The organism is Oceanicella actignis (genome assembly GCF_008124525.1).
Classification (GTDB): Bacteria; Pseudomonadota; Alphaproteobacteria; order Rhodobacterales; family Rhodobacteraceae; genus Oceanicella; species Oceanicella actignis.
On sequence record NZ_VNHJ01000010.1, the window covers coordinates 56735 to 113092 of the forward strand.

Sequence of the window (56358 nt, forward strand, 5' to 3'; positions counted from 1 at the left end):
AGCCGTTCGGGCCGGGCCAGAAGCCCATCCAGATCAGGTATTGCTTCCACAGCGGCTGGTCGAGGCCGTATTGCCGCATCAGGAACTCGGCCTTGGCGATCGAGCTGGCCTCGCCCGAGGCGCGCAGCTGCGCGATCTGGTTCGACAGGTAGTCGCCCGGCGGCAGGTTCACGACCCAGAAGATCAGCACGCTGACCAGCAGCAGCGTCCAGACCATGTGCCAGAGCCGGCGCAGGACATACTCAAGCATGGCGCCCTCCGCGCTTGCGGGCCGCGGCGCGCCCGAAGATGGCAAGGGGCGCGGCGCTCATGGCTCGTAGAAGAATTCGTCGATGCGGTGCACGCCCAGCTGCGCGCCTGGATCCCAGGCGTAGATGCCCTCGGCCGGCACGTTGCGCAGGCGCGTGTTGGCGATCACCGGCTGCGGCGCCATGTTCACGATGCCGATCGAGAAGACGTTGCGCGCGTGGATGTCCAGCATCTCGCGCCAGACGCGCGCGCGCGCGTCGCGGTCGGCAGCGCGGTTCCATTCCTTGAACAGCTCGAGCAGGCGCTGCCCCTCGGGGGTGTCGGGCGCCTGGCCCGAGCGGCCGCGGGTCTGGAAATGCTGCCCCCACATCGGCCAGCAGAAATTGGCCTGGTCCACCGGCGCGACGTCGGTCGGCGGGGTGTCGGGGTTGGGCAGGCCGTTGTTCCAGCCATACCACAGCGGCATCATGCTGCGCCCCTGATAGGCGGCGTTGCGCAGGATGTCGCGGTCGAGCGGTCGGTAGATCAGCCGCACGCCGACCTCGCGCCAGGTCTCGGCGACCAGCTCCATGGCGTCGGCCTCGACGGGGCGTTCGCCCGCGCTCTCGACCACGATCTCGAGCCGGCGCCCGTCGGGCAGAAGCCGCGTCCCGTCGCCGTCGCGCCTGTCCAGCCCCAGCTCGTCCAGAAGCGCCGAGGCCGCCGCCGGATCGTATTGCGCGAAGGCGCGGGCGTGGGCCTCGTCGTAGAAGGGCGAGGCGGGCAGGGCCGAGGTGGCCGCCTCGCGCGCCAGCCCGAAATAGAGCGAGCGGTTGATCGTGCGCCGGTCGATCGCCAGGCTGAGCGCGCGGCGAAAGCGCACGTCGCGCAGCAGGGCGCGGAAGGCGGGGTCCTCGTAGTTCAGGTTCGGGTGCAGCGCGATCTCGGACGCCGCCCCCGAGCGCCAGATCAGCGTGCGGTAGCCGCCCGTGCGCTCGCCCTTCTTGAGCACCGGCGCGTCCGAGAAGCTGAGCGTGCGCGCCTGCAGGTCGGCCTCGCCCAGCGTGATCTTCGACGGGATCAGCCCCGCCGCCGCGATGCCGGCATCCACCCGGTCGACATAGGGCAGCTGCAGCCCATGCGCGTCCACGCGGTGAAAATACGGGTTGCGCTCGAGCACATAGCGGTCCGAGTTGCGCTCCATGGTGTTGACCCAGGGCTGGAGCGTGGGCAGCGCGGGGTTGTCGAACTTGTACATGTCGTCGAGCCGGTTGTGCAGCTGCGCCCAGTTGCGCGTGCGGTATTCGCGCAGCAGCGGGGCCAGCTGTTCGGGCGCGACGTAGTCGGCGTGATAGCGCTTGAGGTAATGCGCGGGGCGGTAGATGAAGGGCGGGCGCGCCTGGGCCAGCGCCGGCAGGAAGCGCGGATTGGGCGCGCGCCACTCGTAGCGGATGGCCGTCTCGCTCAGCACCGTCACCTGGGGCGGCGCGCCGTCGACCAGCATCAGCTCGAGCGGCCCCGAGGGCGAAAGATGCGGGTTGTTGGCCACGTCCTCCCACCAGTAGCGGAAATCCTCGGTGGTGAAGGGGTGGCCGTCGGACCATTTGTGCCCCTTGCGCAGGTGCAGGGTGAAGACGCGCTCGTCCTCGACCTCGACCTCGCGCAGGATGTCGGGGCGCAGGTTGTATTCATGGTCCCAGCCGACCAGGCGCGCATAGCCGTAGACGACCATGTAGCGGATGTCGCGCGCGCGAGAGAACAGCGTGCGCAGCGTGCCGCCATGGCGGCCGAATGCGCGCCCCTTGGCGGCCAGATCCACCACCAGCGGCTCTTCGGGCAGGCGGGCGGCGACGGGGGGCAGGGCGCCCGAGGCCACGCGCGCCGCCAGGAAGGGCGGCTCGACCGGGGCGGGCGCGGCGCGCAGGATGCGCGGCAGCGCGCCCGCGGCGGCGGCCAGCGCGGCGCCGGCGGCCAGGGTCTGGCGGCGGCTCAGGCCCCGCGCGCGGGGGGCGGAGGGGTTCTCGCGATTGCGGGTCATGCTGCGCACCTGACTTGGCGGCCCGGTTCGACCTCGCGCAGCGGCGGCGCGCGGTCGCCCTCGTAGCGAAAGGGTTCGGGCCAGGTTTCGGGGTCGCCCGCGCCGCGCGCCACCGCCGCCAGGTCCAGCCTGCGGCCGGGATCGGGGGTGGGCGAGGCGGCGATGAGCGCCTTGGTGTAGGGGTGCCGCGGGTCGGCGAAGACGGCCGCGGCCGGCCCCTCTTCGACGACGCGGCCGCGGCGCATCACCGCCACGCGGTCGGCCAGATCGGCGACGACGGTCAGATCGTGGCTGATGAACAGGTAGCTCAGCCCCATCTCGTCGCGCAGCTGGCGCAGCAGGTCCAGCACCTGCGCCTGCACCGACACGTCCAGCGCCGAGGTCGGCTCGTCGCAGACCAGAAGCTCGGGCTGCAGCGCCAGCGCCCGCGCGATCGAGATGCGCTGGCGCTGCCCGCCCGAGAAGGCGTGGGGAAAGCGGCGCAGATGCTCGGGCGAGAGGCCGACCTTGCGCATCAGCTCGGCGGCGTGGGCGCGGCGCTCTTCGCGCGTGCCGATGCCGTGGATCTCGAGCGGCTCGGTGAGGATGTCGAGCACGCTCATCCGCGGCGAAAGCGCCGAATAGGGGTCCTGGAACACGATCTGCACCCGCCGGCGGAAGTCGCGCAGCTCGGCCCCGTCCAGCGCCGCCACGTCCAGCTCGCGCCCGTCGGCGCCGCGAAAGCCGATCTCGGCGCCGGGATCGGGGTCCTCGGCGCGCAGCATCAGCTTGGCGACGGTGGTCTTGCCCGAGCCGCTCTCGCCCACCAGGGCCAGCGTCTCGCCCCGGCCGATGGTCAGCGACACGTCCTGAACGGCGCGGATGACCGGCGGCGGCGCGCCGATGCCGCGCCGGCGCCCGCGATAGGTCTTGGACAGGTTGCGCGCCCAGAAGATCGGGTCGGCCGGCGCCGCCGAGGCCTCGGGGCGCGGCGCCGGAACATGGGGCGCGGCCACGATCAGCGCGCGCGTGTAGCCATGGCGCGGGTCGGTCAGGATGGTCTCGCACGGGCCAGATTCCACCACCTTGCCCTTGCGCATGACGGTCACCGAGTCGGCCATGTTGGCGACCACCCCCAGATCATGGGTGATCAGGATCATCGACATGCCCGTATCGTGCTGGAGCGTGCGGATCAGGTCCAGCACCTGCGCCTGGGTGGTGACGTCGAGCGCGGTGGTGGGCTCGTCGGCGATGACGAGGTCGGGCTCGCAGGCCATGGCCATGGCGATCATGGCGCGCTGGCGCAGGCCGCCCGACAGCTCGAACGGATAGGCCGACCAGGCGCGCTCGGGATCGGGGAAGCCGACCTGCTCGAACACCTCGAGGCAGCGCATGCGCGCCGCGTCGTTGCGCAGCTCGGTGTGCAGGCGCAGCGACTCGGACACCTGGTCGCCGATGGTGTGCAGCGGCGAGAGCGAGCTCATCGGCTCCTGGAAGATCATGGCGATGCGCCCGCCGCGGATGCGCCGCAGCTCGGCCGGGCGCATGGCCAGAAGGTCGCGCGGCGCCTCGGGCAGCCCGCCCGCGCCGCGCGCGGCGAACATGGCGCGCCCGCCCAGAACCGACGCCCCGCGCGGCAGGATGCCGATCAGCGCCTTGCCCGTCAGCGTCTTGCCCGAGCCGCTTTCGCCGACAAGCGCCAGCGTCTCGCCATGGCGCAGCGTGAAGCCGACATCCTCGACGACGCGCAGGCGGGCGTCGCCGAACCCTATCGTCAGTCCTTCGAGCGCCAGAAGCGGCGTCGCCTTGACCATGCCCCGTGACTCGCCCTCCCGCGATCGACCTTGCGGTCTTGTCGTTCCCGGCCCCGCGCGGGGCGCGGGGGCTTTGCGCCGAGCATGTCGCGCATCGGCCCGCGGGGCAACAGCGGCGAAGGATTTTTCCTGCGCGCGGCGCAGCTTTCGCGCCCCCGCCCGGCGCGGCGCCCGCGCGGCGGTGCGCCGGGCGGGCCGGCGCCCGCGGTCAGCGCCCCGCTTCGCGCGCGGCGGCGATGGCCTCTTCCAGCGTCTCGTCCAGAATGCGCAGCTCGCGCGGGCCGGAAAAGCGATGGTCGGCGCCCTTGACCAGCAACAGGCGGATGTCGGGCCCCTCGGCATGATCGAACAGGATGCGCGCGCGCTCGGGCGGCACGTCGACATCGGCCGAGCCCTGCAGCAGCCGCGTGGGGAAGGGCAGGGGCAGCGGAGCGCGCAGAACCAGATGGTCGCGCCCGTCCTCGATCAGGCGGCGCGTGATCACATAGGGCTCGTCGGAATACTCCGAGGGCAGCGCGACGCGGCCCGTGCGGGCCATCTCCTGGCGCTGGGCCTCGTCGAAGGCGGCCTCCATCCCGTCCAGCGTGAAGTCGGGCGCGGCGGCGATGCCGATCAGGGCGGCGACGCGCTCGGGCGCCTCGCGCGCCAGCAACAGCGCGATCCACCCGCCCATGGACGAGCCCACCAGCACCTGCGGCCCCTCGGTCAGGGCGGCGATGGCGTCGCGCGCGTCGCGCAGCCAGTCGCCGATGCAGCCATCCTCGAAGCGGCCCGAGCTTTGCCCGTGCCCGGTGTAGTCGAAGCGCAGGAAGGCGCGCCCGCGCGCGCGGCAGCGCTCTTCGAGAAAGGCGGCCTTGGTCCCGGTCATGTCCGAGCGGAAGCCGCCCAGAAACACCACCCCCGGCGCCCCCGCCCCGGCGTCGGGCGTGCGGCGATAGGCGATGCGCCGCCCGTCGGCGGTTTCGAGGAAGTCGGGCCGGTCTTCGGCGTCGGTCATCTCGCGCTCCTTCTCGGTTGCGTTCCTTCTCTCGCGCGGGCCCGGTCAGCGCCGCCCGCGCTCGGCCAGAACCTGGCGGTAGACCTCGAGCGTCTGGGCCGTCAGGCGCCCGACGGTGTGTTCGCTGCGCACCCACGCGCTGGCGCGCGCGCCCATGGCGGCGCGGCGCTCGGGGGGCATGGTCATCAGCTCGAGCAGCGCGCGGGTCAGGTCCTCGACGTCGTTGCCGCGAAAGTTCAGCCCCGTCGCCTGATCCTCGGGCCAGCGCGGCGGGGCGCGCACCACCTCGACCCCCGGCCCGATGTCGGACACCGCCACGGGCACGCCCATGGCCTGCGATTCGAGCATGGCGCGCTGGTAGCCCTCGGGGGCCGTCGCGGCCGAGACCGAGATGTCGGCCGCCGCATAGGCCAGGGGCATGTCCTCGAGATGGCCGACGAAGCGCACCGCGTCCTCGAGCCCGAGGGCGCGGATGCGCGCGGCCACCTCGTCGCGATAGGCGGTCTTGCCCTGGTCGTCGCCGGCGAAGATCATCGCGAAGGGCGGCGCGCCGGGGTCGCGGCGCAGGCGCGCGGCGGCTTCGACCATCAGGTGCTGGCCCTTGCGGCGCGAGATGCGCCCCGCCAGCAGGATCGCCATGGTTCCCGGGCCGACGCCCCAGCTTTCGCGCAGGCGCGCCCGCGCGGCGGGGTCGATGCGCGCCGGGTCGAACCGCTCGGGGTCCACCGCGCGATGGATGACGACGATGCGCCCCTCGGGCGGGGCGTGATGGCGGCGGATGTCCTCGGCGATCCACTCGGACACGGCGATGACGCGGTCGGCGCGGGCCATGACGCCGTTGTAGAAGTTCTTGAGCCGGTTCTGCGCCCGGTAGCCGCTGTGATAGGTGGCGACGAAGGCGCAGCCGGTCAGCCGCGCGGCCAGAAGGCAGCTCCAGGCCGGGGCGCGGCTGCGCGCGTGGATCACCTGAACGCCGTTGGCGCGGCAAAAGCGCGCGATGCGCAGCGCGTTGGCCAGGATGCGCGCGGGGTTCTTCGTCGCCACCGGCGCCGTCACATGCGTCGCCCCCGCGCGCTCGAGCGCCGCGACCATGCGCCCGCCCTCGGACATGACGAAGGCGCGCCCGCCGGCCCGGGTCAGGGCCTCGGCGACCTGAAGCGCGCCCAGCTCGGCGCCGCCGGACTTCATCGCCGGAATCACCTGAAGCACCGTCGGCGGCGCGTTCTCTGCTCGATCGGTCATGCGCCTCTCCCGCCATCGGGCGCGGCCGGCCCGGCCCCGCCTGCCGCAAGGCCATAGCCCATGCGCGGCGGGCGCGTCCATGGGGCGAAGGCGAATCCGGGCCCCTGCGCCGCATGATCGGCGCGCCGCCCCCCGATCGGTCGCGGACGGGGGCGCCGCCTTGTGGCGCGGGCGAAGGCGGGGCGAGGGACGGGCGCCCGGGCGGCGGCGCCGGGCGGCGGGCCTTCGCCCCCTCGGCGGCTCGACGCGGGCGCGGGGCCCGGGCTGCCCGCTCGACCGGCCCGCCGGCGCTCGCGCACCCGCCTTCGCCGCTTCGCACCGGGGCCCGCGTCCATCGCGGCGCCGGCCCTCGCGCCCGCGTTCAGCCGAGCTTCGAGAAATCGGGCGGGCGGCGCTCCATGAACGCGGCGAAGGCCTCGCGCGCCTCGGCCGACATGAGCCGCTCGCCGAAGATCGCGCTTTCGCGTCCGATGCGCTCGAGCAGCGCGTCCGAGTCGCGCATCAGCGCCTTGGTCGCCGCCACCGCGCCGCGCGGCAGGCGGGCGATGCGCCGGCAGGCCTCGCGCGCCGCCTCGTCGAGGCGCTCGGCGGGCAGGGCGCGGTTGGCCACGCCCAGCCGCGCCGCCTCGGCGCCCGACAGCGCCTCGCCCAGCACGAACATCTCGAAGGCGCGGGCATGCCCGATGCGCGCGGGCAACAGGATCGAGGACGCCGCCTCGGGCGTCAGGCCCAGCCCCACGAAGGGCGTGGACAGGCGCGCATCCTCGGCGACGAACACCAGGTCGCAGTGCAGCAGCATCGTCGTGCCCAGGCCCACCGCCACGCCCGGCACGGCGGCGACCAGCGGCTTGCGCGCCGCGGCCAGCTTCTGGATGAACACGCCGGCCAGGGGCGGGCGCCCGCTGGCGGCGGCGGCGGCGAAATCGGCGATGTCGTTGCCCGCGGTGAAGTCGGGCCCGCTCGAGCGGAACAGCGCCACGCGCGCCGCGTCGTCGGCGTCGAGGCGGTCCATCGCCTCGTTCATCGCCGCATACATCGCCTGCGAAAGGGCGTTCTTCTTGTCGGGGCGGTCCAGCGTGATCTCCATCACGCCGTCCTCGAGGACGACCTTCACATGTTCGCTCATCGCTTGCTCCTGCTCTGCTTCGCGGGCGCCGCGGCGGTCGGGCGCGCGGCCCGGCCATGCGCGCGCGGCGCGGCGCGGCCTTGCGCGCGGGCGTGCGCCCCGCGGCTTTCGGCGCCAGCCGAGCACGGCGCGGGCGCGCGCGCAACCGCGACGTGGCGGCGCCCGGCGGCGCGCGCCGCTTGACTTCGCCGCGCCCCCTCATAAGGTGCGCCCGACCGCCCGGAGACCGGCTCCGGGCCGCATTCCGGAGATCGCAAGATGGACGACGCGCGCGCTTCCCGCATGGTGACCCTCACCCTGCCCGACGGCGCCGCGCGGACCTATCCCGCCGGCGTGACCGCGGCCGACGTGGCGAAGGACATCTCGAAATCGCTGGCCAAGGCGGCGCTGGCCGCGCGCGTGGACGGCGAGCTGGTCGACCTGTCGCGCCCCATCGAGCGCGACGCGCGGCTCGAGATCGTCACCATCGAGGACGACGCCGCGCTGGAGCTGATCCGTCACGACCTGGCGCACATCATGGCCCGCGCGGTGCAGGAGCTGTGGCCCGACGTCAAGGTCACCATCGGCCCGGTGGTCGAGCACGGCTGGTATTACGACTTCGACCGCGCCGAGCCCTTCACCCCCGCCGATCTGGAGCTGATCGAGAAGCGCATGCGCGAGATCATCGCCCGCCGCGACCCGGTCCGCACCGAGGTCTGGGACCGCGAGCGCGCCATCCGCTTCTACGAAGAGAACGACGAGCCCTACAAGGTCGAGCTGGTCGGCATGATCCCCGAGGGCGAGCCGATCCGCATGTATTGGCACGGCGACTGGCAGGATCTGTGCCGCGGCCCGCACCTGGTCCATACGGGGCAGGTTCCCGCCGACGGCTTCAAGCTGACCCATGTCGCGGGCGCCTACTGGCGCGGCGATCACCGCAACAAGATGCTCCAGCGCATCTACGGGGTGGGCTTCCGCTCGCGCAAGGACCTGAAGGCCTATCTCGACATGCTCGAGGAGGCCGCCCGCCGCGACCATCGGCGCCTTGGGCGCGAGATGGAGCTCTTCCACATGCAGGAAGAGGCGCCGGGCATGGTCTTCTGGCACCCCAGGGGATGGACGGTCTACCGCACCTTGCAGGACTACATGCGCCGGCGCCTCGACGCCGCCGGCTACAAGGAGATCCGCACCCCCGAGGTGGTGGACCGCAAGCTGTGGGAGGCCTCGGGGCACTGGGACAAATACCGTGAGAACATGTTCATCACGGAGATCGACGAGGAGCACGCCAACGAAAAGCGCGTGAACGCCCTCAAGCCCATGAACTGCCCGTGCCATGTGCAGGTGTTCAACCAGGGGCTCAAATCCTATCGCGACCTGCCGCTGCGCCTGGCCGAATTCGGCTCGTGCCACCGCTACGAAAGCTCGGGCTCGATGCACGGGCTGATGCGCGTGCGCGGCTTCGTGCAGGACGACGCGCACATCTTCTGCACCGAGGACCAGATCGAGCAGGAAACCGCCGCCTTCATCTCGCTGCTGGGCTCGGTCTATCGCGACCTGGGCTTCGAGAGCTTCGACATCAAGTTCTCGACCCGCCCCGAGGTGCGCGCCGGCTCGGACGAGATCTGGGACAAGGCCGAGGCCGCGCTCGAGGCGGCGGTGCGCAAGGTGACCGACGATTTCGAGATCGACCCCGGCGAGGGCGCCTTCTACGGCCCCAAGCTGGACTTCAAGCTGACCGACGCCATCGGGCGCGAGTGGCAGTGCGGCACCTTCCAGTGCGACTTCGTGCTGCCCGAGCGGCTGGGCGCCGAGTATGTGGGCGCCGACGACAAGCGTCACCGCCCGGTCATGTTGCACCGCGCCATCCTGGGCAGCTTCGAGCGCTTCATCGGCATCCTGATCGAGAACCACGCCGGCCGCTTCCCGATGTGGCTGGCGCCGGTGCAGGCGGTGGTGGCCACCATCACCTCGGACGCCGACGATTATGCGCGCGAGGTCGCGGCCACGCTGCGCGCCGCCGGGCTGCGGGTCGAGACCGATCTGCGCAACGAGAAGATCAACTACAAGGTCCGCGAGCACTCGCTGGCCAAGACGCCCGCCATCATCGCCGTCGGCCGGCAGGAGGTCGAGAACCGCGCCGTCGCCGTGCGTCGCCTGGGCGAGAAGGGGCAGCGCGTCATGCCCCTGGCCGAGGCGGCCGCCGCCCTGGCCGAAGAGGCCACGCCCCCCGACCTGCGCCGCGCCTGACCGCGCGGCGGCGACGCGCGGATCCGGCGGACGGGCGCGCCCGCTTCAGGCCGCGATCCGCGCCGCGGCGTCAGGCCGGGGGCGGGCGTCTTGCCCCGGGCGGCGGCGGGAGGCTCCGCGTTGTCTAGCGCTGCGTCGCAAGGGGCGGCCGTTCTTCCTCAGGGCGCCGGAGCCCTCGGCGGCGCCGCGCCTGCGCCCCAGGCGCCGCCGCGCCGACCGCCGCGCAAGATCCGGCACAAGGCCCGGCCGCCGGCCGCGCCGATCCGTGCGGGCGGGGCGGCGAGGCAATGCGCGGCGGAACGGGGCGCGCCGCGCCCATGCGCGCGTCGGCGCGTTGCCGCCGGGGGCTGCGCTTGACCGCGCCGCCGCTTTCGGGCAGGCACGAAGGCGCGCGCCCGCCTCAAGGCGGCGGCGCGCGCGCGTAACCAATCGGGGAGCGGCGTTCATGTCCAGCGCATCCCATCCCGCGACGCCGCCGGCCGCGTCGGCGCGGCGCGACGGCGCCTTCGCCGCGGCGGGCGCGATCTTTCTGGCGCTGACCGCGGCTGCGGCGGCCTGGCATCTGCGCCGCCTTGGCGCGCCGGCCTGGCCGCTGGACGACGCCTACATCACCCTGCACAACGCCCGCGCGCTGATCGAGGGCGACCCCTCCTTTCCCGGCGTTCCGGCCCTGTTCGGCGCGACAAGCCTTCTGCACACGCTGGCCGTCGCCGCGGGGCATCTGGCCGGAAGCGCCGAGTGGGCCTTGTGGGCGCTGAGCTGGGCGGCGGTGGCGCTGTCGGGGCTGGGCGTTCTGGCGGCGGGCCGGGCGCTGGGCCTTGGCGCGGGCTGGAGCCTGGCGCTGGCGCTGGCGGCGGTGTTCGCGGGGCGCTTCTACTACGTGATGCTCAACGGGCTCGAGACCGGCTGGGTCTTCGCCATCGTCATCTGGATGCTGGCGCTGGCGGCGCGCGATCCCTTCTCGCGCGGGGCGGCGCTCTTGTGCGGCCTGGCGCCTTTCGTGCGGCCCGAGCTCGGCGCGGTCTCGGCGGCGCTGATGCTGGGCATGCTGAGCGACGCGCGGCGCGAGGGACGGCGCGCCGAGGCGCTGCGCGCGCTGGCCTGGTGCGTGGCGCCGGCCTCGGCGCTGCTGGCGGCGCAGTGGAGCCTGTCGGGCGCGCCGCTGCCGCGCACCGGCTTTGCCAAGCGGGCCTTCTTCGCCCAGCCGCAACTGGGCCCGTGGATTCCGAGGGCCTACTTCGCGGCCAAGGCGTTGGAGTTCATTGCGGGAACCAGCGGCCTCATGCTGGCCCTGGCGGCGGCGCGCGGGCCCGTCGCGCGGCGCGCCACGCTGGCGGCGCTGGCGCTCATCGCGGCGATGGCGGCGCTCTACCCGGTCGTCTCGATCCAGAACGGCAAGCGGCTGCTGTGGGTCTTTCTGCCCATCGCGGCCTTCGCGCTGGCCTCGCGCGCCGCATCGGGGCGCGGCGCGGTCCCGGCGCGCGTCTTCATCGCACTGGCGCTGGCGGCGACGGCGGCGGGGTTTTTCTTCAAGGCCCCGATCGATCTGCGGCTGATCGGCGACCAGCGCGCGCGCCTTCAGGCGACGGCGCGCTGGATCGAGCGCAACCTCGATCCCTCGGCGCCGCTACTGCTGCACGATGTGGGCCATGTCGCCTGGGCGACCGACCTGCCGCTGGTGGACCTGGTGGGTCTCAAGACCCCGTTCAGCCAGAAGGTGCACGCCCGCCTGACGGCCCGGCGCGGCCCCGAGGCGGTTCCCGAGGCGACCGAGATCATCGCCCGGCGCTTTGGCGCGCGCACCATGCTCACGCTCGAGGACTGGGAGGCGGGGTTCCGCTTCGCCGAGGGGCTGCGTGCGCGCGGCTGGCGCGTGACGCGGCTGTCGCACGAGAATCTGGGCGGCTATGTTTTTCATGCCATCGTCCCGCCCGAAGAGGCGGCGGGCGGCGCGACGGAGGAGGATGCGCGATGATCCTGCGCCTTGGGGGGCTGCTGCTGATCGGCCTGGCGGCGACGCTGGCCGCGCTGGACCTGACCGAGCAGGGCGGCGGGGCCGGGCGCGGCGCGTTCCGTTCGCTGGGCGAGTTCTGGTTCGCCGTCCACCGCGAAAGCCTGATCGGGTTGCAGTCGGGCATCGAGAACCGCGCCGATCCCGCGATATGGGCCGCGATCGAGCCGGCGCTGCATCTGCCCGCCGCGCCGGTTCTGGGGGCGGCGGGGGTGGTCCTGCTGGCGCTGGGCATGGCGCTGAAGATCCGCCGAGCGCACAAGCGGGCGCGCCGCATCTGACGCGGCGCCATCCTGCACGGGGCCATCCGACGCGGCGCCATCCTGCACGGGGCCATCCGACGCGGGGCCTGGGGCGCGGCGCTGCGGGCCGGGCGCGTCGCGCGGGACCGGGGCCGTGCGTCGTCCGGCGCGGGCCGGCTCAGGCGATGCGGCGCCGGGGCGCCCCGCGCCGCTGGGCGCGGGCGGCGGCGTGGGGGTCGGCCTCGAACAGCGCGGCCAGCTGCTCGGTCATCGCGCCGCCCAGCTGCTCGACATCGGTGATGGTCACCGCGCGCTGGTAATAGCGGGTGACGTCGTGGCCGATGCCGATGGCCAGCAGCTCGATCTGGCGGCGGCGTTCGATCATGGCGATGACGTCGCGCAGGTGCTTCTCGAGATAGTTCGAGGGATTGACCGAAAGCGTCGAGTCGTCGACCGGCGCGCCGTCCGAGATGACCATCAGGATCTTGCGCTGCTCGGGCCGCGCCAGAAGGCGGCGGGCGGCCCATTCGACGGCTTCGCCGTCGATGTTCTCCTTGAGCAGGCCTTCCTTCATCATCAGGCCCAGATTGGCCCGCGCGCGCCGCCAGGGGGCGTCGGCGCTCTTGTAGACGATGTGGCGCAGATCGTTCAGCCGCCCGGGCTGACCCGGCCGGCCGACGCGCAGCCACTCTTCGCGCGACTGACCGCCCTTCCAGGCGCGGGTGGTGAAGCCCAGCACCTCGACCTTGACCTGGCAGCGCTCGAGCGTGCGCGCCAGGATGTCGGCGCAGATCGCCGCGATCGAGATCGGCCGTCCGCGCATCGACCCCGAATTGTCGATGAGCAGCGTGACGATGGTGTCGCGGAACTCGGCGTCCTTCTCGACCTTGAAGCTGAGCGGGGTGGTGGGGTTGGCCACCACGCGCGCCAGGCGCGCGGCGTCGAGCGCGCCCTCTTCCTGGTCGAACAGCCACGAGCGGTTCTGCCGCGCCTGCAGGCGGCGCTGAAGCCGGTTCGCCAGCCGGCCCACCGCGCCGCGCAGCGGCGCCAGCTGCTGGTCCAGATAGCCGCGCAGCCGCGTCAGCTCGGCCGGCTCGGCCAGATCGGCGGCGTCGACCACCTCGTCGAAAGCGGTGGTGAAGGCCTTGTAGAGCGGGTCGGCCTCGGACAAGGGCGGCGGCGCCTGGGGCTCGGCGGGGGGCTCGCCATCCTCGGCGGCGGCCTCGTCGTTCAGATCGGCGTCGTCGTCCTCTTCGCTCGAGACCTCGGCCGAGGGGGCCGCGCGGTCCTCGGCGCCCTGCTCGTCGGGCGCGTCGTCCTGATCCTGATCGGCCTGCTCCTGGCCGCCCTCCTGGTCCTGATCGGGCGAGTCCTCCTGCGACTGCTCGTCATCCTCGTCCTCGCCCTGGTCGGGGTCCTCGCCCAGCTCTTCGCCATAGCCCAGATCGGCGATGACCTGCCGGGCCAGGCGCGCGAAGGCGGCCTGATCGTCAAGCGCGGCGACGGCGGCGCGCAGCGCCTCGGGCGAGCTGGCCTCGAGCCGCGGGCCCAGCAGCTCGAGCACCCGCCGCGCGCCCTCGGGCAGGGGGCGGCCCGTGGCCAGCGCGCGCACCATCAGCCCGGCGGCCTCGGGCAGGGGCGCCTCGTCGGGGCCGCGCAGCTCGGCATAGCCCTTGCGCGCGGCCTCGTCCGCCAGGCGCGCGTCCAGATTGGCCGCAACGCCCGGCATGGCCCGCGCGCCCAGCGATTCGCAGCGCGCCGTCTCCATCGCGTCGAAGATGGCGCGGGCCGTCTCGCCCTGCGGGCGATAGCGCGCCGCGGCGGCGGGGTCGTGGAAGCGGCGGCGCAGGGCGTAGGCGTCCGAGGCGCCGCGCGCCAGCATGACCTCGGCGCGGCTCATGGCGCGCGAGATCTGCGGCAGGCGGACCGAGTCGTTCGCCATGCCCGGCGGATCGACCGAGAAGGTCACGGTCAGGTCGGGCTCGTTGGCCAGCGCGCGGGTCGTTTCGGTGAGCGCCTTCTTGAAGGGCTCGGCGGGGTTGTCGGACCGTGTGGGCATGATCGGATGCTGCGCTCCGCGGCGGGAAAGGGCAAGTCTTCGCATCAGACTTAGGGGCTGCGGCCCCTTGTGTCGAGCGGGCGCCGCGGCCCGTCCGCCGTGGCGGGCGCCGGCGCGGCATGCGCCCCGAGCGCGGGTCGAACGGGGCGCGGCGCGGGCGCCGAGGCAGGTCGTCCCATGTTCGGCGCCGCCGCGCGGCCCCCGCCGGGGCCGGGCGCGGCGAGGGGGCGCGCGTCGGAGCGGGGGCGGCGTTTACGCATCGCCCCGGCGGGTCGGCTCGGCGGCGGCGCGCGCTTGGCCCTAGCCGACGCCGGCGTTCAGCCCAGGCTGACGCTGGCGGCGCTTTCGGGCAGTTCCTCGCCGAAGCAGCGCTGGTAGAACTCGGCCACCGTCTGGCGCTCGAGCTCGTCGCACTTGTTGAGGAAGGTCAGGCGGAAGGCGAAGCCCACATCCTTGAAGATGCGCGCGTTCTCGGCCCAGGCGAGGACCGTGCGCGGGCTCATCACCGTCGACAGGTCGCCGTTCATGAAGGCCGAGCGCGTCAGATCGGCCACGGTGACCATGCGCGAGACGGTCTCGCGCCCCTCGGGGGTGGCGGCGTAGTCGGGGTTCTTGGCCAGGATGATGTCGACCTCGGCATCATGGGGCAGGTAGTTGAGCGTGACCACCATCGACCAGCGGTCCATCTGGCCCTGGTTGATCTGCTGCGTGCCGTGATAGAGCCCGGTCGTGTCGCCCAGCCCGACCGTGTTGGCCGTGGCGAACAGGCGGAACCAGCGATTGGGGCGGATGACCTCGTTCTGGTCGAGCAGCGTCAGCTTGCCGTCGGCTTCGAGCACGCGCTGGATCACGAACATCACGTCCGGGCGCCCGGCGTCGTATTCGTCGAAGACGATGGCCACCGGGTTGCGCAGCGCCCAGGGCAGGATGCCCTCGTGGAACTCGGTCACCTGCTTGCCGTCGCGGATCTTGATCGCGTCCTTGCCGATCAGGTCGATGCGGCTGATGTGGCTGTCCAGGTTCACGCGCACGCAGGGCCAGTTGAGCCGCGCGGCCACCTGCTCGATATGCGTGGACTTGCCGGTGCCGTGATAACCCTGGATCATCACGCGCCGGTTGTGGGCGAAGCCGGCCAGGATGGCCAGGGTCGTGTCCCGGTCGAAGCGATAGGTGGGGTCGAGATCGGGCACGCGGTCGGTGGGTTCGGCGAACCCCTTGACCGTCATGTCGAGGTCGATGCCGAACGCGTCGCGCACGGACACGTCCACCGTCGGCTCCATCGCGTCGATCACCGCGCCGTCAGCCATGTTCGTCGTCCTTCGTTTCATCCGCCCGCCTTCGCGGCGGGCCGTGCAGCGCCCTGCGGGGACCGGCGCGCCGGCGGGCGCGGGCGGGCCGTCCGCGAAACGCGGTTTCCCTGACGCTGCTTGGAACATAAGGCGCCGCGACGCAAGCGCAAGCGCGTCGCGTCGTCAGTCGGCGAAGGCGCGGCTGCCCTTGATCTGCTGCCAGGCCCAGACCACCTCGCGCAGGCGCGCCTCGTCGTCGCGCCGCCCGCCGTTCATGTCCGGGTGCAGGGACTTGACCAGATCCTTGTAGATGGCGCGGATCTGGGCGCGGGTCATGTGGTCCTCGGCGCCCAGAACCTCGAGCGCGCGGCGCAGATTGGCGGGCAGCTTGCGCCGCGGGGGCGGCGGAACGTCGCGCCCGCGCCCGCCGGGGTTGATGGTGGCGTTCGCCCCCAGCACCTCGAGCGGGTCGTCGAAGCCGAAGCGCCGCCAGGCCTGGCCCTCGGCATGGGCCTCGATGCCCAGCGGCTTGCGCGGCTGCTGGCCGAAGCGCCAGGTGGGCCGGCCCCAGACCGAATCGGCGCGCTGGAAGGCGTCGAACTCCTCGGGCGTCATGTTCGCGAAGTAGTTCCACGAGCGGTTGTATTCGCGCACATGCTCGAGGCAGAACCAGTAATACTCGTTCAGCCGGTCGGGCGCCCTGGGCGCGCGGTATTGGCCGCGCCCGTCGCAGCCGGGCCGGTCGCAGGGGCGGCGGCTGTCCTCGATCGCGCCGGTCATGCCGCGCCGGCGCATGCGGCGGCGCTTGTCGGCGGAAACCGAAACGTCGTAGTCGAAGGGCGAACGAGGCGGCACTGTGCGTCTGGCTCCGGTGCTGTTGCGGGCGTCGGCCGCGGCGGCCGAGTCGGGCCGGACATTGTAGCGTTCGCGCCGCGCGGGCCAAGCCCGGCCGGGCGCGGGCGCGCCGGACAGGCGAAAGGAGACGGAGATGAGCGTAGCCCGGACCATCCGCGAGAAGCTGACCGCGGCCTTCGATCCCGTGGCGCTCGAGGTCGAGGACCAGTCCGAGCGCCACCGCGGCCATGCCGGCTGGCGCGAGGGCGGCGAGACCCATTTCCACGTGCGCATCCGCGCCCGGGCCTTCGCCGGGCGCGGCCGCGTCGAGGCCCAGCGCATGGTCCACAAGGCCCTGGCCGAAGAGCTGGCCGGGCCCATCCACGCGCTGTCGCTGGATCTGGGCGGCCCCGATCGACCCTGACGGGCGCGCCGGGCGGCGCTTTGTGCTATGGTGGGGTTCCGGCCCCCCAGCGCGGGGCGCCGCGCCAAGGAGGCCGCCATGCCAGTCCGCCATCCCTCGCCCCCGATCCTGCGCGCCGCGCTGCTCGCCGTCGCGGGGGCGCTGATCGGCCAGACGGCCGCCTTGCCGGCGCGCGCCGATGCGGGCGCGCCGGCGCCTGACGAGGGCGGCGTCCTCAACCCCGACGAGATGACCATGCGCCGCTTCGTCGAGCGCGCGCGCCGGGGCGAGGCCGACATGGTCCTGTGCGCGCAAGGTTATCTCGCCACCAAGTCGGGCCGGCACGAATGGGCGCGCACGCTGTTTCAAAGCTGCGCCGAGGCGGGCTGGACGGGGGCGATGACCTGGATGGGGCAGCTTGAGGACAACGGCCTGGGCGGCCCCGAGGATCCGGCCGCCGCCGCCCGCTGGGACCGGCGCGCGGCCGAGGCGGGCGATCCGGTGGGCAAGTTCAATTACGGGCTCGACCTGCTGCGCGGGCGCGGCGTGCCGCGGGACGAGGCGCAGGGGCGCGCGCTGGTGGACGCGGCCGCGCGCGAGGGCGTCGAGGCGGCGCGCCGTCTTCGCGCCGCCGGCTATGATCTGGACGAGGTCACGCCCGACGCCGACGACTGGAAATACCGCCCGATGTTCTGAGGAGGTCGGCGACGGCCGCCCCCGACCGCGGACGCCGCGGCGGCGGGTTCGGCGCCGCGGCCCTGGCCCGCCCCCGCGGCGTCTGCGTTCCGGCGCGGGGGCGGGCGGGGATCGCTTGCGCGGTCAGTCGCTCGGACCGATCATCAGTTCGGGGCGCACCACGCGGTCGAAGGTCTCTTCGTCCACGAAGCCGAGGCGCACGGCCTCTTCGCGCAGCGTGGTGCCGTTCTGGTGCGCCGCCTTGGCCACCTTGGCGGCGTTGTCGTAGCCGATGACCGGCGCCAGCGCCGTGACCAGCATCAGGCTTTCGCGCATCAGCTTGGCGATGCGCTCTTCGTTCGCGCGGATGCCCGTCACGCAGCGGTCGGTGAAGGACGCCGCCGCGTCGCCCAGCAGCTGCATCGACTGCAGCAGGTTGTAGATCATCATGGGCTTGTAGACGTTCAGCTCGAAATGGCCCTGGCTGCCGGCGAAGCCGATGGCCGCGTCGTTGCCCATGACATGGGCGCAGACCTGGGTCAGCGCCTCGCACTGGGTGGGGTTGACCTTGCCCGGCATGATCGACGAGCCGGGCTCGTTCTCGGGCAGGATCAGCTCGCCCAGCCCGCAGCGCGGCCCCGAGCCGAGGAAGCGAATGTCGTTGGCGATCTTGAACAGGCTGCCCGCCACGGTCTTGAGCGCGCCCGACATCTCGACCACCGCGTCATGGGCGGCCAGGGCCTCGAACTTGTTGGGCGCGGTGACGAAGGGAATGCCGGTGATGCGCGCGGCATGGGCGGCGAACTTCTCGGCGAAGCCCTTCTTCGTGTTGAGCCCGGTGCCGACGGCGGTGCCGCCCTGCGCCAGCTCGTGGATCGAGGGCAGGGCGCGCTTGACGCGCTCGATGCCCATGGCGACCTGGTGCGCGTAGCCCGAGAACTCCTGCCCCAGCGTCAGCGGGGTGGCGTCCTGGGTGTGGGTGCGGCCGATCTTGATGATGTCCTTGAAGGCCTCGGACTTGGCGGCCAGCGCGGCGTGCAGCTTCTCGAGCCCGGGCAGCAGCACGTCGCGCGCCATGGTCGCGGCGGCGATGTGCATGGCCGTGGGGAAGGTGTCGTTCGAGGATTGCGAGCGGTTGACGTGGTCGTTCGGGTGCACCGGGTCCTTCGAGCCGATCTTGCCGCCCAGGATCTCGATGGCGCGGTTGGCGATGACCTCGTTGGCGTTCATGTTCGACTGGGTGCCCGAGCCCGTCTGCCAGACCACCAGCGGGAAATGATCGTCGAACTTGCCCTCGGCGACCTCGGCCGCGGCCTGGACGATGGCCTTGCCGATGCGCGGGTCGAGGTTGCCGAGCTCCATGTTCGCCTCGGCCGCGGCCTGCTTGATGACGCCCAGCGCGCGGATGACGGCGACGGGCTGCTTCTCCCAGCCGATGGGGAAGTTCTGCAGGCTGCGCTGCGTCTGAGCGCCCCAATACTTGTCGGCGGGCACCTCGATGGGGCCGAAGCTGTCGGTCTCGGTCCGGGTGGCGGTCATGGCGCGCGATCCTCCTGATGAGCGTGTGACGCGCGTTCTATACCGCCGCGGCGGGCGGGCGCCAATGCGGCGCGCGCGCCTGCGTTCATGCTAGACTGGGGCCATGAATCGCACGGCCTCGGGAATCTCCTCGGCGCTTTCGCCGCCTTCGGCCCCCGCGCGGGCCGAGCGCGCCGCCGATGCGATCGTCCACGCCCTGGGCGTGGCGGGCGCGCTGGCGGCGGGGCCGGCCCTGGTGGCGCTGGCGGCGCGGCGCGGGGGCGACGGCGCCGTCGTCGCCGCGACGGCGGTCTATGCGGCGTCGATGGCGATGATGTTCGTCTTCTCGGCGGCGTATCATCTTGCGCCCGCGCGCGGCGCGGCGCGGGGGGTGCTGCGCAGGCTGGACCACGCGGCCATCTTCGTGAAGATCGCGGGCGCCTACACGCCCTTCGCCGTTCTTCTGGCGGGCGCGGCCGCGCGGCCGATCCTGACCGGGATCTGGGCGGCGGCGCTGGCGGGGGCGGCGCTGAAGCTGGCGGCGCCGGGCCGTTTCGAGCGCGCGGCGCTGGCGCTGTATCTGGCGCTGGGCTGGGCCATCGTGCCGATCGGCGGGCCGATCCTGCGCGCCGCCCATCCGGCGACGTTCTGGCTGCTGATCGGGGGCGGGGCGCTTTATACCGCGGGCGTCGGGGTGTTCGTGCGCAAGAGCATGCCGTTCCAGACCGCGCTCTGGCACCTGATGGTGCTGACGGCCACCGGCATGCTTTGCGCCGCCGTGGCGATAGAGCTGGCGCGGGCGCCCTGACGCCCCGCCGCGGCCGAGGCGCGCCGGCGTCGGGGCCGTGGCGGGGGCGTGTCGGGGGCGTGTTGGGGGCGCGTCGGGCACGTTCCGCGCACGGCCGGCGGGCAGGGGCGACGAGGGCCCTTGCCGGCGGGCGTTCACGCCCGGCCCATCGCGCGGGCCCGCCGCGGGGGGGCGCTCAGCGCTTGCGGAAGCGGTCGAGGCTGACCACGTCGCCGCCCGGCGCGGGGGGCGATGGGGGCTCGGCCTCTGCGCCCGGGCCGTCGCCCGGGCCGGGCTCGGGGCCTTCGTCGTCCTCGGCGTCATGCGCGTCGAACTTCAGGCCGAATTCGGCGTGGGGATCGACGAAGGTCGTCACCGCGTCGAAGGGCACCACCAGCGTCGCCGCGCGGTTCGAAAAGCTCAGCCCGACGCTGAAGCGGTCGGGCGTGACCGCCAGGTCCCAGAACTCGTGCTGGATGACGATCGTGATCTCTTCGGGGAACTGGGCGCGCAGCCAGTCGGGCATGTCCACGCCCGGATGGCGGGTGTCGAAGGTGATGTAGAAGTGATGCCCGCCCGGCAGCCCCTCGCGCGCGGCGACGCCCAGGCTTTCCGCCATCACGCCGCGCAGCGCGCGCTGCATCATCTTGCCGTAGTCGAGGCCCGCCTGGGACATGCGCAATTCCCTCCGTGTCTGGGCCGAACATATCCGATTCGCGACGCAAGGAAAGCCGCGCCGCAGGGCGGGCGACGCAGGGCGACGCAGGGCGACGGCGCGCTGCGGGCGCCCGGTCGGTTTCGCGTTGGAGAGGGAGAAGTGCAGGCTTCTGTTGCCAGGCGCCTGCGGACCCCGCCTGAAGCGGCTAAGCCTCAGGACTTCGGTTTCGGTTTGGTCACTGCATTACGCAGCGACGGCCACCGGAGCACGGTTGTCGTTGGCAACTATGCGTTTTGAGCCGATAACGGTGGCATCCTGCCGGGCGAAAGCAACACCTTTACACGTCCGTCGATCCTGTTTCGGCCCCCTTCTGCCTCTTGCGTCCGCCCGCCAACGAACGGGTGGAGAGGGATTCTGGTGGAGCCGCCGGGTACCGCCCCCGGGTCCGATCCGCTTATTACGTGCGCGTTTATCGCCATAGTCCCCGAAGGGACAAGGCGAATATAGGCGCGCGCGGGCCGCGGGTGAAGGGGCGAGCGGGAAAAAATTTCACCCTCGGCCGCAGGAGCCGCCGGGCGCGCGCCAGCGGGCCAGCCACTCGTCCATCGCCGCGCGCTGAATGGCCAGACTGCGCGCGATGGCGGGGTCTTCGCCCGCCGCCGCCATCCAGCGGGCGACGCGCGGGGGCGGGGTCAGCGGGCGCTCGACCTCTACGCACAGCATCAACCCCATCTGGATCGCCGGGGCGAGGGCGCATTCGGCCATGCCCGCCCGCCCGCCCGGCGCAAGGCCGGCGGGCGCCGCGGCGCAGATGTCCTCGAGCCGCGCCAGCGCCTCGGCAAGGCGCGCCGCGCCTTGCGCCGCCGCCTCGGGATCGGCGCGCCAGCCGCGCTTGACGAGCGGGAACATGGCGCGCCCGGCCGCCTCGATCCGGTCGTCGGAATAGCCGGCCAGCGCGCGGGTCAGCGCGCGCCCGAGCGGATCGGCCGGCAGCAGGGGCGGCTCGGGGGCGGCCTCTTCGAGGAATTCGAGGATCGCGTTCGATCCGAACAGCGGCGCCCCGTCGACCACGAGGCCGGGGACCGAACCGGCCGGGACGATGGCCCGATAGGCGGCCGAGCCGTAGCCGTCGGGCGGCTCGCGCTCTTCATGGGGCAGGCCCTTGAGGTCGAGCGCGGCGCGCACCTTGGCCACGAAGGCCGACACGGCGACGCCGTAAAGGACGATCTGCATGAGCTTCTCCGCGGGACGGGGGCGCGCGAACGCAAGAGGCCCGCGGAACGCGCCGCGGGCCCCCGAAGCCGGCTCGGGCGTTCAGCCCTCGGCCAGCGCCTTGCGCAGGTTCTCGTCGACCTTCTCGAGGAAGCCCATGGTGGTGAGCCACTTCTGGTCCGGGCCCACCAGCAGCGCCAGGTCCTTGGTCATGTAGCCGGCCTCGACGGTCTCGACCACGACGCGCTCGAGCGTGGTGGCGAAGCGCATCAGCTCGTCGTTGCCGTCCAGCTTGGCGCGGTGCTTGAGGCCGCCGGTCCAGGCGAAGATCGAGGCGATGGAGTTGGTCGAGGTCTCCTTGCCCTGCTGGTGCTGGCGGTAGTGGCGGGTGACGGTGCCGTGGGCGGCCTCGGACTCGACCACCTTGCCGTCGGGGGTCATCAGGATCGAGGTCATCAGCCCCAGCGAGCCGAAGCCCTGCGCGACGGTGTCGGACTGCACGTCGCCGTCATAGTTCTTGCACGCCCAGACATAGCCGCCCGACCACTTCATGGCGCAGGCCACCATGTCGTCGATGAGGCGGTGCTCGTAATGGATGCCGGCGGCCTCGAACTTGTCCTTGAACTCTTCCTCGTAGACCTTCTGGAACAGGTCCTTGAAGCGGCCGTCATAGGCTTTGAGGATGGTGTTCTTGGTCGACAGGTAGACCGGATAGCCGCGCGCCAGCCCGTAGTTCATCGAGGCGCGGGCGAAGTCGATGATCGACTGGTCGAGGTTGTACATCGCCATGGCGACGCCCGAGCCGGGCGCGTCGAACACCTCGTGCTCGATCACCTCGCCGTCCTCGCCGACGAACTTGATCGTCAGCTTGCCCTTGCCGGGGAAGCGGAAGTCGGTGGCCTTGTACTGGTCGCCGAAGGCGTGGCGGCCGACGACGATCGGCTTGGTCCAGTGCGGCACAAGGCGCGGGACGTTCTTGCAGATGATCGGCTCGCGGAAGATCACGCCGCCCAGGATGTTGCGGATGGTGCCGTTGGGCGAGCGATACATGCGCTTGAGGCCGAACTCCTCGACGCGGGCCTCGTCGGGGGTGATGGTCGCGCACTTCACGCCGACGCCGTATTTCTTGATGGCGTTGGCCGCGTCCACGGTCACCTGGTCGTCGGTGGCGTCGCGGTTCTCGATGCCCAGATCGTAATATTTCAGATCGATGTCGAGATAGGGAAGGATCAGCTTTTCCTTGATGAAATGCCAGATGATGCGGGTCATCTCGTCGCCGTCGAGCTCGACGACGGGGTTTTCGACCTTGATCTTCTTCATGCTCAGTCTCCCGATTCTGGGCCCGGCGGGCGGTTTCGCGGGCGCCGGCGCTTGACGGCCGTCCGCGCGGAACCTACGCGGCTTGCTCTGGGCGGGCAAGGCCCGCCGCGCGCAACGCATACATGCGTATGCAGCTGGATACAAGGAGCGGAGATGACGACGCGAAGATGGCGGCGGCTGCGCATGGGGCTCGAGACGGTGCTTGGCGTCCGGCGCGCGGGCTTCTTCATTCCCTATCGCTACGCGGCCACGGTCGCGCCGCCGCGCGCGCCCTATGCGGCGATCGAGGCGGCGATGGCCGACGCCGCGCCCGCCTTCGCCGCGCTGCTCGACGAGATCGACGCGCTGGGCGATGCGCTGCGCGCGATCGAGGGGCCGCCCCCCGCGCCGCGCTGGGCGCAGGACTGGTATCCGCGGCTGGATGCGGCGGCGGCCTATGCGCTGCTGCGCGGCGCGCCGCCGCGGCGGGTGGTCGAGGTCGGGTCGGGCCACTCGACGCGCTTCGTGGCGCGCGCGCTGCGCGACGCGGGCGCGCGGGCCGAGCATGTGTGCATCGACCCCGCCCCGCGCGCCGCGCTGGCGGGGCTGCCGACGCTCTGGCGCGCCGAGGTGCTGTCCGAGGCGCATCTGCCGCTGTTCGCCGCGCTCGAGCCGGGCGACGTGGCCTTTTTCGACAGCTCGCACATCCTCATGCCCGGAACCGACGTGGACCTGATCCTCAACCGCATCCTGCCGGTTCTGCGCCCGGGGGTGCGGGTGCATGTGCATGACGTCTTCCTGCCCGACCCCTATCCGCCCGAATGGGCGTGGCGCGGCTACAACGAGCAGAACGCCCTGGCCGGCTGGATCCTGGGCGGCGCGCTGCGGCCCATCTTCTCGAGCCGCTACGCGCTGACGCGGATGCAGGCCGCGCGCAGGCCCGCCCTGGCGGCGCTGCCCTGGACGGGCGCGCCCGAAAGCGCCCTTTGGCTCGAGCGCGCGGGCTGAGCGTCAGGCGGCGGCGCGGGCAGGGGCGGGGGCGCGCGTCGGCCGAGTTGCGGCCCCGGGCGACAGGCCCGCGCCGCCCTGCGCGCAGGCGATTGGCGACGGACCCGCGCGCCGCGCGCGCGACGACGCTAATCCGCCGCCGACGGCCGCGAGGCCGTTCGCTCCGCGCGCGTGGCGGCGTGGTTGCCGGGCAGCGTGCGGGCGCCGAGCAAGAACCGTTCGCCCCGCGCGCGTGGCGGCGTGACGGCGACTGCGCCCGCGAAGACTGCGCCCGCGAACGCAACCGGGGTCCCGTTTGCCGCCCCGCGCCCGTGACGACGCGCCGATGCCGACGGGCTCGCGTCGATGCGCCCGCTCGCCCCGCGCGCAGGGCGACATGGGCCGGGATTTCCCGAAACGCGCCGCCGCGCCGCTCGCCCCGCGCGCGTGAGGACATCGCCGGCGCCCCGCCTCGGCGCCTTTCGCCGGGGTTGCCCCGCGCGCGCGTCGGAGATAAACGCGCCCTGACCGCGCAACCCAGCGCCGCCGGCGGCCCGACAGGGCGGCGCCGTGGCGCGCCGCTCATGAGGCCCCGATGTCCGCGCCAAGGAACGCCGCCGCGCAGGACCGCAAGAGCGCCGTCTGGTCGCCGGACGGTCCGATTTTCGTTCTGGTCGAGCCGCAGATGGGCGAGAACATCGGCGCCGCCGCGCGCGCGATGTGGAATTTCGGCCTGGCGCGCATGCGCCTCGTCGCGCCGCGCGACGGCTGGCCCAACCCCAAGGCGGCGGCCATGGCCTCGGGCGCGGGGCGGGTGATCGACGAGGCGCAGGTCTTCGCGCAGACCGCGCCGGCGCTGGCCGATCTGAACTACGTCTACGCCACCACCGCCCGCGCGCGCGAGATGACCAAGCCCGTCATGACCCCCGAAGAGGCCATGGCCGACGCGCATGCCCGCGTCGCGCGCGGCGAGCGGGTGGGCGTGATGTTCGGGCGCGAGCGCACCGGGCTCGAGAACGACGACGTCGCCCGCGCCAACGCCATCGTGACGGCGCCGGTCAACCCGGCCTTTCCCTCGCTCAATCTGGGGCAGTGCGCGCTGCTGGTGGCCTATGAGTGGCGCCGCCAGGCGCCGGCGGACGAGAACGCCGCCCCGCGCCCCGAGCCCGCCGCCGCCCGCGTCGAGGACGTGGACCGCATGCTGGCGCATCTCGAGCAGGAGCTGGAGGCGGCGGGCTACTTTTTCCCCGAGGACCGGCGCGCCTCGATGCAGATGAATCTGCGCAACCTCTTCCGCCGCGCGCCGCTCACCGACCAGGACGTGCGCACCCTCAGGGGCGTCATCCGGTCGCTGGCCGAAGGGCGGCGGCGGCGCTAGGTCTGCGGCGGTTGGCTCGAGCAAGCGGAGGCAGGACATGACGAAACCCCAGGGCGGCAAGCCTCGCGCCATCTTCGAGGAGGCGGGTCCCGAGGCGCCGGCCCCCGCGCCCGCCGCGCCGGGCGCCGAGGAGGCGCGCCGGCGCCGCGCCCGCCGCTTCGCCTTCCTGTGGACCGCGCTGCTGGCGGCGCTGGTGGCGGCGATGGTGCTGGTCGGCGGGCTGACGCGGCTGACCGATTCAGGCCTGTCGATCACCGAGTGGCGCCCCGTCACGGGCGCGATCCCGCCCCTGTCCGAGGCCGACTGGCAGGACGAGTTCCGCAAGTATCAGGCCAGCCCCGAATACCAGCTGGCCAAGCGCGGCATGTCGATGGACGAGTTCAAGTTCATCTACTGGTGGGAGTGGGGCCACCGCGTGCTGGGCCGCCTGGTGGGGCTGGTCTGGGCGGCGGGGCTGGCGTGGATGCTGGCGCGGCGCGCGGTTCCGCCGGGCTGGCTGGGGCGCTTCGTCCTGGTCGGCGCGCTGGGCGGCGTGCAGGGCGCGATCGGCTGGTGGATGGTGGCCTCGGGGCTGACCGGGCGCATGGTCGACGTGGCCTCGTATCGGCTGGCGATTCACCTGGGCATGGCCTTCGCCATCTTCGGCCTGCTGGTCTGGATGGCGCTGCAGCTGCGCCGCGATCCGGCCGAGCTGCTGCAGGCGCGCCGCCGCCGCCTCGGGGCGATGGTCGGGCGGGCCGACGCGCTGCTGCTGCTGGCCTTCGCGCAGATCCTGCTGGGCGCGCTGGTCGCGGGCATCGACGCCGGGCGCGGCTATATCGACTGGCCGCTGATGAACGGCGAGTTCCTGCCCTCGGAAAGCTTCGACTACGAGCCGCTCTGGAGCAACTTCTTCGAGAACCCGGCGCTGGTGCAGTTCAACCACCGCATGGTCGGATACCTTCTTGTGCTGGCGGGGCTGGGGTTCTGGCTGTCGGCGCGCGGCTGCGGGCACGAGGGCGCGCGCCGCCGCGCGGCGCATGTCGCGCTGGCGCTGGCGGCGCAGGCGACGCTGGGCGTGGCCACGGTGATGCACGCCGCGCCCCTGTCGTTGGCGCTGGCGCATCAGCTGGGCGCGCTGGCGGTCTTCGCCCTGATCCTGCGCGCGCGTTTCGAAGCCGCCTTCCCCGCGCGCGAGGGCATCGCCCGCCCCGCGCGCTGAGCCCCGCGCGCCGCCCCCCATGCGCTGACCGGCCTGCGCCGACCGGCCTGCGCGGCCGACCATGGCCGACCCGCGCGCCCTATCGCCGGCGCAGCAGGGGCGTCAGCGCCGCCACGCCCAGCGCCGGCCCGGCCGCCATCAGCGCGAGCGTCGCCGGCCAGCCCAGCGCCGCCGCCGCCAGCGGCGTCAGCTGCACCGTCGGCACGGTCAGCGCAAAGCCCAGCGCCGTTTGCAGCGTCATCAGGCTGCCGGCGGCCGCAGGCGGCGCGAAATCGGCGATCAGGGCCGAGAACTGCGCGCTGTCGGCGATGACCGCCACGCCCCACAGCGTCGCGATCGCCCCAAGCAGCCAGGCCGGCCCGCCAAAGGCGCCGGCCGCCGCCAGCGCGCAGGCGCCCGACATGACCATCGCTCCCGCCGCCAGCCGCGCCTTGCCGATCCGGTCGGCCAGCCATCCCGCCGGCGCGCAGCCCAACGCGCCCGCGGCGATGGCGCAGAAGGCCGCCAGGCGCGCGGCCTCGCCCGCCGCCTCGGGCGCCATGCGCGCCGCGAAGGACGCCGCCAGCGCCGCACCGATCCAGGCCCACATGGCGTAGAGCTCCCACATGTGGCCCAGATAGCCCAGGAAGGCGGCGCGGATGCGCCGGTCGCTCCACGCCAGGCGCAGCGCGTGCGGATCGAAGCGCGCCGCCTGCGCATGATGCGGCCCCAGGCGCGTGGCCAGTCCCAGCGCCGCCCCCGCCGCCGCCAGCGCCGAGGCCAGCGCGACCGTCTCGCGCCAGGCGCCCGCCCCCGCCAGCAGGTGCGGCGCCGCCGATCCCAGCGTCAGCCCGCCCACCAGCAGCCCGACCAGCAGGCCCCGGTCTCGCTCGCCCCAGCCGACGGCGATCTTCATGCCCACCGGATAGACCGCCGCCAGCGCCGCGCCCGTGGCCAGCCGCAGCCCGACCGCCAGCGCGCCCCCCGGCGGCGCCCAGATCAGCCCCGCATTCGCCGCCGCCCCCGCCAGCGCGCCCGCCGCCAGCACGCGGCGCGGGTCGAAGCGGTCGGCCAGCCCCAGCGCCGCCGAGCCCAGCGCCCCCAGCACGAAGCCCGCCTGCACGGCCGCCGACAGGGCCGCCTGCCAGGCCGGGGCGATGTCGGCCTCGGCGCGCATCTGCGGCAGCACCGCGGCCGAGACGAACCACAGGCTCATGGTCAGAACCTCGGCCGCGATCAGCAGCGCCAGCGCCTTGCGCTTTTCGCTCATGTCCGTCCTCCTCGCCGGGTCCGGGCGCCCCGTCCGCTCGCCTTGCGCGGCAAAGGCTGGCATGGTTGGAAGGCGTTTACCAATGCACGATACCGTGCCGCACCACGCCCGCATGACCGCGTGAGGCGCAGCCGACTTCCGGCGCGCAGAAGGGAGAACTCGCCATGGCCGACGCCGCCGCCGAACGCCTCGCCCAACGACTGGAGGAAATCCGCCAGATGGCGCTCGAGCGGCTCGAGGCGCCCGAGGCGGGCGAATTCGTCGAGGCGCTGCCCCTTCTCTACGCCAAGGCCGACGCGGACGAGGTTCTGTCCCTTCCGGCCGAGGAGCATTACGGCGCCGCCCTGGCGCTGTGGAAGTTCTGCCGCCGCCGCGCGCCGGGCCGCGCCAAGGTGCGGGTCTACAACCCGCGCATGGCCGAGCATGGCTGGCAAAGCGGCCGCACCATCGTCGAGCTGTGCAACGACGACATGCCCTTCCTGGTCGACTCGGTCACGCTGCTTCTGACCGAGCGCGGGGTCGGCATCCATGGCATCATCCATCCGGTGCTGACCGTGCGGCGCGACGCGGGCGGCGAGCGGCTCGGCCTGGCGGAAGAGGGCGCGCCCGACGCGCTGCGCGAATCGGTGATCCAGGTGCAGATCGACCAGATCCCCGACGAAGCCGCGCTGGCCGCCCTGACGCGCGAGCTCGAAACCATGCTCGAGCAGCTGCGCGCCGCGGTCGAGGACTGGATTCCCATGCGCGAGGCCCTTCGCGCCGAGGCCGAGGCGGTGCGCCGCGCCGCCGCGCGCGCGCCGCGCGATCTGCATGAAGAGGCGTTCGAGTTCCTCGAATGGGTCGCGGCCGATCACTTCACCTTCCTCGGCCACCGGCGCTTCCTGCTGGCGCCCGAGGGCGGCTTCGCGCCCGACCCCGATTCGGGGCTGGGGCTGATGCGCGACCCGGACTTCACCATCCTGCGCGACCAGGACGGCGCCTTCGTGCACTGGTCGCCCGAGATGACCGGCTTTCTCGAGGACCCGTCGCCCATCGCCATCCTCAAGGCCAACCGGCGCTCGAACATCCACCGCGGCGCGCATCTGGACGTGATCGCGGTCAAGACCTTCGACGCGCGCGGCGCGGTGACGGGCGCCAGCGTCTTCATCGGCCTGTTCACCTCGGCCGCCTACAACCGCTCGCCGCGCGAGATCCCGCTCTTGCGCGGGAAGGTGCAGCGCATCATCGAGCGCGCCGGCTTCACGCCCAACAGCCATGACGGCAAGGCGCTCATCAACGTGCTCGAGACGCACCCGCGCGACGAGCTCTTCCAGTGCACCGAGGATCAGCTCTTCGAGATCGCCATGGGCATCCTGCACCTGGCGACGCGCCCGCGCACGCGCCTGTTCGTGCGGCCCGATCGCTTCGGGCGCTTCATGTCGTGCCTCGTCTACGTGCCGCGCGACCGCTACAACACCGAGCTGCGCGAGCGCATCGGCGCGATCCTGGCCGAGGAGCTGGGCGGGCGCGTGGCCGCCTGGACGCCGCATTACGGCTCCGAGGCGCTGGCGCGCGTGCATTTCGTCGTCGCCCTGTCCGCCGCGCCCGCCCAGATCGACGTCCGCGCCATCGAGGCGCGCATCGTCGAGGCGGTGCGCTCGTGGTCCGACCGCCTGCTCGAGGCGTTGATCGAGCATTTCGGCGAGGCCGAGGGCCGGCGCCTGCATGCGCGCTTCTCGAACGGCTTTCCGGCGGCGTATCGCGACCTCGTGCCCCCCGCCGCCGCCATCGGCGACATCGAGAAGATGGACGGGCTCGGCCGCGACCGGCCGCTGGCGCTGCACTTCTACCGGCGGCTCGAGGACCCCGAGAACGCAGTCCGCTTCAAGCTCTACCGCCATTGCCAATCCGTGCCCCTGTCCGACTGCCTGCCGGTGCTCGAGAACATGGGCCTGCGCATCCTCGAGGAGCAGCCCTTCCGCCTGCGCCGCAAGGACGCCGACGGCGAGACGCCCATCTGGGTGCATGATTTCTACATGACTTCGGCCGACGGGGCCGAGATTCCCCTGGCGCAGCTGCGCGGCAAGCTCGAGGGGGCGTTCGACGCCGCCTGGCGCGGGCGCGTCGACAACGACCGGCTCAACCGCCTCGTGCTGAGCGCGGGGCTCGACGTGCGCGAGGCGGCGCTTCTGCGCGCCTATGCGCGCTTTCTGCGCCAGGCGCGCATTCCCTATTCGATCGAGTACATGGAGGACGCGCTGATCGCCAACCCGTCCTTCGTGCGCGGTCTGGTGCGCCTGTTCCGCACGCTGTTCGACCCCGCGAACGGTCTGGACGCCGAAGCGCGCGAGGCCGAGGCCCGCCGCATCTCGGCCGAGCTGGACGCCGAGCTCGAGCAGGTGCCCAGCCTTGACGTCGACCGCATCCTGCGCCGCTTCCGCAACGCGATCGAGCGCAGCTTGCGCACGAACTGGTTCCAGCCCGGGCCCGACGGCGCGCCCAAGGACTGGACCTCGTTCAAGCTCGACAGCGGCGGGCTCGAGGGGCTGCCGCGCCCGCGCCCGTGGCGCGAGATCTTCGTCTTCTCGACCTGGGTCGAGGGCGTGCACCTGCGCAACGGCCCCGTGGCCCGCGGCGGGTTGCGCTGGTCCGACCGCAAGGAGGATTACCGCACCGAGGTGCTCGGCCTGGTCAAGGCGCAGCAGGTCAAGAACGCGGTCATCGTGCCGGTGGGCTCGAAGGGCGGCTTCCTGCCCAAGGCGCTGCCCGAGAACGGCTCGCGCGACGAGGTGCAGGCCGAGGCGATCCGCGCCTACCGCACCTTCCTCGAGGGGCTGCTGGACGTGACGGACAATCTCGAGGGCGCGCGCGTCGTCCCGCCCGCGGCGGTGGTGCGGCGCGACCAGGACGATCCCTATCTCGTCGTCGCGGCCGACAAGGGCACGGCCACCTTCTCGGACATCGCCAACGAGGTCGCCGCCGCGCGCGGCTTCTGGCTGGGCGACGCCTTCGCCTCGGGCGGCTCGAACGGCTACGACCACAAGGCCATGGGCATCACCGCCCGCGGCGCCTGGGAGGCGGTCAAGCGCCATTTCCGCGAACTGGGGCTCGACACCCAGTCCGAGCCTTTCGACGTGATCGGCTGCGGCGACATGTCGGGCGACGTGTTCGGCAACGGCATGCTGCTGTCCGACCGGATCCGGCTGATCGGGGCCTTCGACCATCGCGACATCTTCATCGACCCCGACCCGGACCCGGCCGCCAGCCATGCCGAGCGTCGGCGCCTGTTCGAGCTGCCGCGATCAAGCTGGCAGGACTATGACCGCGCGCTGATCTCCGAGGGCGGCGGGGTGTTCAGCCGCTCGGCCAAGTCGATCCCGCTCTCGCCGCAGATGAAGGCGCTGACGGGCATCGACGCCGATAGCGCCACGCCTTTCGAGGTCATCCGCGGCATCCTGCGCGCGCGGGCCGATCTGCTGTGGTTCGGCGGCATCGGCACCTACGTCAAGGCGCCCGGCGAAAGCGACGCCGAGGTGGGCGACCGCGCCAACGACGCCGTGCGCGTCAGCGCGGACGAGGTGCGCGTTCGCGTGGTCGGCGAGGGCGCCAATCTGGGCGTCACCCAGCGCGGCCGCATCGCCCTTGCGCGGCGCGGGGTCAAGATCAACACGGACGCGGTCGACAACTCGGCCGGCGTCGATTGCTCGGACCACGAGGTGAACATCAAGATCGCGCTCGATCAGGTGGTCGAGGCGGGCGATCTGACGCGCAAGCAGCGCAACCGCCTTCTGGCCGAGATGACCGACGAGGTCGCCACGCTGGTCCTGCGCGACAATTACGACCAGACGCTGGCCATCTCGATGGTCGAGGCCCGCGCGCCGCAGCTTCTGGACGAGCATCTGCGCTTCATGCGCCGGCTGGAATCGCTTGGCCGGCTGGATCGCGAGGTCGAGTTCCTGCCCTCGGACGAGGCCGCCGCCGAGCTGGCCGCCGCCGGGCGCGGGCTGACGCGGCCCGAGATCGCGGTGCTGATCGCCTACGCAAAGATCGAGCTGAAGGATGCGTTGACGGCCTCTTCGGCGCCGGACGATCCGTTCCTCGAGGGGCGGCTCATGGCCTACATGCCAACGCCATTGCGCGTGCGATACGCGGACGCGGTGCGCCGCCACCGCCTGCGGCGCGAGATCATCGCCACCTCGCTGGCGAACGCCGTGGTCAACGAGTGCGGGCCGACCTTCGCCGCCCGCGTCGCCGAGATGACCGGCGCGCCGCTGGCCTCGGTGTGCCTCGCCTACGCCGCCACGGCCGAGATCTTCGAGGTCGACTCGCTGCGCGCGCGCATCAATGCGCTCGACAACAAGGCCGACGCGAAGGCGCAGCTCGACATGCACATGGCCGTGTCGGACATGATCGCGACCCAGGCCCCCGCCATGCTCGAGCGCATCGCGCAAAGACCGCTGGGCGAGGCGATCGCCGCCTTCGGGCCGGGCGTGGGCGAGATCCGCGCGGCGCTCGACGGCATTCTGCAGGGCTTCCCGCGCGAGCGGCTCGAGCAGCGCGCCGCCGTCTTCGCCGAGGGGGGCGCGCCGGCCGATCTGGCGCAGGACGTGGCGGCGCTGGACATCCTGGGCGGCGCCCTCGACATCGTCGACGCGGCGCGCGGGGCCGGGCGGCCGGTCGCCGAGGTGGCCGAGACCTATTTCGCCGTCGGCGCGCGGCTGGGGCTCGACTGGCTGCGGGCCATGGCGCGAGAGATGGTCTGCGCCGATCGCTGGGAGCAGGTCGCCGTGAACCGTCTGATCGCCGATCTGCGGGCCGAACAGTCGCGCATCGCCGCCGCGGCCCTGGCCTCGGGCGACGGGGGCCATGGCGCGCAGGCGGTGGACGCCTGGGCGGCGGCCCATGGCGAACAGGTCGCGCGCGCCGAGGCGCTGGCGGCGGATCTGCGCGCGGGCGGCCCGCTCAGCGTCGCCAAGCTGGCGGTGGCGGCCTCGCAGCTGCGCAGCGTCGCCGACTGAGGGGCGCGCCGCGCTCAGCGCGGGCCGCGCGTCGGCGCGCCGGCGAACAGCGCGCGCAGCTCGGGCCGCAGCCATGGGCCGAGGACGGCCTGCGGGATCGCGACCTGGCGCGCCGCCGCGTCCGGGCCAAGTTCGCCCGGCGCGAAGTGAAAGATCAGCCCGCCGATGCGCCCCGGCGCGTCGGACGGGGCCAGGGTAAAGGCCTGAAGCACGGCCGCGTCGGGAACCGTGGCCGCGTCGAGCGCCTGCGGCGCGACGTCGGGCAGGGCGCCCAGGGCCGCGCGCAGCGATTGCGACGCCCGCGCCAGCCCCTCGCGCAGGGGCCGTCCGGGCGCGAGCAGCGCGTCGAGGCGGAGCATGCGCCCCGTCGCGCGGTCCCAGCTGATCGGGTCGAGAAACAGCTCGGCCGGGCCGGCGGCGGGCTGCAGCGCGACCGTCCGCAGCGCCGAGGCGAAGCGCGGGCCGACATGCGCGGGCGCAAGCGTGATGCGCAGGCTGATCGGGGCGGCGCCGGGCTCGGCGGCGCGGGCGCGCGCTTCGGCCAGGATGGCGGCGTTTTCCTCGTCGAGCAACGCCATCAGATCGGGCGCCCCGGCCAGCGTGTCGGTTGCGTCGATGCGCGCCTTCAGCCCGCCTTCGGCGACGACGATGGCGGGCGCGGCCCCAGCGCCGCCCGCCGCCGCCGCCATGACCGCGGCCAGCGCCGCGGCGCGGATCACGCGGGCCATTGCGGCGGCCGCTTCTGCAGGAAGGCCTCGACGCCCTCGGCCGTGTCGCGATGGATCATGTTCTCGGCCATCACCCGTCCGGCATAGGCGTAGGCGGCCTCGAGCGGCATCTCGGCCTGGGTGTAGAAGGCCGACTTGCCCGTGCGCACCGCCACCGGCAGCTTGGCGGCGATGACCTCGGCCAGCGCGCGCGCCGCCGCGCCCTGCTCGCCCTCGGGGGCGATGCGGTTGATCAGGCCGATGCGCCGCGCCTCTTCGGCGTCGATGAACTCGCCCGTCACCAGCATCTCGAACGCCTTCTTGGCGGGCACGTTGCGCGTCAGCGCGACCATGGGGGTCGAGCAGAACAGCCCGATATTCACCCCGTTGACCCCGAAGCGCGCCGTCTGCGCCGCCACGGCCAGATCGCATGTGGCGACCAGCTGGCAGCCTGCGGCGGTGGCGATGCCGTGGACCTCGGCGATGACGGGCTGGGGCAGGCGGGTGATCGAGGTCATCATGCGCGCGCATTGGGCGAACAGAGCGTTGTAGTAGGCGCGGCCGCCGTCGGGGGCCTGGCGCGCGGCCTGCATCTCGCGCAGGTCATGGCCGGCGCAGAAGGCCTTGCCGGCGCCGCGGATGATCACGACGCGCACCTTGGGGTCGACGGCGATGGCGTCGAGCTGGGCCTGCAGCGCCGTCAGCATGGCCTCGCTGAGGGCGTTGAGGGCCTCGGGGCGGTTGAGGGTGAGCATGGCGACGCCGCCCTCGTCTTCGCGAATGAGTATGGTCATCCCTGTCCTCCTTGTGGGCGCGCGCAGCCTAGCGCGCGCCCGCCGCGGAGGGAACGCGGATCAGAAGGGCAGGAAGCCGTCGTTCAGCTCGTAGCGCTTGACCGCCAGCAGCGGCTGGTCCCCCTCGAGCGAGAAGACGAACACGTTCGCGCCGTCGGCGGCCAGGGTCAGGCGGCAGAACACGGCCTCGGGGTCGAATTCGGCGGGGCAGGAGTCGAGGTCGGCGTGTTCGACGGCGCTTTCGAACACCTCGTAGGTCAGCACGCCGCCCTCGAGATATGCGGGGCCTTCGGGGTGCTTTTCGCCCGGGCCAGAGGCCAGCGCGGCCGCGGGGGCGAGGGCGAGCAGGGCGAGAAGGGATGCGCGGGTCATGGGAATGCTCCGTTCGTTCTTGCGCGGGAATCGCGGGGCAAATCCATATCAAAACAATCGGGAACAACAAGGCATGTCGTAGCGTTTCAGTCGGAAAAGGCCGCCACCCATCGGATGGCGGCCCGCAGCCTCGGGTTCCCGGCGGACGGCGCGCTCAGCGCGCGCCCTTGGCCAGGTGGCGCAGCTCCAGCCCGACGGCGGTGCGCTTGCGAAAACCCTTCCAGTAGCTGTGCTCGGGCTTGGGCTTGCCCTCTTCGTCCAGCGCCCAGACGCCCTCGGCGGCGACGGGGACCAGGTCCAGATAGGCGGCGCGGCCTTCGTCGCCCTTCAGCCGCCAGTCGAACCACGCGGTGGCGAAGTGCTGCAGGATGTTGTTCATGCGCACCGTGTCCCAGACCGCGTCGGCGTAGTGTTCGAAGGGCGGGAAGTCGATCTTGTCCGAGGGCTCCCAGCTCTCGATCGGGGCGGGCATGGGGGCGGCGGCGTTGTGGTTGGCGTTCTGGAAGGTCAGCAGCCAGCGATCCGCGCCGGTCGAGCGTTCGAACATGGTCTTGACCCCGGGATCGTAGCCCGACACGTCGTCGGCCGAGCCGGCGACGTAAAGGATCGGCTTGCGCACCCCTGCCAGGCCTGCATCGTCCCAGAAGCCGTAGTTCCAGCCCCATGGGGCGATGGCGATCACGGCCTTCAGGCGCGGGTCGATCAGCGCCTCGTGGCTTTGCGAGCCGGCCTTGTGGATGGCCAGCGTGCCGTCGGGCGCGCCCCAGGCATGGTCGATGCCGGTCTGCGCGACGCCGCCGCCGGCGCTGATGACCGCGCCGTAGGCGCCCATCGAATAGCCGACCAGTCCGGCGTTTTCGGCGTCGGCCAGCCCGGCCAGAAATCCGTCGCCCGCCGCGCGGCGCGCGATCTCGTCCAACGCGAACTTCTGGTCGAGGGGCCGGTTGACCAGCGTCGAGCCGAAGGCGGCCTTGTCGTGATACATGCTGTCGGTGTGGTCGATCGAGACAACGACATAGCCCTTGGTCGCCAGGTTCTCGGCCAGGTGGCCGAGCAGGTAGCGGTTGCCCGGATAGCCGTGCGAGACGATCACCACCGGGAAGGGGCCCTTGTCCGAGGGGGCGGCGTCGCGCGCCGCGCGGCCGCGGATGATGGCATGGCGTTCGCCGTCGCGCAGGATGACGTCGTAGGTTCCGCCCTGGGGCGCGTCGTCGGCGGCCGGATACCAGACCTCGAGCGTCAGCGGGCGGTCATAGGTGGGGCGCGCCCCGTCCTTGACGTTGAGGATGTCGAGCTGGCCCGGATTGACCACGTTCAGCGTGCGCACGCCGATGCGGAAGGGGCCGGGGGCGGCCAGTTCGGGCGCGTCGGGGCGGATCAGGTCGATGCGGTTGTCGTGGCTTGCGGTCATGTCCTCGGCGGCCGCGGCGGGGGCGGCTCCTTGGGCGACGGCCAGCGCGGCGCCGAGCGCGGCGGCGCGCGCGCCCGCGCGCAGGTTGATGGTCATGGCGTTTCTCCTCCTGAGTGGCGGCGCGCCGGGGCGGCGCCGCCGCGGCAGGGTAGCGCGGCGGCGCGCGCGCTGTCATGAAGATTGCGCAACGATGTTCCGGCCTGCGGAACGGCGGGGGCTTGCGCCGCGCGCCGCGCTTGCGCCAGATGGAACGCCCAACGACCCCGAAAGGAGGCCGCCCATGCGCCAGCCCGCGATGACCGCCGCCGAGGTGAAGGACTATCTGATCGAGGTCTTTCCCCAGACCGCCCATCTGTTCGAGATCGACGAGATCGCGCCGATGCGCGCGCGCGTGCGCATGCTTACCGGCCCCGAGCATCTGCGCCCGGGCGGCACGGTTTCGGGGCCGACGCTGTTCACCCTGGCCGACTGCGCCTTCTACGTGGCGACGCTGGCCATGATCGGGCGCGTGGCGCTGACGGTGACGACGAACTGCTCAATCAACTTCATGCGCAAGCCGGCGCCGGGCGCGCTTGTGTGCGAGGCGCGCATCCTCAAGCTGGGCAAGCTCCTGAGCGTGGGCGACGCCACGATCTGGTCCGAGGGCGCGTCCGAACCGGCGGCGCATGCGGCGCTGACCTACGCGATTCCGCCAGGGCGCGGCGAAAATGTGGGGTAATAGAATACCCCACATGTCAAGCCATTGAATCACGGGCGAAAAACCGCGGCGAACGCGATTGACTTGCGCCGCGAAATCCTTACAACGACGCCATCCGGGCGCGGCCGGCCAAGCAGGCGGCGCCCTCGATCGTTTCGCGGGCGCTCGCGCCCAAACCCAATGGACGGAAAGACCATGAAAACCTATTCCGCCAAGCCGGCCGACATCGAGAAGAAGTGGGTCGTCATCGACGCGGAGGGCGTTGTCCTGGGGCGTCTGGCCTCGATCATCGCCATGCGTCTGCGCGGCAAGCACAAGCCCAGCTTCACGCCGCACATGGACATGGGCGACAACGTCATCGTCATCAACGCCGACAAGGTGCAGCTGACGGGCGTCAAGCGCGCCAACAAGACCTATTACTGGCACACCGGGCACCCGGGCGGCATCAAGTCGCGCACCGCGGCCCAGATCCTCGAGGGCGCGCACCCCGAGCGCGTGCTCTTCAAGGCCGTGCAGCGCATGCTGCCGGGCGGCCCGCTGTCGCGCAAGCAGCTGACCAACCTGCGCATCTACGCGGGCGCCGAGCATCCGCACGAGGCTCAGCAGCCCGAAGTTCTGGACGTGAAGTCCCTCAACAAGAAGAACACCCGGAGCGCCTGAACATGACCGACGAGATCAAATCGCTCGACGAGCTGAAGGACGCCGTCGCCGGCGCCGAGGCCCCGGCCCAGGCCGCTCCGACCCCGCGCGAGCCCGTGCGCGACGAGCTGGGCCGCTCCTACGCCACCGGCAAGCGCAAGGACGCCGTGGCCCGCGTCTGGGTCCGCCCCGGCTCGGGCAAGGTGGTGGTCAACGGCAAGCCCATGGACGTCTATTTCGCGCGCCCGGTGCTGCAGATGGTCATCCGCCAGGCCTTCCAGGTGGCCAATGTGGACGGCCAGTTCGACGTGATGGCCACCGTCAAGGGCGGCGGCCTGTCGGGCCAGGCCGGCGCGGTCAAGCACGGCATCTCGAAGGCGCTGTCGCTGTATGACCCGGCGCTGCGCCCCGCGCTCAAGGCCGCGGGCTTCCTGACCCGCGACCCGCGCGTGGTCGAGCGCAAGAAGTATGGCAAGCGCAAGGCCCGCCGCAGCTTCCAGTTCTCGAAGCGCTGACGGCCCGAACAGGCGGCCATCGGATGCAGGGGCGCAGCTTCGGCTGCGCCCCTTTTCGTCGCGCCGACGCGCTCTTGCGCGACATCCCGGGGGCGGGCGCCGGCGCGGGCGAGCCGGGGCGCGCGGCGCCCCTTGCCTCGGGACCGCGCCTCTGCTTCAACCGGGGCGGGCGCCGCTGCCGGGCGTCCGCAGCCGGGAGGCCTTGCCATGCGTCGCGCCGCTCTTGCCCTCGCCGCCCTGACCTGCGCCGCCGCGGGCGCGCGCGCCGAGCAGATCGGCGAGGTCTCGACCGCCTTCAAGCTGATCGGGCCCAATCACAAGGTGGTGGTCGAGGCCTTCGACGATCCCAAGGTCCAGGGGGTCAGCTGCTTCGTCTCGCGCGCGCGCAAGGGCGGGCTGTCCGGCGCGCTGGGCGTGGCCGAGGACACCTCGGACGCCTCGATCGCCTGCCGTCAGACGGGGCCGATCCGTTATCTTGCGCCGCTCGAGGCGGGCGAGCAGGTGTTCCGCAAGCGCACCTCGCTGGTCTTCAAGACGCTGCAGGTGGTGCGATTCTACGATCCGGCGCGCAATACGCTGATATATCTGACATATTCCGACCGGCTGATCGACGGCTCGCCCAAGAACGCGATCTCGGCCGTGGTCGCGGCGCCATGGGGGGCCGAACCCGCGCCCCCGCCGCCCGAGTATCGGGAGTGACGCCGGGATTTTCTGAAGTTCGTCCCTCAAGGCTCTGAAATATGCAGGAAGTTCTTGTTCTCGTCACCATTCTCGCCCTTCTCGGCCTGCTGGCCGCGCTGTTCTGGGCGCGCGGGCGCGCGAACGAGCCGGGCGAGCTGCGCGCGCGGCTCGGCCAGCTCGAGGCCGCGCATGAGGTCGCGCAGGCCGAGCTGCGCCGCCTGGCGCAGGCCGAGACCGAGGCCGCCGAGCTGCGCGAAAGGCTGAGCGAGTCGCGCGCCGAGGCCGCCGCCGCCGCCGCCGCGGTCGAGCGGCTGACCGAAGAGCGCGCGCGCGCCGAAGCCGACCAGGCCCAGCGCCGCGCCGAGCTGGCCGAGCGCCTGGCCGCCGCCGAGACCCGCGTCGACGAGCTGCGCGCCGAGCTCGAGGCGGCGCGGCGCGAGCTGGCCGCCCAGCGCGCCGCCGCCGAGCAGGAGCGCCTTGCCGCGCAGGAAAAGCTGACCCTGCTGCAGCAGGCGCGCGACGCCATGACCAAGGAGTTCAAGCTGCTGGCCGAGCAGGTGGTGCGCGCGCAGGGCGAGGATCTGACGCGCGCGCATCAGGAGCGCCTCGAGGCCGTGCTGGCGCCGCTGCGGCAGAATCTGGGCGCCTTCGAGAAGCAGCTGCGCGAGGCCCATGGCGACGCCGCCAAGGAGCGCGCGGCCCTCGCCGCCGAGATCCGCTCGCTGACCGCGCGTTCGGAAAAGGTGTCGAAAGAGGCCGAGAATCTGGCCCGCGCGCTCAAGGGCGACAACCGCGCCGCCGGCGCCTGGGGCGAGATGGTGCTGTCCTCGCTGCTCGAACGCTCGGGTCTGCGCGAGGGCGAGGAATACCTGCTCCAGCCCGGCCATCGCGACGACGAGGGCCGCGCCCTGCGCCCGGACGTGGTGGTGCTGCTGCCCGGCGACCGGCGCCTGGTGATCGACAGCAAGGTTTCGCTGCTGGCCTATGAGCGCGCCATGTCGGCCGAGGACGAGGCCGAGCGCAAGAAGGCGCTGGACGCGCACGCGGCCTCGATCCGCCGGCATGTGGATCTGCTCTCGTCCAAGGAATACCACGCGCTGGACGATGGCGCGGCGAATTACGTGGTGATGTTCATGCCCGTCGAGGGGGCGCTGGCCGAGGCGTTGCGCGCGCGCCCCGACCTGACCGCCTACGCGGCGGAAAAGCACGTGATGATCGCCACGCCGACCACGCTGATGATGACGCTGCGCACGGTCGAGAACGTCTGGCAGGCCGAGCGGCGCAACCGCAACGCGGACGAGATCGCCCGCCGCGCCGGGCTGCTCTACGACAAGCTGGCCGGCTTCGTCGAGGATCTGAAGAAGGTCGGCGCGCATCTGGACAAGGCGCAGGCGGCGCATGGGCAGGCGCTGGACAAGCTGGCGCGCGGCCGCGGCAATGCGCTGGGGCAGATCGACAAGCTCAAGGAGCTGGGCGCGCGCACGCAAAAATCGCTCGGCCTCGATTACGACGAGCTTCCCGACGCGCTGCCCGGCCGTCCGGCCGCGGGCGCGCTGCCGCCGGCGTCCGAGCCCTCGGCCGAGACGGAAGAGGGGGCCGCCCCCGGCGCGGCGCGCGCGCGCGGCTGACTGCGGGGCTGACTGCGAGGCTGGCTGCGGGGGCGAGCGCGCGGCCGGCGCCTTCGCGCCCTCGCCGCCTCGGGCCGTCGCCCCGACCTGTCGCCCTCGGCCAGTCGCGCTTGGCCAGTCGCCCTCGGGCGATCGCGCGTGGCCAGGCGCCCCCCGGCCGATCGCCCTCACACGGCCTGGCCCGCGGCCCAGCCGCTGGACCAGGCCCACTGGAAGTTGTAGCCGCCCAGCCAGCCGGTGACGTCGGCCGCCTCGCCGATCACATGCAGGCCGGGGACGGCGCGCGCCTCCATGGTGCGCGAGTCGAGATCGCGGGTGTCGACGCCGCCCAGCATCACCTCGGCCGTGCGCCAGCCTTCCGAGCCGACCGGCTTGACGCGCCAGGCGTGGACCGCCTCGGCCAGCGCGCGCAGGCTGCGATCGGGCAGGGCGGCGAGCGGCGCCTCGGCCAGGCCGGCGCCTTCGGCGACGAAGCGCGCAAGGCGGCGGGGCATGTGCTCGGCCAGGACCGCCGCGGCGCTGCGCCGCCCGCCCTGCGCGCGGGCCTGGCGCAGCGCGTCGAACAGCTCGGCGCCGGGGGCGAGGTCGATGCGCAGCGCGTCGCCCTCGCGCCAGTAGGACGAGATCTGAAGGATCGCCGGGCCGCTGAGGCCGCGATGGGTGAAGAGCAGCGCCTCGCGAAAGGCGGTCTTGCCGCAGGCGGCCTCGGCCTCGACCGAGACCCCGGACAGGGGCGCCGTCCGGGCCAGCGCGGCGGCGTCGAAGGTCAACGGAACCAGCCCCGGCCGCGTGGGCGTGACGCGCAGCCCGAAGCGCCGCGCCAGGCGCAGGGCGAAATCGGTGGCGCCCATCTTGGGGATCGACTTGCCGCCGCAGGCCAGCACCAGGCGCCGAGCGCGCAGCTCCTGCCCGTCGACCTGCAGGGCGAAGCCGCCCTCGACCGCCCGCGCGTCGCCGACCTGCGCGCCAAGGCGCAGCTCGGCGCCGGCCTCGCGCATGTCGTCGGTCAGCATCGCGACGATGTCGCGCGCGCTGCGGTCGCAGAACAGCTGGCCCAGCTTCTTCTCGTGCCAGGGGATGCCGCGCCGGTCGACGCGCGCGACGAAGTCGCGGGCGGTGAAGCGGCGCAGCGCCGAGACGCAAAAGCGCGGGTTTTCGGACAGATAGGCGTGCGGCGCGGCGTTGAGATTGGTGAAGTTGCAGCGCCCGCCGCCCGAGATGCGGATCTTCTCGCCCGGGGCGCGGGCGTGATCCAGCGCCAGCGTGCGCCGGCCGCGCCGCGCCGCCTCGATCGCGCACATCATTCCCGCCGCGCCTGCGCCCAGAATGACGACGTCCCAGCTTTGCGTCGGCCGGTTCATCGGCGGGCGCCCTCGCATCGGTTCGAGCGAAAAGGAAAAACGCCCCGAAGCGGGGCGTTTTCACGGGTTTCCCGCCTTGCGGGAGATGGTGCGGTCGAGAAGACTCGAACTTCCACGGGTTTTACCCCACAGCGACCTCAACGCTGCGCGTCTACCAATTCCGCCACGACCGCATCGTGCCGTGGGGCGCGATATATCAAGGCGACTCGGCTTTGTGAAGAGGCGCGCCGCGCCTTGCGGGCATTTTCCGCGCGGTCTTGAATCGCGCCCGCGCGGGGGCTAGCACGCATGGAGGCTGCAGGGGGCCGCGGGGGCCACGCGAAGGGGACGAGATGGTCGAGTGGCGCATATCTGACGAGCCGGTTCCCTATCAGGACGCGCTGGAATTCATGGAGGCGCGCGCCGCGGCGATTCGCGATCGGGGCGCGCCCGAATGCGTGTGGCTGCTCGAGCATCCGCCGCTCTACACCGCCGGGACCAGCGCCCGCCCCGAGGATCTGATCGCCCCGGACCGCTTTCCGGTGCACCAGGTGCGCCGCGGGGGCCAATACACCTATCACGGGCCGGGCCAGCGGGTGGCCTATGCGATGCTGGACCTCGACCGGCGCGGGCGCGACGTGCGCCGATTCGTCTGGTCTCTGGAGGAGTGGCTGATTCGCACCCTCGCCGCCTTCAACGTGGTCGGAGAGCGGCGCGAGGGCCGCGTCGGCGTGTGGGTGCGCCGGCCCGACAAGGCGCCCGGCCCCGACGGCGCCCCGGCCGAGGACAAGATCGCCGCCATCGGCGTGCGCCTGCGCCGCTGGGTCTCCTATCATGGGGCGGCGCTGAACGTGGACCCGGACCTGTCGCATTTCGAGGGCATCGTGCCCTGCGGCATCCGCGGCCATGGGGTGACCAGCCTTTGGGACCTGGGCGTGTGCGTCGGCATGGCCGAGGTGGACATGGCCCTGCGCGACGCCTTCGCGCAGGTGTTCGGCGCCGAGGCGTGACGAAACGTCCCTGCCATTTTCGGCGCGGGGCGCTATCATTGCGACACGAAACAGCCAGTTCCGGCGTCCCTCAGGCGCCGGCTAGCAAGGAGAGAAGAATGAGCTTTCGCGTTCTGACCGCCCTGGCGGGCCTCGCGCTTTCGGCCTCGCTCGGCACGGCCGCTCTGGCCGGCGACCCCGCCGCGGGCGAGAAGCTGTACAAGAAGTGCAAGGCCTGCCACGCCATCTCCAATGGCGACGAGGTGATCCAGAAGGGCGGCAAGACCGGCCCCAACCTTTACGGTGTGATCGGGCGCAAGGCGGGCTCGGTCGAGGGCTTCCGCTATGGCGACGATCTGAAGGCCGCGGGCGAGAAGGGCCTGGTCTGGGACGAGGCGCTGCTGGCCCAGTATGTGGCGGACCCCAAGGGCTTCCTTCAGGAGTATCTGGGCGACAAGTCGGCCAAGTCGAAGATGTCGTTCAAGCTCAGCAAGGGCGGCGAGGACATCGCGGCCTATCTGGCCTCGGTCGCCAAGTGAGGCGGGCCGGCCCCGCCTCGGGCGGGCGGGGCCTTTGGCCGCATGAAGGGTTTCGGGCGCGAACTGTTGTTGTCCGAAACCCTGCGGGCGGTTAAACCCAGACCACGAAGCCCCCTCGCCCCGCGGCGCAGGGGTTGCACGTTCAGATGCGGCAGGAGTGCACACATGGCCGACGCAGCGGTTCATGCGCATGACGAACACCCCAGGCCGGGGTTCTTCACGCGCTGGTTCCTATCGACGAACCACAAGGACATCGGAATTCTTTACCTGATCACCTCGGCGGTGCTGGGGCTGATCTCGGTGGCGTTCACCATGTACATGCGGCTCGAGCTCATGGAGCCGGGCGTGCAATACATGCTGATGGAAGACGGGGTGACCCCGAACGGCCATCTGTGGAACGTGATGATCACCGCGCACGGCATCCTGATGATGTTCTTCGTGGTGATCCCGGCGCTTTTCGGCGGCTTCGGCAACTACTTCATGCCGCTGATGATCGGCGCGCCGGACATGGCCTTCCCGCGCATGAACAACCTCAGCTACTGGATGTACGTCGCCGGCTCGGCTCTGGCGGTGCTGTCGGTGGTCAGCCCCGGCGGCAACGACCAGCTGGGCTCGGGCGTGGGCTGGGTGCTGTATGCGCCGCTGTCCACGCTTGAGGGCGGCTACTCGATGGATCTGGCGATCTTCGCGGTGCACGTCTCGGGCGCCTCGTCGATCCTGGGCGCGATCAACATGATCACCACCTTCCTGAACATGCGCGCCCCGGGCATGACGCTGCACAAGACGCCGCTCTTCGCCTGGTCGATCTTCGTCACCGCCTGGCTGATCCTGCTGTCGCTGCCCGTTCTGGCGGGCGCCATCACCATGCTGCTGACGGACCGCAACTTCGGCACCACCTTCTTCGATCCGTCCGGCGGCGGCGATCCGATCCTGTATCAGCACCTGTTGTGGTTCTTCGGCCACCCCGAGGTCTACATGATCATCGTGCCGGGCTTCGGCATCATCAGCCACGTGATCTCGACCTTCTCCAAGAAGCCGATCTTCGGCTACCTGGCGATGGTCTACGCGATGGTGGCGATCGGCGTGCTGGGCTTCGTCGTGTGGGCGCACCACATGTACACGGTCGGCATGAGCCACACCCAGCAGGCCTACTTCATGCTGGCGACCATGGTCATCGCGGTGCCCACGGGCATCAAGATCTTCTCGTGGATCGCGACCATGTGGGGCGGCTCGATCAGCTTCAAGACGCCCATGCTCTTCGCCATGGGCTTCCTGTTCCTGTTCACCGTCGGCGGCGTGACGGGCGTGGTGCTCAGCCAGGCGGGCGTGGACCGCTACTATCACGACACCTACTACGTGGTGGCCCACTTCCACTACGTGATGAGCCTGGGCGCGGTGTTCTGCATCTTCGCCGGCATCTACTACTGGATCGGCAAGATGTCGGGCCGCCAGTATCCGGAATGGGCCGGCAAGCTGCACTTCTGGCTGATGTTCATCGGCGCGAACCTGACCTTCTTCCCGCAGCACTTCCTGGGCCGGGACGGCATGCCGCGCCGCTACATCGACTACCCCGAGGCCTTCGCCAAGTGGAACGAGGTGTCCTCCTACGGCGCCTTCCTGTCGGGCCTGTCCTTCGTGTTCTTCTTCGGCATCGTGATCTACACCGTGTTCTACGGCAAGCGCGTGACCGAGAAGGCTTATTGGGGCGAGCATGCCGACACGCTCGAGTGGACGCTGCCCAACCCGCCGCCCGAGCATACCTTCGAGACGCTGCCCACCCCCGACATGTGGGACAAGCAGCACGCGCACTGACGCCATGGCGCGACAGAGCCCAATTCATGCGGCGGCCGGGGATTCCCCGGCCGTTCGCCGTCAGGACCCCCCGCTTTACGAGGCGCGGCTGTGGCCCAACCGCTCGCTCTCGTCCCGCGGCTTCCGCTGGGTGATGGGGGGGGCGGCGGCGATGATGGCGCTGCCCTTCATCCCGCTGGCGGGCACGCCCGTGGCGGCGGGGCTGGCGCCCTTCGCGCTGGGCGCGCTGGCGCTGTTGTGGCTGATGATCCGGCGCAACTACCGCGACGGCCGGCTGACCGAGACGTTGCGCCTGTGGCCCGACGTGATCGAGGTCGAGCGCCGCGAGCCGGACGGGCGCGTGCTGCGCTGGAGCGCCAATCCCTACTGGGTCAAGCTGCGCCTGCACCCCGAGGGGCGCCCCGAGAATTACCTGACGCTGGAAGGGGGCGGCCGCGTGATCGAGCTTGGCGCCTTTCTCAGCCCCGAAGAGCGGGTTGCGCTGGCGGCCCAGATCGAGGATGCGCTGGCGCGCGCGCGGCGCGCTCAGCCGCGGTAGAACTTGCCGATGCCGGGGCCGGCGCCGGCCAGTTCGTCGGCGCGCCGGATCAGCTCGGCGCGCCGATCGCGCAGCGCCAGCGCGGCGCGCGCCAGGGCCACGAAGCCGGCTCCGAAATCGCCGCGCGCGTCGAAGGCGCGCAGGTCGTTCTCCAGCTCCCACAGATCCTCGTTCACCTCGCGCAGCTCGGCGATCAGCGCCTCGATCTCGGGCGTGTCGGGCAGGGCGGCGTGGCGCGCCTCGGTCAGCGCGGCCAGCCGGCGCCCGGCCACGGCGCGCTGGGCGGCGCCGGGCAGGCGCGCGGCGCGCAGCTCGTGAATCGTCATCCTGTCGAGCAGCTCGCCGGGCGACAGCTCCGCCAGGACCGCGCCCGGCGCGGCCCGCCGGTCGCTTGCCATCCGCTCACCGTTCATGTTCCGCATCTCCCCTTGCGCTTCGGGCGCGATCGGCGCGCCCCAGCGAACCGCCCTTTCGACCGATAACATGACCGGCACGCCCTTGCAGTCGTGTAAATCCGCCCTCGGGCGGCGCGCGCGCTTTTCAAGGGGGGGCGGGCTGCGTTATCCGTGGTCGGCGCGAAGCGGCCCGGCGCCGCGGCGCCGTCCGATTCTCCACCGCCCCGCACAACGACGAAAGGACCGGACCATGGCAGCCGACGACGCGCAGGACCACGAGGGCGCCTCGGCCTTCGAGCTTGACGCCGATCTTGTCCAGGCGGTGCGCGAGGCGCTGGAGCAGGGCGCGCGCGAGCGCGTTCTGGAACTGGTCGAGCCGCTGCACGAGGCCGACCTTGCCGACCTGCTCGAGCAGCTGGACGCGGACGAGCGCGCGATGCTGGTGCGCGTGCTGGGCCGCGATCTGGACCCCTACGCCCTGACCGAGCTGGAAGAGGGCGTGCGCGACGAGGTGCTCGAGGCCATGGCGCCCGAGGATCTGGCCGCCGCGGTCAAGGAACTGGACGCCGACGACGTCGTCTATCTGGTCGAGGATCTGGACGAGGACGAGAAGGCGCGCGTCCTGCAGGCGCTGGACCCGGTCGAGCGCGTGGCGGTCGAAAAGTCGCTGACCTATCCCGAGGACACGGCCGGCCGCCTTGCGCGGCACGAGATCGTCACCGCGCCGCCGTTCTGGACGGTCGGGCAGATGATCGACGCCATGCGCGAGGCCGAGGAGCTGCCCGACGATTTCCACGACGTGGTTCTGATCGATCCCAAGGTCGAGCCGGTGGGGCTGGTGCCGCTGTCGCGCATCATGGCCGCCCCGCGCGCGACCCGCCTCGAGGACATCAAGCGCGAGGAGATGCACGTCCTCAAGGCCGACACCTCGGTCGAGGACGTGGCCTACGCCTTCCAGAAATACCGCATGCTGACCGCGCCGGTGGTCGATGCGGACGGCCGCCTTGTGGGCGTGATCGAGTTCGAGGACGCGGCCGAGCTGATCGACGACGAGGCGGAAGAGGACCTCAAGCTGCTGGCCGGCGTCGGCGACGAGGAGCTGTCCGACAGCGTGTTCGAAACCGCCAAGGCGCGCTTTCCGTGGCTGTTCGTCAACCTGCTCACGGCCATTCTCGCCTCGATCGTGATCGCGCAGTTCGACCGGGTGATCGAGCAGATCGTGGCGCTGGCGGTGCTCATGCCCATCGTCGCCTCGATGGGCGGCAACGCGGGCACGCAGACGCTGACGGTGGCGGTGCGCGCGCTGGCCACGCGCGACCTGACGCCGGCCAACGCATGGCGAATCATTCGCCGCGAGGCGCTGGTGGGCCTGGCCAACGGCCTTGCCTTCGCGGTCATCGTCTCGGGGGTGGGGCTGATCTGGTATGGCGATCCGACGCTGGGGCTGGTGCTGGCGGCGGCGATGGTCATCAACCTGGTGGCGGCGGCGCTGGCGGGCATCCTGATCCCGATCGGGCTCGACAAGCTGGGCGCCGATCCGGCCCTGGCCTCGGGCACCTTCGTCACCACGGTGACGGACGTGGTGGGCTTCTTCGCCTTCCTGGGGCTTGCGGGCGCGCTCATGCTCTGACGTCGACCGGCGCCTTGGCAGGGGTTGATTTTGCGCCGGCAAGCCCTTCCATTGTGTGCACGCATGAACAAGGAGCCCGCCGTGACCAAGGCCGCCGCACTTCCCGCCTCGATCGACGAAACCCAGCGCATGCTGGCCGAGGTCGGCTACGTCGCCGACCGGGCGCTGAGCACCGTGGTGTTCCTGGCGCTGAAGCTGGGGCGGCCGCTCCTGCTCGAGGGCGAGGCGGGCGTGGGCAAGACCGAGATCGCCAAGGCCCTGTCGGCGGCGCTCGAGCGCCGGCTCATCCGCCTGCAGTGCTACGAGGGGCTGGATGCGGCCTCGGCGGTCTACGAGTGGAACTTTCCCGCGCAGATGGTCGCCATCCGCACCGCCGAGGCGGTGGGGACCGAGGATCGCGAGGCGCTGACCGAAGAGCTGTTCTCGTCCCGGTTCCTGATCGAGCGGCCGCTGCTTCAGGCCATGCGCCCGCAGCCGGGCGGCGCGCCGGTGCTGCTGATCGACGAGCTCGACCGCACGGACGAGCCCTTCGAGGCCTTCCTGCTCGAGGCGCTGTCGGATTTCCAGGTCACGATCCCCGAGCTGGGCACGATCAAGGCCGAGACGCCGCCCATCGTCATCCTGACCTCGAACCGCACGCGCGAGATCCACGACGCGCTCAAGCGCCGCTGCCTTTATCACTGGGTGGACTATCCCGATTTCGAGCGCGAGCTGCAGATCCTGCGCGCCCGCGCGCCCGAGGCGCAGGAAGAGCTGTCGCGCCAGGTGGTGGCCTTCATCCAGACGCTGCGCACCGAGGATCTGTTCAAGAAGCCCGGCGTGGCCGAGACCATCGACTGGGCCAAGGCGCTGGTGGCGCTGGACGTGGTGGCGCTGAGCCCGCAGGTCATCTCGGACACGCTGGGCACGATCCTCAAGTATCAGGACGACATCGCCAGGATCCAGGGATCCGAGGCGCAGCGCCTGCTGGACGAGGCCAAGCGCAAGCTGGAGCCGGCGTAAGTGGCGACCTACGCGGATCTGCCGCTGCCCGAGGACGGTAAGCTGGCGCACAACATCCTGCATTTCGCGCGGGCGCTGCGCGCGGCGGGCGTGCCGGTGGGGCCTGGCCGCGTGGTGGACGCGGTGCGCGCGGTCGAGGCGGCGGGCTTCTCGAGCCGCGCCGATTTCTTCTGGACGCTGCACGCCTGCTTCGTCAGCCGCCCCGAGCACCGACAGGTCTTCGCGCAGACCTTCCGCCTGTTCTGGCGCGACCCGCAGTTTCTCGAGCACATGATGTCGCTGCTCATGCCCATGGTCCGCGGGGCGGCCGAGCCGCACAAGCCCAGGGACGCCGAGCGCCGCGCCGCCGAGGCGCTGCTGGCCGGCGCCGAGGCGCCGCCGCCGCCGGCCGTCGATGAGAAGGACGAGGCCGAGATCCAGATCGACGCGCGCCTGACCTTCTCGGCCGACGAGAAGCTGCGGCAGATGGATTTCGAGCAGATGACCGCCGCCGAGCAGGCGCGCGCGCGCGCGGCCATCGCGCGGCTCGAACTGCCGGTCAAGCCGCTGGCCTCGCGGCGCACGCGGCCCTCGGCGCGCGGGCGCGGGCCCGACTGGCGCGCGACCATGCGCGACGCGATGCGCCATGGCGGCGACGTGCGCGCGCTGAAGATGCGCGCGCGCCGCACGCGCTGGCCCAATCTGGTGGCGCTGTGCGACATCTCGGGCTCGATGTCCTCCTACAGCCGCATGTTGCTGCACTTTCTGCACGCGGCCTCGAACGCGCGCGGCGCCGGCTGGGCCAAGGTGCACAGCTTCACCTTCGGCACGCGGCTGACCAACATCACCCGCCACCTGCGCCAGCGCGACGTGGACGCGGCGCTGAACGCCGCCGGCGCCGAGGCCCGGGATTGGGAAGGCGGCACGCGCATCGGCGAGTGTTTGCACGCCTTCAACCGCGACTGGTCGCGCCGCGTTCTGGGGCAGGGGGCGGTGGTGCTGCTGATCACCGACGGGCTGGACCGCGACGATCCCGACCGCCTGGCGCGCGAGGCCGAGCGGCTGCGCCTGTCGTGCCGCAAGCTGATCTGGCTCAACCCGCTGCTGCGCTGGGAGGGCTTCGCGCCCAAGGCCGGCGGCGTGCGCGCGCTGCTGCCGCATGTGGACAGCTTCCGCGCCTGCCACAATCTCGACAGCCTGACCGACCTTGCCGACGCGCTGACGCGCGCCGACGACCAGGGCGACAAGCGGCGGCTGATGAAGCTGCTGCAGGACTGATCGCGGCCCGCGCGCCATCGGCCTTTGTGAGGGGTGGAAACGGCTCGGCGCCGGGGCCATAGTGAAGGTGGGCGCAAGGATGCGCGCCGCAACGCGAGGATCGGGCCAATGTCCGCCAGCCATGACGACATCATCGAAGCGGCGCTGGGCTGGATCGACGCCGGCAAGGGCGCCGCGCTGGCCACCGTGATCGAGACCTGGGGCAGCGCGCCGCGCCCGGTGGGCAGCCAGCTGGCCGTCTCTTCCGAGGCCGAGCTGATGGGCTCGGTCTCGGGCGGCTGCGTCGAGGGGGCGGTCGCGGCCGAGGCGCTCGAGGCCATGCAGGACGGCCGCTGCCGGGTGCTGGAGTTCGGCGTCTCGGACGAGGACGCCTTCGCCGTCGGCCTGGCCTGCGGCGGAACGATCCGCGTTCTGGTCGAGCCGATCGGCGTGGGGCAGGGGCCCGACGCGGCGCTGCTGCGCGATCTGGCCGCGGCGCGGGCGGCGCGCCGGCCGATCGCCTATGTGGTGGCCCCTTCGGACTGGAGCCGCCTTCTGCTCGACGCGGCCTGCGGCACGCCGCTGGGCGAGGCGGTGCGCGAGGGGATGCGCGCCGACCGCTCGGGCTTCGCCGTCGTCGAGGGCGAGGAGTGGTTCATCAACATCCACAACCCGCCGCTGCGCATGATCGTGGTCGGCGCGGTGCACATCGCCCAGGCCCTGGCGCCGATGGCGAGGCTGGCCGGCTATGACGTGACCCTGATCGACCCGCGCGACGCCTTCGCCGCCGAGGCCCGCTTTCCGGGCGAGCGGATCGTGCGCGCCTGGCCCGACGAGGCGATCGACGCGCTGGGGCTCGATGCGCGCACGGCGGTGGTGACGCTGACGCACGATCCCAAGCTGGACGATCCCGCGATCCGCCGCGCGCTGCGCTCGGATGTGTTCTATCTGGGCTGCCTCGGCTCGCGCAAAACCCATGCCAAGCGCGTCGAGCGCCTGCGCGCGGCGGGCTTCTCGGATGACGAGATCGCACGCATCGACGCGCCCGTGGGCCTTGACGTGGGCGCGCGCACCCCGGCCGAGATCGCCGTCGCGGCGCTGGCTCAGGCGACCGAGCGCCTGCGCCGCCCGCACACCCGGCCCGGCGCGGCGCATGCGTCCGGCCCCGAGGGCGCCGCGCGCGCGCCCGCCCCGGCCGAGACGGCATAGGAGGGGGCGGGTGCAATTCGGCCCGATACCGCTTGACCAGGCGCGGGGCTGCATCCTGGCCCATTCGATGAATGTGGGCGGCCGGCGCCTGCGCAAGGGGGCGCCGCTGAGCGACGACGACCTGGCCGCCTTGCGCGCGGCGGGCCACGAACGGGTCGTGGCCGCGCGGCTTGGCCCCGAGGACATGCCCGAGGACGCCGCCGCCGCGCGCGTGGCCGCGGCGCTTGCGCCCAATCCGACCGCGGCGGGGCTGAGCGTCTCGGCGCCCTTCACCGGGCGGGCGAACCTTTACGCGCTCACGGGCGGCGTGCTGCGGGTGGATGCGGCGCGCATCCACGCGCTCAACGCCGTGCATGAATCGGTCACCGTCGCGACCTTGCCCGACATGGCGCGGGTCGAGCCGCGGCAGATGGTGGCGACGGTCAAGATCATTCCCTACGCCGCCCCGCGCGCGGCGGTCGAGGCGGCTTGCGCCGCGCTTGCGGGGGGCGGGGCGCTGCGGCTGCATCCGCCGCGCATTGGCTCGGCCTCGCTGATCCTGACGCGCACGCCGGGCATGAAGGAAAGCCTGATCGGCAAGGGCGCCGAGGCGGTGCGCCGGCGCCTAGCGGCGCTTGGGGTGAGCGAGCTGGAGGTGACGAGCGTTCCGCACGAGGTCGCGCCCCTGGCCGAGGCGCTGCGCGCCGCGCGCGGCGAGCTGGCGCTGATCCTGGGCGGCTCGGCCACCTCGGACCGGCGCGACGTGGGCCCCGCCGCCGTCGAGGCCGTGGGCGGCGAGATCGAGCGTTTCGGCATGCCGGTCGATCCGGGCAACCTGCTGTTCCTGGCGCGCCTGGCCGACGGCCGGCCGGCGCTGGGCCTGCCGGGCTGCGTGCGCGCGCCCGCGCTCAACGGGGCCGACTGGGTGCTCGAGCGGCTGGTCTGCGCCGTGCCCATCAGCGCCGAGGACATCGCGCGCATGGGGGTCGGGGGGCTTTTGAAGGAGATCCCCTCGCGCCCGCAGCCGCGCGCGGGCGGCGCGCGCGCGGCGGCGCGGCCGGTGGTCTCGGCGGTGGTGCTGGCGGCCGGGGCGGGGCGGCGCATGGGCGGGCGCGACAAGCTGCTCGAGCGCGTCGGCGCCGAGCCCCTCTTGCGGCGCATCGTGCGCGCGATGCTCGATTCGGACGCGGACGAGACGATCGTGGTCCTGCGCCCCGAGGACGAGGCGCGCCGCAAGGCGCTGGAGGGATTGGACGTGCGCATCGTCGAGAACCCGGTGGCGGCCGAGGGCATGGCCTCGTCGATCAGGGCCGGGCTGCGCGCGCTGCGCCCCGACGCCGACGCGGTTGCGCTGGCGCTTGCGGACATGCCCGAGATCGGGCCGGCGCACATGAACGCGCTCATCGCCGCCTTCGATCCCGACGAGGGGCGTGCGATCGTGCGCGCGGCCGACGAGGACGGCCGCCCCGGCCATCCGGTGCTGTTCGGCCGCCGCTTCTTCGAAAGCCTGTCGCGGCTGACGGGGGACGAGGGCGCGCGCGAGGTCCTGCGCGAGAACGCCGATTTCGTCCTGGCCGTGCGCACGCCGGGCCATGGCGCGCGCATCGACCTGGACACGCCCGAGGCATGGGCCGCCTGGCGCGCCGACGCCGCGCCGCCGCTGGCCGGAGGGTGACGCGCGCAGCCCGCGGCGGATGGCGGGGCGCGCCTGCCGCCGCCGCATCGGCCGCAATGCGCCTCGAAGGCGAAGATCGCGCCTTCGTCGTCTCGGCTGCGGCGCGCGGCCAGAGCAGGGTGGCGCGATGGGCCATCGCTCGTGAGGAGGGCGGAGGCCATGGCGGTTCGGCGCCGGCGCCCTGTCCAAGCCCGCCCGCGGCCAAGGCGGCGCGTGCTTGCCAGCGCCTTGCGCATCGGCGCCAAGGCGGTGGCCGTGCCAAGCGGCGGCGATCGGCGCCGGGTCGCATGCGCGATCGGGCCGGGCGCGTCAGGGGGCCATGGCGCGTTGGCTGGTCGATGGCCGAGGGAACCGGCGTTGCGCTCGGCCTTCCAGCAACTCGCCCGTCCGCAACGCCCGTGCGGGCCCTTCGGGGCGTTTTCGCAAGCCGCCGCCGTCCCTAGGGAATCGAGAGGGCGATCTTTCCGATATGGCCTTTCTTCAGAAACGCCTCCTGCGCGCTTCGGATCTTGGACAATGGATGGACGTCGGCCACAACCGGGCGAATTTCGCCGCGTTCGACATAGGCGACCAGATCGGGGAAGACCCGCGGGTCCTGCCGGGTGCTGCCGATCAGGGTCTGATCCTTCAGATACAGCGTCCGCAGGTCCAGCTCGACGATCGGCCCGGCGATGGCCCCGGAGGTCACATAGCGCCCCCGCACCCTCAGCGCCTCGAGCAGTTCGGGCCAGCGCGGCCCGCCCACCAGGTCGAGAACCACATCGAATGAGTCCGTAGGAAGCGCGTCCTCGCGCCCCAGTATCGCGTCGGCGCCAAGCTCGCGCAGGGCCTCGGCCTTCGACGGGGAGGTGACCGCGGTCACATGGGCGCCGCGCCGTTTGGCCAGCTGGATCGCCGCCGATCCCACCCCGCCGGAAGCGCCGGTGATCAGAACCCGTTCGGGCCCGAGATCGGCGCGCTGGATCGTGCCCTCGGCGGTCGAGAACGCGCAGGGAAAGGAGGCCAGCTCGACGTCCGTCAGCGGGCTGTCGATCGCCACGGCATGCTCGGTCTCGATGACCGTGAACTGCGCGAAGGCGCCGTCGCGCTCCGAGCCGAAGGTATGAAGCGCATGGGGATCCTCGCTGCCGGCTGGGCGGTGGATGGGGCGGACCAGCACCCGTTGACCCACGCGGCCGGCGTCGACGCCTTCGCCCACCGCGACGATCTCGCCGCAACAATCCGCGCCCTGGATGCGGGGAAACGAAAGAGCGCCCGACCAGGCGCCATCGGCGTCCGACGCGCCGCCGCAGCCCGTCGTTGCGGCGGAATTCGTGTCGCCGCGCACGGCCTTGGAATACCAGCCCGTCCTCGTGTTCACGTCGGTGTTGTTCACGGCCAGGGCGCGCACGCGGATCAGCACCTCGCCGGGTCCCGGCCGCGGCACGGGGACGTCCTCGCGATAGACCAGCTTCTCGAGGCCGCCATGGCCGGTCAGAAGGACGGTTTTCATCGTGGAGGGCAGGGTCATGTCGGTCCTTTGGCGAGGTGTGGCGGACGATCGGCATGGTTGCGGCGGAACGTTGTGCCGGCTCGCGCAGGATAAACAGCGAAAAGGGATCGCCGCCGCGCCCATGCGGCGCATCCGCTTCGGCATGAACGCCGCGGCCGCCCATGGCGGCATTTTCCACGAGGCGACGGCGGAGCCGACGATGCCTTGCGCGCCTGCGCCTCCGGCCGGCGACGGCGGCCTCGCGGGTCAGAGATCCGATGTCGGGATCGCGCGCGGGCGGCGTCGGTCAGGGCGCGGACGGCCCGCATGAAACGGGCGCCGAAGGCCGCATGGCGCGTGCGCCGGGCGAAGATCTACTTGGCGGCAAGGCGGCCCTGACCCGACATGGCCGGCGCGAGGCCGCCAGGCGGCGCCTGCGCTTGCTTGGCTCGGTCCGCGCATCGGCGGCGGCAAGGAAGCGCCCGATCCGGGCGGTCGCGGAGAAGGGCAGGGGGGCCGCAACGCCCACCCAAGCGCAATCTCCTCATGGGCCTCGATGGCGGTCGCGAGCAGGCGAAGGCTTGCGGCGGCGCGGTCCGCATGCCGTCGAAGGCGAAGTCCCCGACATGCGGGCCGGAGGCGGCGGCGCCGATCGCGCCGGGCGAGGCGCGCATGTCTGTTGACCGCGCCCATCGTTCGATCCTACCGTCAAAAGGCCCTTCCGCGGAGTTGGCCATGCTCCAACGCGCCCTTCCTTTCGGCCTCGAGGAATACGCCGACCGTTTGGCGCGGACCCGCGCGTCGATGGCGGCGCGCGGCATGGATCTGCTGATCGTCGTTGATCCGGCCAACATGGCCTGGCTGACGGGCTATGACGGCTGGTCCTTCTACGTGCACCAGGGCGTGATCGTTCCCATGGACGGCGACCCGATCTGGTGGGGCCGCGGGATCGACGAAAACGGCGCGCGCCTGACCACCTGGCTTGCCGACGACAACATCCGCGCCTACGCCGACGACTTCGTGCAGTCGCGCGAACGCCACCCGATGGAGGATCTTTCGCGCCTGATCGCGGCCGAGGGCTGGGACAAGGGGCGCATCGGCGTCGAGATGGACTGCTTCCAGTTCCCGGCCGCCGCCTTCGCGGCCCTCAGGCGCGGCTTGCCCGACGCGCGCTTCGTGGACGCCGGCGGGTTGGTGAACTGGCTGCGCAGCATCAAGTCGGCGCAGGAGATCGCCTTCATGCGCAAGGCGGCGCGGATCGTCGAGTCCATGTATGACGTCATCTTCGCGCGCGCCCGCCCGGGGCTGAGAAAGAACGAGCTGGTGGGCGATCTGGTGCGCGCGGGCATCGTCGGAACGGACGCCTTCGGCGGCGATTATCCGGCGATCGCGCCGATCGTGCCGTCGGGCGAAGAGGCCTCGACCTCGCATCTGACCTGGAACGACAAGCCGTTGCGAAAGGGCGAAGCGACCTATTTCGAGATCGCCGGCTGTCATCGGCGCTACCACGCGCCGCTGTGCCGGACGATCCATCTGGGCAAGCCGCCCGCGCATGTCCTGAACGCCGAAGCCGCGCTGCTGGATGGGCTCGCCGCCGGGATCGAGGCCGCGCGGGCGGGCAATCGCGCCTGCGACGTGGCCGCGGCGCTCTTCGCCGTCTTCGAGCGGGCGGGGATCGCGAAGGATTCGCGCTGCGGCTATTCGGTGGGGCTGGGCTATCCGCCGGACTGGGGCGAACGCACGATTTCCTTCCGCCGTTCGGACGAAACCGAGCTGAAGCCAGGCATGACCTTTCATTTCATGCCCGGCATCTGGGCCGATGGCTGGGGCGTCGCGATCACCGAAACCATCCTGATCCGCGAAACCGGCGCGGCCGAGCCCCTTGCCGACGTGCCGCGCGCGATCTGCGTGATCGACTAGAGAAGGGGCGCTATCCGATGCAGCGCGTGCGGGGACGGCTTGCGGCGCCAGGGGAGCGGAGCCCGGATGCAGGCGCATCGCGGCGCGCGACGGACCGGGGCCTCGGCCGCCGACGCGCCGCCCGCAGGAGGGGCACGCGGCACGCCGCGCCCGCAAGCGGCGCCTGGGCGCGTGGGGCGGGGGCGCTCGGCCGCGGTCATGGCGCCGCATGGCCAAGCGCAAGCCATCGTTCCCGCCGGGGGCAGGGCGCCGAACATGACCGCCCCCACGCCCCACGACACGCATGAGCAAGGATCGCGACATGTCGCCCCCGGTCCCCGACGCCATCGCCATCCTGGCCGATCTTGTTCGGTTTCGAAGTCTTTCGGGGCGCTCGAATCTCGACATCATCGGCTACATGACGGACATCCTGCGCCGTCATGGCGTCGCCTTCTCGCTGGATTTCGACGACCAGCGCCGGCGCGCCAATCTGTTCGCGACGATCGGACCCAGCGTCGACGGCGGCGTCGCGCTGTCGGGGCATACCGACGTCGTGCCCGTCGAAGGCCAGGCCTGGACCCGCCCGCCCTTCGAACTGACGCGCGAGGGCGAACGCCTCTATGGTCGCGGGGCGACGGACATGAAGGGTTTCCTCGCCTGCGCGCTGGCGATGGTTCCGCGCTTTGCCCGCGCCGATCTTGCGCGGCCCGTGCACCTGGCCTTCACCTATGACGAAGAGCCGGGCTCGATC

Annotated in this window: 47 protein-coding genes, 1 tRNA gene and 1 other RNA gene (2 of these 49 only partly in view); 26 read left to right on the top strand and 23 right to left on the bottom strand. The window is 72.2% G+C overall.

Going from position 1 to position 56358, the window contains the following annotated elements; genetic code table 11:
- From LY05_RS13150 to LY05_RS13175, 6 genes are all read right to left on the bottom strand, one after another.
- Nucleotides 1-250 carry the 5' end (the start) of an ABC transporter permease gene (locus LY05_RS13150; protein ID WP_148923462.1) on the bottom strand. The gene continues 773 nt to the left of window position 1, outside the view, so the window shows 250 of its 1023 coding nt (coding positions 1-250); it begins with the start codon at nt 248-250; the stop codon falls past the left edge of the window.
- Between the two features lie 57 nt (nt 251-307).
- Nucleotides 308-2266 (bottom strand): ABC transporter substrate-binding protein, encoded by a 1959-nt coding sequence (locus LY05_RS13155; protein ID WP_148923463.1) that lies wholly within the window; start codon nt 2264-2266, stop codon nt 308-310.
- A complete protein-coding gene (locus LY05_RS13160; protein ID WP_148923464.1) occupies nt 2263-4059 on the bottom strand; it encodes an ABC transporter ATP-binding protein in 1797 nt (598 codons plus the stop codon). The genes LY05_RS13155 and LY05_RS13160 overlap by 4 nt, the downstream gene beginning before the upstream one ends.
- A 208-nt stretch (nt 4060-4267) precedes the next feature.
- Nucleotides 4268-5056, bottom strand: coding sequence for an alpha/beta hydrolase (locus LY05_RS13165; protein ID WP_148923465.1), 789 nt, complete (start codon nt 5054-5056; stop codon nt 4268-4270).
- 45 nt (nt 5057-5101) lie between these two features.
- Nucleotides 5102-6298 carry a glycosyltransferase family 4 protein gene (locus LY05_RS13170; protein WP_072747878.1) on the bottom strand — a complete coding sequence of 399 codons (1197 nt, stop codon included), beginning with the start codon at nt 6296-6298 and terminating at the stop codon, nt 5102-5104.
- A 361-nt stretch (nt 6299-6659) separates the two neighbouring features.
- Nucleotides 6660-7424, bottom strand: a complete 765-nt coding sequence (locus tag LY05_RS13175; protein WP_072747879.1) for an enoyl-CoA hydratase-related protein — start codon at nt 7422-7424, stop codon at nt 6660-6662.
- 282 nt (nt 7425-7706) lie between these two features.
- Here LY05_RS13175 and thrS point away from each other — a divergent pair, with 282 nt between their 5' ends.
- From thrS to LY05_RS13190, 3 genes are all read left to right on the top strand, one after another.
- Nucleotides 7707-9650 (top strand): threonine--tRNA ligase, encoded by a 1944-nt coding sequence (gene thrS / locus LY05_RS13180; RefSeq protein WP_148923466.1) that lies wholly within the window; start codon nt 7707-7709, stop codon nt 9648-9650.
- Between the two features lie 445 nt (nt 9651-10095).
- Nucleotides 10096-11625, top strand: coding sequence for a hypothetical protein (locus LY05_RS13185; protein ID WP_148923467.1), 1530 nt, complete (start codon nt 10096-10098; stop codon nt 11623-11625).
- On the top strand, nt 11622-11942 hold the full coding sequence (locus LY05_RS13190; RefSeq protein WP_148923468.1) for a hypothetical protein: 321 nt from the start codon (nt 11622-11624) through the stop codon (nt 11940-11942). The genes LY05_RS13185 and LY05_RS13190 overlap by 4 nt, the downstream gene beginning before the upstream one ends.
- 139 nt (nt 11943-12081) lie before the next feature.
- On the opposite strand, the gene cobT is transcribed toward LY05_RS13190, so the two are convergent.
- The 3 genes from cobT to LY05_RS13205 form a co-directional block, all read right to left on the bottom strand.
- Nucleotides 12082-13962, bottom strand: coding sequence for a cobaltochelatase subunit CobT (gene cobT, locus LY05_RS13195; RefSeq protein ID WP_148923469.1), 1881 nt, complete (start codon nt 13960-13962; stop codon nt 12082-12084).
- Between the two features lie 317 nt (nt 13963-14279).
- Nucleotides 14280-15269 carry a cobaltochelatase subunit CobS gene (gene cobS / locus LY05_RS13200; protein WP_072747883.1) on the bottom strand — a complete coding sequence of 330 codons (990 nt, stop codon included), beginning with the start codon at nt 15267-15269 and terminating at the stop codon, nt 14280-14282.
- Between the two features lie 165 nt (nt 15270-15434).
- A complete protein-coding gene (locus LY05_RS13205; protein ID WP_091764249.1) occupies nt 15435-16106 on the bottom strand; it encodes a J domain-containing protein in 672 nt (223 codons plus the stop codon).
- 133 nt (nt 16107-16239) lie between these two features.
- Between LY05_RS13205 and LY05_RS13210 the strand changes: the two genes are divergently transcribed.
- Nucleotides 16240-16509 carry a BolA family protein gene (locus tag LY05_RS13210; RefSeq protein WP_072747884.1) on the top strand — a complete coding sequence of 90 codons (270 nt, stop codon included), beginning with the start codon at nt 16240-16242 and terminating at the stop codon, nt 16507-16509.
- A 78-nt stretch (nt 16510-16587) separates the two neighbouring features.
- On the top strand, nt 16588-17184 hold the full coding sequence (locus LY05_RS13215; protein WP_245728524.1) for an SEL1-like repeat protein: 597 nt from the start codon (nt 16588-16590) through the stop codon (nt 17182-17184).
- A 123-nt stretch (nt 17185-17307) separates the two neighbouring features.
- Here LY05_RS13215 and fumC read toward each other — a convergent pair whose 3' ends face one another.
- The gene (gene fumC, locus LY05_RS13220) at nt 17308-18702 is read right to left on the bottom strand and encodes a class II fumarate hydratase (RefSeq protein WP_072747885.1); all 1395 of its coding nucleotides are present in this window, start codon (nt 18700-18702) and stop codon (nt 17308-17310) included.
- Between the two features lie 103 nt (nt 18703-18805).
- On the opposite strand from fumC, the gene trhA reads away from it, so the two are divergent.
- On the top strand, nt 18806-19489 hold the full coding sequence (gene trhA / locus LY05_RS13225; RefSeq protein WP_148923470.1) for a PAQR family membrane homeostasis protein TrhA: 684 nt from the start codon (nt 18806-18808) through the stop codon (nt 19487-19489).
- 175 nt (nt 19490-19664) lie between these two features.
- Here the strand turns inward: trhA and LY05_RS13230 are convergent, their stop codons facing one another.
- The 4 genes from LY05_RS13230 to LY05_RS13245 form a co-directional block, all read right to left on the bottom strand.
- Nucleotides 19665-20144, bottom strand: coding sequence for an SspB family protein (locus tag LY05_RS13230; protein WP_091764250.1), 480 nt, complete (start codon nt 20142-20144; stop codon nt 19665-19667).
- 140 nt (nt 20145-20284) lie between these two features.
- Nucleotides 20285-20659, bottom strand: a transfer-messenger RNA (tmRNA) gene (gene ssrA / locus LY05_RS13235).
- Nucleotides 20660-20675: 16 nt separating this feature from the next.
- A complete protein-coding gene (locus LY05_RS13240) occupies nt 20676-21359 on the bottom strand; it encodes a glutathione S-transferase family protein (protein WP_148923471.1) in 684 nt (227 codons plus the stop codon).
- An 81-nt stretch (nt 21360-21440) separates the two neighbouring features.
- Nucleotides 21441-22658 (bottom strand): NADP-dependent isocitrate dehydrogenase, encoded by a 1218-nt coding sequence (locus LY05_RS13245; protein ID WP_148923472.1) that lies wholly within the window; start codon nt 22656-22658, stop codon nt 21441-21443.
- 153 nt (nt 22659-22811) lie between these two features.
- Here LY05_RS13245 and LY05_RS13250 point away from each other — a divergent pair, with 153 nt between their 5' ends.
- From LY05_RS13250 to ctaA, 3 genes are all read left to right on the top strand, one after another.
- Nucleotides 22812-23645: a class I SAM-dependent methyltransferase gene (locus LY05_RS13250; protein WP_148923473.1), complete on the top strand. Its 834-nt coding sequence runs from the start codon at nt 22812-22814 to the stop codon at nt 23643-23645.
- A gap of 664 nt (nt 23646-24309) precedes the next feature.
- Nucleotides 24310-25002: an RNA methyltransferase gene (locus tag LY05_RS13255; RefSeq protein ID WP_249041953.1), complete on the top strand. Its 693-nt coding sequence runs from the start codon at nt 24310-24312 to the stop codon at nt 25000-25002.
- A 37-nt stretch (nt 25003-25039) separates the two neighbouring features.
- Nucleotides 25040-26203, top strand: a complete 1164-nt coding sequence (ctaA, locus tag LY05_RS13260) for a heme A synthase (RefSeq protein WP_148923475.1) — start codon at nt 25040-25042, stop codon at nt 26201-26203.
- Between the two features lie 79 nt (nt 26204-26282).
- On the opposite strand, the gene LY05_RS13265 is transcribed toward ctaA, so the two are convergent.
- Nucleotides 26283-27452 (bottom strand): MFS transporter, encoded by a 1170-nt coding sequence (locus LY05_RS13265; RefSeq protein ID WP_148923476.1) that lies wholly within the window; start codon nt 27450-27452, stop codon nt 26283-26285.
- A 164-nt stretch (nt 27453-27616) separates the two neighbouring features.
- On the opposite strand from LY05_RS13265, the gene LY05_RS13270 reads away from it, so the two are divergent.
- On the top strand, nt 27617-32449 hold the full coding sequence (locus LY05_RS13270; protein WP_148923477.1) for an NAD-glutamate dehydrogenase: 4833 nt from the start codon (nt 27617-27619) through the stop codon (nt 32447-32449).
- A gap of 14 nt (nt 32450-32463) precedes the next feature.
- Here the strand turns inward: LY05_RS13270 and LY05_RS13275 are convergent, their stop codons facing one another.
- From LY05_RS13275 to LY05_RS13290, 4 genes are all read right to left on the bottom strand, one after another.
- The gene (locus LY05_RS13275) at nt 32464-33177 is read right to left on the bottom strand and encodes an RsiV family protein (protein ID WP_148923478.1); all 714 of its coding nucleotides are present in this window, start codon (nt 33175-33177) and stop codon (nt 32464-32466) included.
- Complete coding sequence (locus tag LY05_RS13280; RefSeq protein WP_148923479.1) at nt 33165-33950, bottom strand: enoyl-CoA hydratase; 786 nt, start codon at nt 33948-33950, stop codon at nt 33165-33167. The genes LY05_RS13275 and LY05_RS13280 overlap by 13 nt, the downstream gene beginning before the upstream one ends.
- Before the next feature lie 60 nt (nt 33951-34010).
- Nucleotides 34011-34322 (bottom strand): hypothetical protein, encoded by a 312-nt coding sequence (locus LY05_RS13285; protein WP_148923480.1) that lies wholly within the window; start codon nt 34320-34322, stop codon nt 34011-34013.
- A 154-nt stretch (nt 34323-34476) separates the two neighbouring features.
- Nucleotides 34477-35829 (bottom strand): alpha/beta hydrolase family protein, encoded by a 1353-nt coding sequence (locus LY05_RS13290; protein ID WP_249041951.1) that lies wholly within the window; start codon nt 35827-35829, stop codon nt 34477-34479.
- A 184-nt stretch (nt 35830-36013) separates the two neighbouring features.
- On the opposite strand from LY05_RS13290, the gene LY05_RS13295 reads away from it, so the two are divergent.
- The 5 genes from LY05_RS13295 to LY05_RS13315 all read left to right on the top strand — a co-directional run bounded on the left by LY05_RS13295 (nt 36014) and on the right by LY05_RS13315 (nt 39893).
- Nucleotides 36014-36451 carry a PaaI family thioesterase gene (locus tag LY05_RS13295; RefSeq protein WP_211356332.1) on the top strand — a complete coding sequence of 146 codons (438 nt, stop codon included), beginning with the start codon at nt 36014-36016 and terminating at the stop codon, nt 36449-36451.
- Between the two features lie 174 nt (nt 36452-36625).
- Nucleotides 36626-37090 (top strand): 50S ribosomal protein L13, encoded by a 465-nt coding sequence (gene rplM / locus LY05_RS13300; RefSeq protein WP_072747897.1) that lies wholly within the window; start codon nt 36626-36628, stop codon nt 37088-37090.
- 2 nt (nt 37091-37092) lie between these two features.
- On the top strand, nt 37093-37584 hold the full coding sequence (rpsI, locus tag LY05_RS13305) for a 30S ribosomal protein S9 (protein WP_072747898.1): 492 nt from the start codon (nt 37093-37095) through the stop codon (nt 37582-37584).
- A gap of 207 nt (nt 37585-37791) precedes the next feature.
- Entirely contained in the window at nt 37792-38283 is a 492-nt protein-coding gene (locus LY05_RS13310; RefSeq protein WP_148923481.1) for a CreA family protein, read from the top strand.
- 41 nt (nt 38284-38324) lie between these two features.
- Nucleotides 38325-39893 carry a DNA recombination protein RmuC gene (locus tag LY05_RS13315; protein WP_148923482.1) on the top strand — a complete coding sequence of 523 codons (1569 nt, stop codon included), beginning with the start codon at nt 38325-38327 and terminating at the stop codon, nt 39891-39893.
- Between the two features lie 167 nt (nt 39894-40060).
- Here LY05_RS13315 and LY05_RS13320 read toward each other — a convergent pair whose 3' ends face one another.
- The gene (locus LY05_RS13320; RefSeq protein WP_148923483.1) at nt 40061-41254 is read right to left on the bottom strand and encodes a BaiN/RdsA family NAD(P)/FAD-dependent oxidoreductase; all 1194 of its coding nucleotides are present in this window, start codon (nt 41252-41254) and stop codon (nt 40061-40063) included.
- An 86-nt stretch (nt 41255-41340) separates the two neighbouring features.
- Nucleotides 41341-41427, bottom strand: a tRNA-Leu gene (locus LY05_RS13325).
- 159 nt (nt 41428-41586) lie between these two features.
- Between LY05_RS13325 and lipB the strand changes: the two genes are divergently transcribed.
- The 4 genes from lipB to LY05_RS13345 all read left to right on the top strand — a co-directional run bounded on the left by lipB (nt 41587) and on the right by LY05_RS13345 (nt 45111).
- On the top strand, nt 41587-42243 hold the full coding sequence (lipB, locus tag LY05_RS13330) for a lipoyl(octanoyl) transferase LipB (protein WP_148923484.1): 657 nt from the start codon (nt 41587-41589) through the stop codon (nt 42241-42243).
- Between the two features lie 98 nt (nt 42244-42341).
- Nucleotides 42342-42761: a c-type cytochrome gene (locus tag LY05_RS13335; RefSeq protein WP_072747903.1), complete on the top strand. Its 420-nt coding sequence runs from the start codon at nt 42342-42344 to the stop codon at nt 42759-42761.
- A gap of 165 nt (nt 42762-42926) precedes the next feature.
- The gene (ctaD, locus tag LY05_RS13340) at nt 42927-44573 is read left to right on the top strand and encodes a cytochrome c oxidase subunit I (RefSeq protein ID WP_148923485.1); all 1647 of its coding nucleotides are present in this window, start codon (nt 42927-42929) and stop codon (nt 44571-44573) included.
- A 4-nt stretch (nt 44574-44577) separates the two neighbouring features.
- Nucleotides 44578-45111, top strand: a complete 534-nt coding sequence (locus LY05_RS13345; RefSeq protein WP_148923486.1) for a DUF2244 domain-containing protein — start codon at nt 44578-44580, stop codon at nt 45109-45111.
- On the opposite strand, the gene LY05_RS13350 is transcribed toward LY05_RS13345, so the two are convergent.
- Nucleotides 45099-45524, bottom strand: coding sequence for a hypothetical protein (locus LY05_RS13350; RefSeq protein ID WP_125459043.1), 426 nt, complete (start codon nt 45522-45524; stop codon nt 45099-45101). The two genes, LY05_RS13345 and LY05_RS13350, sit on opposite strands and share 13 nt — an antisense overlap.
- A gap of 232 nt (nt 45525-45756) precedes the next feature.
- Here LY05_RS13350 and mgtE point away from each other — a divergent pair, with 232 nt between their 5' ends.
- The 5 genes from mgtE to LY05_RS15610 all read left to right on the top strand — a co-directional run bounded on the left by mgtE (nt 45757) and on the right by LY05_RS15610 (nt 52237).
- Entirely contained in the window at nt 45757-47136 is a 1380-nt protein-coding gene (gene mgtE, locus LY05_RS13355; protein ID WP_148923487.1) for a magnesium transporter, read from the top strand.
- A 129-nt stretch (nt 47137-47265) separates the two neighbouring features.
- On the top strand, nt 47266-48138 hold the full coding sequence (locus LY05_RS13360) for an AAA family ATPase (RefSeq protein ID WP_245728528.1): 873 nt from the start codon (nt 47266-47268) through the stop codon (nt 48136-48138).
- On the top strand, nt 48139-49395 hold the full coding sequence (locus LY05_RS13365) for a vWA domain-containing protein (RefSeq protein WP_072747909.1): 1257 nt from the start codon (nt 48139-48141) through the stop codon (nt 49393-49395).
- Nucleotides 49396-49503: 108 nt separating this feature from the next.
- Nucleotides 49504-50583 (top strand): XdhC family protein, encoded by a 1080-nt coding sequence (locus tag LY05_RS13370; protein ID WP_072747910.1) that lies wholly within the window; start codon nt 49504-49506, stop codon nt 50581-50583.
- A gap of 10 nt (nt 50584-50593) precedes the next feature.
- On the top strand, nt 50594-52237 hold the full coding sequence (locus LY05_RS15610) for an NTP transferase domain-containing protein (protein ID WP_148923488.1): 1644 nt from the start codon (nt 50594-50596) through the stop codon (nt 52235-52237).
- Nucleotides 52238-52676: 439 nt separating this feature from the next.
- On the opposite strand, the gene LY05_RS13380 is transcribed toward LY05_RS15610, so the two are convergent.
- Nucleotides 52677-53747 (bottom strand): alcohol dehydrogenase family protein, encoded by a 1071-nt coding sequence (locus LY05_RS13380; RefSeq protein ID WP_148923489.1) that lies wholly within the window; start codon nt 53745-53747, stop codon nt 52677-52679.
- Nucleotides 53748-54443: 696 nt separating this feature from the next.
- Between LY05_RS13380 and LY05_RS13385 the strand changes: the two genes are divergently transcribed.
- Together LY05_RS13385 and argE are read left to right on the top strand one after the other, a co-directional pair.
- On the top strand, nt 54444-55628 hold the full coding sequence (locus LY05_RS13385; RefSeq protein WP_148923490.1) for a M24 family metallopeptidase: 1185 nt from the start codon (nt 54444-54446) through the stop codon (nt 55626-55628).
- Nucleotides 55629-55929: 301 nt separating this feature from the next.
- Nucleotides 55930-56358: the 5' portion of an acetylornithine deacetylase gene (argE, locus tag LY05_RS13390; RefSeq protein ID WP_170259009.1), read on the top strand. Its footprint extends 738 nt past the window's final position; 429 of the gene's 1167 nt are visible here — the first part of the coding sequence; its start codon is at nt 55930-55932; its stop codon lies off the right edge, out of view.

What these genes read in the sequence shown, in the direction of transcription:
- LY05_RS13155 (WP_148923463.1), bottom strand. Translation starts at nt 2,266, where the DNA reads ATGACCCGCAATCGCGAGAACCCCTCCGCCCCCCGCGCGCGGGGCCTG.
- LY05_RS13160 (WP_148923464.1), bottom strand. Translation starts at nt 4,059, where the DNA reads ATGGTCAAGGCGACGCCGCTTCTGGCGCTCGAAGGACTGACGATAGGG.
- LY05_RS13165 (WP_148923465.1), bottom strand. Translation starts at nt 5,056, where the DNA reads ATGACCGACGCCGAAGACCGGCCCGACTTCCTCGAAACCGCCGACGGG.
- LY05_RS13170 (WP_072747878.1), bottom strand. Translation starts at nt 6,298, where the DNA reads ATGACCGATCGAGCAGAGAACGCGCCGCCGACGGTGCTTCAGGTGATT.
- LY05_RS13175 (WP_072747879.1), bottom strand. Translation starts at nt 7,424, where the DNA reads ATGAGCGAACATGTGAAGGTCGTCCTCGAGGACGGCGTGATGGAGATC.
- thrS (WP_148923466.1), top strand. Translation starts at nt 7,707, where the DNA reads ATGGTGACCCTCACCCTGCCCGACGGCGCCGCGCGGACCTATCCCGCC.
- LY05_RS13185 (WP_148923467.1), top strand. Translation starts at nt 10,096, where the DNA reads ATGTCCAGCGCATCCCATCCCGCGACGCCGCCGGCCGCGTCGGCGCGG.
- LY05_RS13190 (WP_148923468.1), top strand. Translation starts at nt 11,622, where the DNA reads ATGATCCTGCGCCTTGGGGGGCTGCTGCTGATCGGCCTGGCGGCGACG.
- cobT (WP_148923469.1), bottom strand. Translation starts at nt 13,962, where the DNA reads ATGCCCACACGGTCCGACAACCCCGCCGAGCCCTTCAAGAAGGCGCTC.
- cobS (WP_072747883.1), bottom strand. Translation starts at nt 15,269, where the DNA reads ATGGCTGACGGCGCGGTGATCGACGCGATGGAGCCGACGGTGGACGTG.
- LY05_RS13210 (WP_072747884.1), top strand. Translation starts at nt 16,240, where the DNA reads ATGAGCGTAGCCCGGACCATCCGCGAGAAGCTGACCGCGGCCTTCGAT.
- LY05_RS13215 (WP_245728524.1), top strand. Translation starts at nt 16,588, where the DNA reads ATGCCAGTCCGCCATCCCTCGCCCCCGATCCTGCGCGCCGCGCTGCTC.
- fumC (WP_072747885.1), bottom strand. Translation starts at nt 18,702, where the DNA reads ATGACCGCCACCCGGACCGAGACCGACAGCTTCGGCCCCATCGAGGTG.
- trhA (WP_148923470.1), top strand. Translation starts at nt 18,806, where the DNA reads ATGAATCGCACGGCCTCGGGAATCTCCTCGGCGCTTTCGCCGCCTTCG.
- LY05_RS13230 (WP_091764250.1), bottom strand. Translation starts at nt 20,144, where the DNA reads ATGTCCCAGGCGGGCCTCGACTACGGCAAGATGATGCAGCGCGCGCTG.
- LY05_RS13240 (WP_148923471.1), bottom strand. Translation starts at nt 21,359, where the DNA reads ATGCAGATCGTCCTTTACGGCGTCGCCGTGTCGGCCTTCGTGGCCAAG.
- LY05_RS13245 (WP_148923472.1), bottom strand. Translation starts at nt 22,658, where the DNA reads ATGAAGAAGATCAAGGTCGAAAACCCCGTCGTCGAGCTCGACGGCGAC.
- LY05_RS13250 (WP_148923473.1), top strand. Translation starts at nt 22,812, where the DNA reads ATGACGACGCGAAGATGGCGGCGGCTGCGCATGGGGCTCGAGACGGTG.
- LY05_RS13255 (WP_249041953.1), top strand. Translation starts at nt 24,310, where the DNA reads ATGGGCGAGAACATCGGCGCCGCCGCGCGCGCGATGTGGAATTTCGGC.
- ctaA (WP_148923475.1), top strand. Translation starts at nt 25,040, where the DNA reads ATGACGAAACCCCAGGGCGGCAAGCCTCGCGCCATCTTCGAGGAGGCG.
- LY05_RS13265 (WP_148923476.1), bottom strand. Translation starts at nt 27,452, where the DNA reads ATGAGCGAAAAGCGCAAGGCGCTGGCGCTGCTGATCGCGGCCGAGGTT.
- LY05_RS13270 (WP_148923477.1), top strand. Translation starts at nt 27,617, where the DNA reads ATGGCCGACGCCGCCGCCGAACGCCTCGCCCAACGACTGGAGGAAATC.
- LY05_RS13275 (WP_148923478.1), bottom strand. Translation starts at nt 33,177, where the DNA reads ATGGCCCGCGTGATCCGCGCCGCGGCGCTGGCCGCGGTCATGGCGGCG.
- LY05_RS13280 (WP_148923479.1), bottom strand. Translation starts at nt 33,950, where the DNA reads ATGACCATACTCATTCGCGAAGACGAGGGCGGCGTCGCCATGCTCACC.
- LY05_RS13285 (WP_148923480.1), bottom strand. Translation starts at nt 34,322, where the DNA reads ATGACCCGCGCATCCCTTCTCGCCCTGCTCGCCCTCGCCCCCGCGGCC.
- LY05_RS13290 (WP_249041951.1), bottom strand. Translation starts at nt 35,829, where the DNA reads ATGACCATCAACCTGCGCGCGGGCGCGCGCGCCGCCGCGCTCGGCGCC.
- LY05_RS13295 (WP_211356332.1), top strand. Translation starts at nt 36,014, where the DNA reads ATGCGCCAGCCCGCGATGACCGCCGCCGAGGTGAAGGACTATCTGATC.
- rplM (WP_072747897.1), top strand. Translation starts at nt 36,626, where the DNA reads ATGAAAACCTATTCCGCCAAGCCGGCCGACATCGAGAAGAAGTGGGTC.
- rpsI (WP_072747898.1), top strand. Translation starts at nt 37,093, where the DNA reads ATGACCGACGAGATCAAATCGCTCGACGAGCTGAAGGACGCCGTCGCC.
- LY05_RS13310 (WP_148923481.1), top strand. Translation starts at nt 37,792, where the DNA reads ATGCGTCGCGCCGCTCTTGCCCTCGCCGCCCTGACCTGCGCCGCCGCG.
- LY05_RS13315 (WP_148923482.1), top strand. Translation starts at nt 38,325, where the DNA reads ATGCAGGAAGTTCTTGTTCTCGTCACCATTCTCGCCCTTCTCGGCCTG.
- LY05_RS13320 (WP_148923483.1), bottom strand. Translation starts at nt 41,254, where the DNA reads ATGAACCGGCCGACGCAAAGCTGGGACGTCGTCATTCTGGGCGCAGGC.
- lipB (WP_148923484.1), top strand. Translation starts at nt 41,587, where the DNA reads ATGGTCGAGTGGCGCATATCTGACGAGCCGGTTCCCTATCAGGACGCG.
- LY05_RS13335 (WP_072747903.1), top strand. Translation starts at nt 42,342, where the DNA reads ATGAGCTTTCGCGTTCTGACCGCCCTGGCGGGCCTCGCGCTTTCGGCC.
- ctaD (WP_148923485.1), top strand. Translation starts at nt 42,927, where the DNA reads ATGGCCGACGCAGCGGTTCATGCGCATGACGAACACCCCAGGCCGGGG.
- LY05_RS13345 (WP_148923486.1), top strand. Translation starts at nt 44,578, where the DNA reads ATGGCGCGACAGAGCCCAATTCATGCGGCGGCCGGGGATTCCCCGGCC.
- LY05_RS13350 (WP_125459043.1), bottom strand. Translation starts at nt 45,524, where the DNA reads ATGAACGGTGAGCGGATGGCAAGCGACCGGCGGGCCGCGCCGGGCGCG.
- mgtE (WP_148923487.1), top strand. Translation starts at nt 45,757, where the DNA reads ATGGCAGCCGACGACGCGCAGGACCACGAGGGCGCCTCGGCCTTCGAG.
- LY05_RS13360 (WP_245728528.1), top strand. Translation starts at nt 47,266, where the DNA reads ATGCTGGCCGAGGTCGGCTACGTCGCCGACCGGGCGCTGAGCACCGTG.
- LY05_RS13370 (WP_072747910.1), top strand. Translation starts at nt 49,504, where the DNA reads ATGTCCGCCAGCCATGACGACATCATCGAAGCGGCGCTGGGCTGGATC.
- LY05_RS13380 (WP_148923489.1), bottom strand. Translation starts at nt 53,747, where the DNA reads ATGACCCTGCCCTCCACGATGAAAACCGTCCTTCTGACCGGCCATGGC.
- LY05_RS13385 (WP_148923490.1), top strand. Translation starts at nt 54,444, where the DNA reads ATGCTCCAACGCGCCCTTCCTTTCGGCCTCGAGGAATACGCCGACCGT.